At 71.3% G+C, this 56,830-nt stretch carries 53 protein-coding genes, 1 pseudogene and 2 riboswitches (1 of these 56 running past the window's edge); of the genes and pseudogenes, 21 read left to right on the top strand and 33 right to left on the bottom strand.

The window, feature by feature from the left end; translation table 11 throughout:
• A protein-coding gene (locus tag IE136_RS01660; RefSeq protein WP_158986536.1) for an avidin-fold protein crosses the window boundary here: on the bottom strand, window positions 1-157 show its beginning. It extends 200 nt beyond the left edge of the window; the window shows 157 of its 357 coding nt (coding positions 1-157); it begins with the start codon at window positions 155-157; its stop codon lies beyond the left edge, outside the window.
• Between the two features lie 57 nt (window positions 158-214).
• A riboswitch (TPP riboswitch) is annotated at window positions 215-327 on the top strand.
• Between IE136_RS01660 and thiO the strand changes: the two genes are divergently transcribed.
• The 6 genes from thiO (at window position 325) to IE136_RS01630 (ending at window position 6,076) form a co-directional block, all read left to right on the top strand.
• The gene (gene thiO, locus IE136_RS01655) at window positions 325-1,488 is read left to right on the top strand and encodes a glycine oxidase ThiO (protein WP_158986538.1); all 1,164 of its coding nucleotides are present in this window, start codon (window positions 325-327) and stop codon (window positions 1,486-1,488) included. (Overlaps the previous riboswitch by 3 nt.)
• Entirely contained in the window at window positions 1,485-1,685 is a 201-nt protein-coding gene (gene thiS, locus IE136_RS01650; RefSeq protein ID WP_158986540.1) for a sulfur carrier protein ThiS, read from the top strand. The genes thiO and thiS overlap by 4 nt, the downstream gene beginning before the upstream one ends.
• A gap of 5 nt (window positions 1,686-1,690) precedes the next feature.
• On the top strand, window positions 1,691-2,485 hold the full coding sequence (locus tag IE136_RS01645) for a thiazole synthase (protein WP_189599207.1): 795 nt from the start codon (window positions 1,691-1,693) through the stop codon (window positions 2,483-2,485).
• A 140-nt stretch (window positions 2,486-2,625) separates the two neighbouring features.
• Window positions 2,626-4,539: a Stk1 family PASTA domain-containing Ser/Thr kinase gene (gene pknB, locus IE136_RS01640; protein ID WP_189599206.1), complete on the top strand. Its 1,914-nt coding sequence runs from the start codon at window positions 2,626-2,628 to the stop codon at window positions 4,537-4,539.
• 6 nt (window positions 4,540-4,545) lie between these two features.
• Complete coding sequence (locus IE136_RS01635; RefSeq protein WP_189599205.1) at window positions 4,546-5,397, top strand: deoxyribonuclease IV; 852 nt, start codon at window positions 4,546-4,548, stop codon at window positions 5,395-5,397.
• A gap of 79 nt (window positions 5,398-5,476) precedes the next feature.
• Window positions 5,477-6,076 carry a DUF4396 domain-containing protein gene (locus tag IE136_RS01630; protein WP_189599204.1) on the top strand — a complete coding sequence of 200 codons (600 nt, stop codon included), beginning with the start codon at window positions 5,477-5,479 and terminating at the stop codon, window positions 6,074-6,076.
• Window positions 6,077-6,090: 14 nt separating this feature from the next.
• Here IE136_RS01630 and IE136_RS01625 read toward each other — a convergent pair whose 3' ends face one another.
• A complete protein-coding gene (locus tag IE136_RS01625; RefSeq protein WP_158986548.1) occupies window positions 6,091-6,723 on the bottom strand; it encodes a sulfite oxidase-like oxidoreductase in 633 nt (210 codons plus the stop codon).
• 176 nt (window positions 6,724-6,899) lie between these two features.
• Here IE136_RS01625 and bfr point away from each other — a divergent pair, with 176 nt between their 5' ends.
• Entirely contained in the window at window positions 6,900-7,376 is a 477-nt protein-coding gene (bfr, locus tag IE136_RS01620; RefSeq protein ID WP_158986550.1) for a bacterioferritin, read from the top strand.
• A 33-nt stretch (window positions 7,377-7,409) separates the two neighbouring features.
• Here the strand turns inward: bfr and IE136_RS01615 are convergent, their stop codons facing one another.
• A complete protein-coding gene (locus tag IE136_RS01615; protein ID WP_158986552.1) occupies window positions 7,410-7,670 on the bottom strand; it encodes a (2Fe-2S)-binding protein in 261 nt (86 codons plus the stop codon).
• A gap of 138 nt (window positions 7,671-7,808) precedes the next feature.
• Window positions 7,809-9,158, bottom strand: coding sequence for a class II 3-deoxy-7-phosphoheptulonate synthase (locus IE136_RS01610; RefSeq protein WP_158986554.1), 1,350 nt, complete (start codon window positions 9,156-9,158; stop codon window positions 7,809-7,811).
• 163 nt (window positions 9,159-9,321) lie between these two features.
• On the opposite strand from IE136_RS01610, the gene IE136_RS01605 reads away from it, so the two are divergent.
• From IE136_RS01605 to IE136_RS01595, 3 genes are all read left to right on the top strand, one after another.
• Window positions 9,322-12,102: an N-acetylmuramoyl-L-alanine amidase gene (locus IE136_RS01605; protein ID WP_189599203.1), complete on the top strand. Its 2,781-nt coding sequence runs from the start codon at window positions 9,322-9,324 to the stop codon at window positions 12,100-12,102.
• Between the two features lie 98 nt (window positions 12,103-12,200).
• Entirely contained in the window at window positions 12,201-12,269 is a 69-nt protein-coding gene (locus IE136_RS36660; protein WP_158994179.1) for a trp operon leader peptide, read from the top strand.
• Between the two features lie 96 nt (window positions 12,270-12,365).
• Window positions 12,366-14,288 carry an anthranilate synthase family protein gene (locus IE136_RS01595; protein WP_158986557.1) on the top strand — a complete coding sequence of 641 codons (1,923 nt, stop codon included), beginning with the start codon at window positions 12,366-12,368 and terminating at the stop codon, window positions 14,286-14,288.
• A 42-nt stretch (window positions 14,289-14,330) separates the two neighbouring features.
• Here IE136_RS01595 and IE136_RS01590 read toward each other — a convergent pair whose 3' ends face one another.
• The 5 genes from IE136_RS01590 to IE136_RS01570 form a co-directional block, all read right to left on the bottom strand.
• Window positions 14,331-15,353, bottom strand: a complete 1,023-nt coding sequence (locus IE136_RS01590) for a 2-hydroxyacid dehydrogenase (protein WP_158986559.1) — start codon at window positions 15,351-15,353, stop codon at window positions 14,331-14,333.
• Between the two features lie 133 nt (window positions 15,354-15,486).
• The gene (locus IE136_RS01585) at window positions 15,487-16,515 is read right to left on the bottom strand and encodes a 6-phosphofructokinase (protein WP_189599202.1); all 1,029 of its coding nucleotides are present in this window, start codon (window positions 16,513-16,515) and stop codon (window positions 15,487-15,489) included.
• A gap of 145 nt (window positions 16,516-16,660) precedes the next feature.
• Complete coding sequence (locus tag IE136_RS01580) at window positions 16,661-17,383, bottom strand: response regulator (RefSeq protein ID WP_373308967.1); 723 nt, start codon at window positions 17,381-17,383, stop codon at window positions 16,661-16,663.
• Window positions 17,384-17,391: 8 nt separating this feature from the next.
• The gene (gene macS, locus IE136_RS01575) at window positions 17,392-18,612 is read right to left on the bottom strand and encodes a MacS family sensor histidine kinase (RefSeq protein WP_158986565.1); all 1,221 of its coding nucleotides are present in this window, start codon (window positions 18,610-18,612) and stop codon (window positions 17,392-17,394) included.
• Between the two features lie 36 nt (window positions 18,613-18,648).
• Window positions 18,649-19,380 (bottom strand): lysophospholipid acyltransferase family protein, encoded by a 732-nt coding sequence (locus IE136_RS01570; protein ID WP_158994181.1) that lies wholly within the window; start codon window positions 19,378-19,380, stop codon window positions 18,649-18,651.
• 227 nt (window positions 19,381-19,607) lie between these two features.
• On the opposite strand from IE136_RS01570, the gene IE136_RS01565 reads away from it, so the two are divergent.
• Window positions 19,608-20,390, top strand: a complete 783-nt coding sequence (locus IE136_RS01565; protein ID WP_158994183.1) for an alpha/beta hydrolase — start codon at window positions 19,608-19,610, stop codon at window positions 20,388-20,390.
• On the top strand, window positions 20,383-21,093 hold the full coding sequence (locus IE136_RS01560; protein WP_189599201.1) for a hypothetical protein: 711 nt from the start codon (window positions 20,383-20,385) through the stop codon (window positions 21,091-21,093). The genes IE136_RS01565 and IE136_RS01560 overlap by 8 nt, the downstream gene beginning before the upstream one ends.
• Before the next feature lie 11 nt (window positions 21,094-21,104).
• Here IE136_RS01560 and IE136_RS01555 read toward each other — a convergent pair whose 3' ends face one another.
• The 6 genes from IE136_RS01555 to IE136_RS01530 form a co-directional block, all read right to left on the bottom strand.
• Window positions 21,105-21,863, bottom strand: a complete 759-nt coding sequence (locus tag IE136_RS01555) for an endonuclease/exonuclease/phosphatase family protein (RefSeq protein ID WP_158986569.1) — start codon at window positions 21,861-21,863, stop codon at window positions 21,105-21,107.
• An 87-nt stretch (window positions 21,864-21,950) separates the two neighbouring features.
• The gene (locus tag IE136_RS01550; protein ID WP_158986571.1) at window positions 21,951-22,892 is read right to left on the bottom strand and encodes an ROK family glucokinase; all 942 of its coding nucleotides are present in this window, start codon (window positions 22,890-22,892) and stop codon (window positions 21,951-21,953) included.
• Between the two features lie 66 nt (window positions 22,893-22,958).
• Window positions 22,959-23,462 (bottom strand): DUF5304 domain-containing protein, encoded by a 504-nt coding sequence (locus IE136_RS01545; RefSeq protein ID WP_158986573.1) that lies wholly within the window; start codon window positions 23,460-23,462, stop codon window positions 22,959-22,961.
• A gap of 42 nt (window positions 23,463-23,504) precedes the next feature.
• Window positions 23,505-24,641: an ArsA family ATPase gene (locus tag IE136_RS01540; protein WP_189599200.1), complete on the bottom strand. Its 1,137-nt coding sequence runs from the start codon at window positions 24,639-24,641 to the stop codon at window positions 23,505-23,507.
• Window positions 24,642-24,822: 181 nt separating this feature from the next.
• Entirely contained in the window at window positions 24,823-25,266 is a 444-nt protein-coding gene (locus IE136_RS01535) for an SRPBCC family protein (RefSeq protein ID WP_158986575.1), read from the bottom strand.
• A 97-nt stretch (window positions 25,267-25,363) separates the two neighbouring features.
• The gene (locus tag IE136_RS01530; protein WP_158986577.1) at window positions 25,364-26,131 is read right to left on the bottom strand and encodes a metallophosphoesterase family protein; all 768 of its coding nucleotides are present in this window, start codon (window positions 26,129-26,131) and stop codon (window positions 25,364-25,366) included.
• Between the two features lie 256 nt (window positions 26,132-26,387).
• Here IE136_RS01530 and IE136_RS01525 point away from each other — a divergent pair, with 256 nt between their 5' ends.
• Entirely contained in the window at window positions 26,388-28,184 is a 1,797-nt protein-coding gene (locus IE136_RS01525) for an AMP-dependent synthetase/ligase (protein ID WP_158986579.1), read from the top strand.
• Window positions 28,185-28,686: 502 nt separating this feature from the next.
• Here the strand turns inward: IE136_RS01525 and IE136_RS01520 are convergent.
• Window positions 28,687-29,829, bottom strand: coding sequence for a glycosyltransferase family 4 protein (locus IE136_RS01520; protein WP_189599199.1), 1,143 nt, complete (start codon window positions 29,827-29,829; stop codon window positions 28,687-28,689).
• A gap of 94 nt (window positions 29,830-29,923) precedes the next feature.
• Between IE136_RS01520 and IE136_RS01515 the strand changes: the two genes are divergently transcribed.
• The gene (locus tag IE136_RS01515; protein WP_189599338.1) at window positions 29,924-31,189 is read left to right on the top strand and encodes a glycosyltransferase 87 family protein; all 1,266 of its coding nucleotides are present in this window, start codon (window positions 29,924-29,926) and stop codon (window positions 31,187-31,189) included.
• On the opposite strand, the pseudogene IE136_RS01510 reads toward IE136_RS01515, so the two are convergent.
• Window positions 31,153-32,480, bottom strand: a pseudogene (locus IE136_RS01510) (MATE family efflux transporter). The gene IE136_RS01515 and the pseudogene IE136_RS01510 overlap by 37 nt on opposite strands.
• A gap of 99 nt (window positions 32,481-32,579) precedes the next feature.
• Here IE136_RS01510 and IE136_RS01505 point away from each other — a divergent pair.
• On the top strand, window positions 32,580-33,125 hold the full coding sequence (locus tag IE136_RS01505; RefSeq protein ID WP_158986585.1) for a PadR family transcriptional regulator: 546 nt from the start codon (window positions 32,580-32,582) through the stop codon (window positions 33,123-33,125).
• Window positions 33,126-33,162: 37 nt separating this feature from the next.
• Here the strand turns inward: IE136_RS01505 and IE136_RS01500 are convergent, their stop codons facing one another.
• The 5 genes from IE136_RS01500 to IE136_RS01480 all read right to left on the bottom strand — a co-directional run bounded on the left by IE136_RS01500 (window position 33,163) and on the right by IE136_RS01480 (window position 38,603).
• Window positions 33,163-34,401, bottom strand: a complete 1,239-nt coding sequence (locus IE136_RS01500; RefSeq protein ID WP_373308966.1) for a hypothetical protein — start codon at window positions 34,399-34,401, stop codon at window positions 33,163-33,165.
• A 39-nt stretch (window positions 34,402-34,440) separates the two neighbouring features.
• Window positions 34,441-35,457, bottom strand: a complete 1,017-nt coding sequence (locus IE136_RS01495) for a C40 family peptidase (protein WP_189599198.1) — start codon at window positions 35,455-35,457, stop codon at window positions 34,441-34,443.
• A gap of 216 nt (window positions 35,458-35,673) precedes the next feature.
• On the bottom strand, window positions 35,674-36,705 hold the full coding sequence (locus IE136_RS01490) for a C40 family peptidase (protein ID WP_189599197.1): 1,032 nt from the start codon (window positions 36,703-36,705) through the stop codon (window positions 35,674-35,676).
• Between the two features lie 256 nt (window positions 36,706-36,961).
• Window positions 36,962-38,326, bottom strand: coding sequence for an NYN domain-containing protein (locus tag IE136_RS01485; protein ID WP_158986591.1), 1,365 nt, complete (start codon window positions 38,324-38,326; stop codon window positions 36,962-36,964).
• 34 nt (window positions 38,327-38,360) lie between these two features.
• Window positions 38,361-38,603, bottom strand: a complete 243-nt coding sequence (locus IE136_RS01480) for a hypothetical protein (protein ID WP_158986593.1) — start codon at window positions 38,601-38,603, stop codon at window positions 38,361-38,363.
• A gap of 157 nt (window positions 38,604-38,760) precedes the next feature.
• On the opposite strand from IE136_RS01480, the gene IE136_RS01475 reads away from it, so the two are divergent.
• A complete protein-coding gene (locus tag IE136_RS01475; protein ID WP_158986595.1) occupies window positions 38,761-39,495 on the top strand; it encodes a rhomboid family intramembrane serine protease in 735 nt (244 codons plus the stop codon).
• Window positions 39,492-39,773: an Lrp/AsnC family transcriptional regulator gene (locus tag IE136_RS01470; RefSeq protein ID WP_158986597.1), complete on the top strand. Its 282-nt coding sequence runs from the start codon at window positions 39,492-39,494 to the stop codon at window positions 39,771-39,773. The genes IE136_RS01475 and IE136_RS01470 overlap by 4 nt, the downstream gene beginning before the upstream one ends.
• Before the next feature lie 79 nt (window positions 39,774-39,852).
• On the opposite strand, the gene IE136_RS01465 is transcribed toward IE136_RS01470, so the two are convergent.
• The 6 genes from IE136_RS01465 to ctaE form a co-directional block, all read right to left on the bottom strand.
• Window positions 39,853-41,217 carry an aminotransferase class V-fold PLP-dependent enzyme gene (locus IE136_RS01465; protein WP_189599196.1) on the bottom strand — a complete coding sequence of 455 codons (1,365 nt, stop codon included), beginning with the start codon at window positions 41,215-41,217 and terminating at the stop codon, window positions 39,853-39,855.
• 160 nt (window positions 41,218-41,377) lie between these two features.
• Window positions 41,378-41,494: riboswitch (SAM riboswitch) on the bottom strand.
• A 77-nt stretch (window positions 41,495-41,571) separates the two neighbouring features.
• Entirely contained in the window at window positions 41,572-42,663 is a 1,092-nt protein-coding gene (gene trpD / locus IE136_RS01460) for an anthranilate phosphoribosyltransferase (RefSeq protein WP_158986599.1), read from the bottom strand.
• Window positions 42,664-42,798: 135 nt separating this feature from the next.
• Window positions 42,799-44,424, bottom strand: coding sequence for a cytochrome bc1 complex cytochrome b subunit (gene qcrB / locus IE136_RS01455; protein WP_158986601.1), 1,626 nt, complete (start codon window positions 44,422-44,424; stop codon window positions 42,799-42,801).
• Window positions 44,421-45,479, bottom strand: coding sequence for a cytochrome bc1 complex Rieske iron-sulfur subunit (gene qcrA, locus IE136_RS01450; protein WP_158986603.1), 1,059 nt, complete (start codon window positions 45,477-45,479; stop codon window positions 44,421-44,423). The genes qcrB and qcrA overlap by 4 nt, the downstream gene beginning before the upstream one ends.
• The gene (qcrC, locus tag IE136_RS01445) at window positions 45,476-46,285 is read right to left on the bottom strand and encodes a cytochrome bc1 complex diheme cytochrome c subunit (RefSeq protein WP_158986605.1); all 810 of its coding nucleotides are present in this window, start codon (window positions 46,283-46,285) and stop codon (window positions 45,476-45,478) included. The genes qcrA and qcrC overlap by 4 nt, the downstream gene beginning before the upstream one ends.
• A 73-nt stretch (window positions 46,286-46,358) precedes the next feature.
• Window positions 46,359-46,979, bottom strand: a complete 621-nt coding sequence (ctaE, locus tag IE136_RS01440; protein WP_158986607.1) for an aa3-type cytochrome oxidase subunit III — start codon at window positions 46,977-46,979, stop codon at window positions 46,359-46,361.
• Window positions 46,980-47,156: 177 nt separating this feature from the next.
• On the opposite strand from ctaE, the gene IE136_RS01435 reads away from it, so the two are divergent.
• Window positions 47,157-47,558 (top strand): DNA-binding transcriptional response regulator, encoded by a 402-nt coding sequence (locus tag IE136_RS01435; protein ID WP_158986609.1) that lies wholly within the window; start codon window positions 47,157-47,159, stop codon window positions 47,556-47,558.
• A gap of 26 nt (window positions 47,559-47,584) precedes the next feature.
• Here the strand turns inward: IE136_RS01435 and IE136_RS01430 are convergent, their stop codons facing one another.
• From IE136_RS01430 to ctaC, 4 genes are all read right to left on the bottom strand, one after another.
• Complete coding sequence (locus IE136_RS01430; protein WP_158986611.1) at window positions 47,585-48,841, bottom strand: L,D-transpeptidase; 1,257 nt, start codon at window positions 48,839-48,841, stop codon at window positions 47,585-47,587.
• A 110-nt stretch (window positions 48,842-48,951) separates the two neighbouring features.
• Entirely contained in the window at window positions 48,952-49,350 is a 399-nt protein-coding gene (locus IE136_RS01425) for a cytochrome c oxidase subunit 4 (RefSeq protein WP_158986613.1), read from the bottom strand.
• Entirely contained in the window at window positions 49,347-51,083 is a 1,737-nt protein-coding gene (ctaD, locus tag IE136_RS01420) for an aa3-type cytochrome oxidase subunit I (protein ID WP_158986615.1), read from the bottom strand. Before ctaD ends, IE136_RS01425 begins: the two co-directional genes overlap by 4 nt.
• Entirely contained in the window at window positions 51,080-52,045 is a 966-nt protein-coding gene (gene ctaC, locus IE136_RS01415) for an aa3-type cytochrome oxidase subunit II (RefSeq protein ID WP_158986617.1), read from the bottom strand. Before ctaC ends, ctaD begins: the two co-directional genes overlap by 4 nt.
• A 318-nt stretch (window positions 52,046-52,363) precedes the next feature.
• Here ctaC and IE136_RS01410 point away from each other — a divergent pair, with 318 nt between their 5' ends.
• Complete coding sequence (locus tag IE136_RS01410) at window positions 52,364-53,749, top strand: cysteine desulfurase/sulfurtransferase TusA family protein (protein ID WP_189599195.1); 1,386 nt, start codon at window positions 52,364-52,366, stop codon at window positions 53,747-53,749.
• A gap of 315 nt (window positions 53,750-54,064) precedes the next feature.
• On the opposite strand, the gene IE136_RS01405 is transcribed toward IE136_RS01410, so the two are convergent.
• Entirely contained in the window at window positions 54,065-55,039 is a 975-nt protein-coding gene (locus IE136_RS01405) for a carbohydrate kinase family protein (protein WP_158986621.1), read from the bottom strand.
• Window positions 55,040-55,172: 133 nt separating this feature from the next.
• On the opposite strand from IE136_RS01405, the gene IE136_RS01400 reads away from it, so the two are divergent.
• Together IE136_RS01400 and IE136_RS01395 are read left to right on the top strand one after the other, a co-directional pair.
• Entirely contained in the window at window positions 55,173-55,379 is a 207-nt protein-coding gene (locus tag IE136_RS01400; RefSeq protein WP_158986623.1) for a hypothetical protein, read from the top strand.
• A gap of 128 nt (window positions 55,380-55,507) precedes the next feature.
• The coding region (locus tag IE136_RS01395; protein WP_189599194.1) for a hypothetical protein at window positions 55,508-56,830 on the top strand (1,323 nt) is incomplete at its 3' end.

Here is a 56,830-nt window from a genome sequence, read left to right as displayed (position 1 = left end):
CCCGGACCACGTCGCCGCCCGCGTACTCGGCCCAGATCCGGCCGTCCTCCTCGTGGTACGTGAACCGGGTCCGGGTCCCGACCTGGCCGGGGGCCTGGTCGGCGACCGGGGAGAGGACGAGACCGTCCAGGGACCGGTGGGATCGGGGCGTGGACACCACTGCGGAGGCTCCCTTACTGGGTGTCGGCGACGGGGGATAGTCTGACGGCCAACGTAGAGCACACGCGGGAGCCCGGACGGACCGGGCTGAGAGGGAGGCTGGCCGGCCTCCGACCGTACGAACCTGATCCGGGTCATGCCGGCGAAGGGAGGGGCTGGACGCCCATGTCGCGTACATCCGACGTCCTCGTCATCGGGGGCGGAATCATCGGCCTGGTCACGGCCTGGCGGGCGGCTCAGCGGGGTCTGCGGACCGCGGTCGTCGACCCGGAGCCCGGGGGCGGGGCCGCCCGGGTGGCGGCGGGCATGCTCGCCGCCGTCACCGAGCTCCACTACGGCGAGGAGACCCTCCTGGGTCTCAACCTCTCCTCGGCGCGCCGCTATCCGGCCTTCGTCGCCGAACTCCAGGAGGCCACCGGACAGGACGTGGGCTACCGCGCCTGCGGCACCCTCGCCGTCGCGCTCGACGCCGACGACCGGGCACACCTGCGCGAGCTGCACGCCCTGCAGACCCGCTGCGGCCTGGAGTCGGAGTGGCTCAACGGGCGCGAGTGCCGCCGGCTCGAGCCGATGCTGGCACCGGGAGTGCGCGGCGGACTGCGGGTCGACGGCGACCACCAGGTCGATCCGCGCCGGCTCGCCGCCGCGCTGGTCACCGCCTGCGAGCGGGCCGGGGTGGTCTTCCACCGCGGTGTCGCGGACCGCCTCACGGTGGTGCGCGGCCGGTCCGCAGGCGTGGTGTTCGCCGACGGCCGCGAGGAGGCGGCGGACCAGGTGGTGCTGGCCGCCGGCAGCCTCAGCGGCCGGCTCGGCGGCGTACCGGAGGACGTCCTGCCGCCCGTAAGGCCGGTCAAGGGGCAGGTACTGCGGCTGACGGTGCCGCCCGCGTACGCGCCGTTCCTCTCCCGGACGGTCCGGGCCGTCGTGCGCGGCAGCCAGGTCTATCTGGTGCCGCGCGAGAACGGCGAGCTGGTCGTCGGCGCCACCAGCGAGGAGCTGGGCTGGGACACCACCGTCACGGCGGGCGGGGTGTACGAACTGCTGCGCGACGCCCACGAGCTGGTGCCGGGCATCACCGAGCTGCCGCTCACCGAGACCCGGGCGGGTCTGCGCCCCGCCTCGCCGGACAACGCGCCGCTGCTGGGCCCGACCGGGCTGCCGGGGCTCCACCTGGCCACCGGCCACTACCGCAACGGCGTGCTGCTCACCCCCGTCACCGGCGACGTGCTCGCGGACCTCCTCGTCACCGGTGTGCTGCCGGAGGAGGCCCGCCCCTTCGCCCCCCGCCGCTTCTCCCCCGCTCACGTACGTCAGGAGCAGCCCGCATGAACGTCTCCGTCAACGGCGAGGCGCGCGTCCTCGCCGCCCCCACGACCCTCGACGCCCTCGTCGCCACCCTCTCCGCCGCGCCGTCGGGCGTGGCCGCGGCCGTCAACGAGACCGTCGTGCCGCGCAGCCAGTGGTCCGAGACCGTCCTCGGCGAGGGAGACCGGATCGAGGTCCTCACCGCGGTGCAGGGGGGCTGAGCGCGATGTCCGACGACACGTTCCTCCTCGGCGGTACGGACTTCTCCTCGCGCCTGATCATGGGCACCGGCGGGGCTCCCAGCCTGGACGTCCTCGAACGCTCGCTGATCGCCAGCGGTACGGAGCTGACGACCGTCGCGATGCGGCGCCTGGACCCGACGGTGCAGGGCTCGGTCCTCTCCGTCCTGGACCGGCTCGGCATCCGGGTCCTGCCCAACACGGCGGGCTGCTTCACGGCGGGCGAGGCAGTACTGACGGCGCGCCTCGCCCGCGAGGCGCTCGGCACGGAGTGGATCAAACTGGAGGTCGTCGCCGACGAGCGGACCCTGCTGCCGGACGGGGCGGAGCTGCTCGACGCGGCGGAGACGCTGGTGGACGACGGTTTCACGGTCCTGCCGTACACCAACGACGACCCGGTCCTGGCGAGGAAGCTGGAGGACGTCGGGTGCGCGGCGATCATGCCGCTCGGCTCCCCGATCGGCTCCGGGCTCGGGATCCGCAACCCGCACAACTTCCAGCTGATCGTCGAGCGGGCGGGGGTTCCGGTGATCCTCGACGCGGGGGCCGGGACGGCGTCGGACGCGGCGCTCGCGATGGAGCTGGGGTGCGCGGCGGTGATGCTGGCGTCGGCGGTGACCCGGGCGCAGGAGCCGGTGCTGATGGCGCAGGGCATGCGGCACGCGGTGGAGGCGGGCCGGCTGGCGTGGCGGGCGGGCCGGATCCCGCGCCGCCACTTCGCGGAGGCCTCCTCCCCGGTCGAGGGCCGCGCCACCCTGGACCCGGAGCGTCCGGCGTTCTGAGCCCGCGTCCCGCCGGCCGGCGCGCTCGGCCATGCTCCGGCCGGCGCGCCGGGCCTGTGCGCCATGCCGTGCGTCACAGGTGTGCTGCGGTACAAGCGGGTGAGGCGGGGGTGTCCTGACCGGCTCGTAGACTCGACGCCGTGGATACGACCCTCCAGGACCCCCTCGTCGGGCAGCTGCTCGACGGCCGCTACCGCGTCGACGCGCGCATCGCCGTCGGCGGGATGGCCACGGTCTACCGGGCCGTCGACACCCGGCTCGACCGGGTGCTCGCGCTCAAGGTGATGCATCCGGCGCTCGCGACCGACGTCGCGTTCGTCGAGCGGTTCATCCGCGAGGCCAAGTCCGTCGCCCGGCTCTCGCACCCCAACGTCGTCGGCGTCTTCGACCAGGGAGCGGACGGCGCGTACGTCTATCTCGCGATGGAGTACGTCGCCGGGTGCACCCTGCGGGACGTGCTGCGCGAGCGCGGCGCCCTGCGGCCCCGGGCGGCGCTTGACATCCTGGAGCCGGTCCTCGCCGCGCTCGGCGCCGCCCACCGCGCCGGGTTCGTGCACCGGGACATGAAGCCGGAGAACGTCCTGATAGGGGACGACGGCCGGGTCAAGGTCGCCGACTTCGGTCTCGTGCGCGCCGTCGGATCGGCGACGAACACCACCGGCTCCGTCCTCGGCACCGTGTCGTACCTCGCCCCCGAGCAGATCGAGCACGGCACCGCCGACACCCGCGCCGACGTGTACGCCTGCGGTGTCGTCCTGTACGAGATGCTCACCGGCGGCAAGCCGCACGGCGGGGAGACGCCCGCGCAGATCCTCTACCGGCATCTGAACACCGACGTCCCGGCCCCCTCCGCCGCCGTTCCCGGGCTCGCGCCGGAGCTGGACGAGCTGGTGGCGAGCGCCACCGCCCGCAACCCCGACGTCCGCCCGCACGACGCCGTCGCGCTGCTCGCCCTGACCCGGGAGACCCGCGCCGCGCTCGGGGACGAGCAGCTGGACGCCGTACCGCCGCGGGCGCACGCCCCGGGAGAGGAGCGCGACGCGTCCGAGGACCGGACCAGCGTCATCCCGCGGGCGCCGCTGCCCACCGAGGACCGTCAGATCCAGCACACCAGCCGGCTCACCATGCCCCCGCCCGAACCGCGCGCGGCGCGCCGGCCGGGGTCCCGCCCGCGCGGCCCGCTGCTCGTGATCGCCGCCGTGCTGCTCGCCCTGGGGCTCGGCGCCGGTGTCTGGTACATCAATTCCGGCCAGTTCACCCGCGTCCCCGCGGTCCTCGGCCAGAGCGAGGCGCAGGCGACGAAGCGGATCACCGACGCCGGCCTCGATGTCGGCGCCACGAAGCGCGCCTTCAGCGATGTCTACGAACGCGGCACGGTCATGGCCATCGCCCCCGCCTCCGGAGAGCGGATCCGTGGCAACGGCACGGTCACGCTCACCATCTCCCGCGGCCCGCAGATCGTGAAGGTCCCGAACCTCAAGGGGAAGCCGCTCGCGGAGGCCAGGAAGCTCCTGGAACGGGAGGGCCTGGCACCCGGTGTGATCACGTCCGCCTTCAGCGAGGACATCGCCCAGGGAGCCGTCGTCTCCTCCGACCCCGAGCCCGGCACCGAGCGCAGCCCGGACTCGGCCGTCGCCCTGGTCGTCAGCAAGGGCGTCCCGATCGACGTCCCGGACGTGGCCGGCGAGTCGGTGGCGGGCGCCACCCGCACGCTCCAGGACGCCGGGCTCACCGTGCGGGTCGCCCCCGAGCGCGTCCACTCCCCCGAGGAGACCGGCACGGTCGCCGCCCAGTCCCTCGCGGAGGGCAGCCGCGCGGCCGAGGGCGATACGATCACCCTCACCGTGTCCAAGGGCCCGCGGATGATCGAGGTGCCCGACGTCGTCGGCGAGAAGGCCGACGACGCGCGTTCCGCCCTGGAGGACGCGGGCTTCGACGTGAAGGTCGAGAAGACCTTCCCCTTCCTCGGTGACACGGTCTCGGGCCAGTCCGTCGAGGGCGGCTCCACCGCCCCCGAAGGCTCCACCATCACCCTCACGATCAAGGGACTGTAAGCACTCATGCGCAACCCCGTCGGCGGCCATGTCCCCGTGGCCGGCGGCCTCGCCACGACCGGTCTCGCCTACGCCCGCGAGCTGGGCGCGGAGGCCGTGCAGGTCTTCGTCGCCAATCCGCGCGGCTGGGCCACCCCGGTCGGCAGTCCGGCGCAGGACGAACTGTTCCGCGCCGCGTGCGAGGCGGAGTCCTTGTCCGCCTGGGTCCACGCCCCGTACCTGATCAACTTCGGCTCGCACACCGAGGCCACCGTCGAGAGGTCGGTGGAGTCGCTGCGCCATTCGCTCCGGCGCGGCCGGGAGATCGGCGCCCGGGGCGTCGTGGTGCACACCGGCTCGGCGACCGGCGGCCGCCCCCGCGAGGAGGCGCTGACGCAGGTACGGGAGCGGATGCTGCCGCTGCTCGACGAGCTGACCCACGCGGACGACCCGTTCCTGCTGCTGGAGTCGACGGCCGGACAGGGCTTCTCGCTCTGCTCGCGCGCCGAGGACTTCGGCCCGTACTTCGACGCGCTCGACCGCCACCCGAAGCTCGGCATATGTCTCGACACGTGCCACATCTTCGCCGCGGGCCACGATCTGGCCGCGCCCCGCGGGATGGCGGGAACGCTCGACGAGCTGGTGGCGACCGTGGGCGAGGGGCGGCTGAAGCTGATCCACGCCAACGACTCCAAGGACGTCGTCGGCGCGCACAAGGACCGGCACGCGAACATCGGGGCCGGCCACATCGGCGAGGAGCCGTTCCGCGAGCTGATGCGTCACCCGGAGACGGACGGGGTACCGCTGGTCATCGAGACTCCGGGCGGGAAGGAAGGTCACACGGCGGACGTGGAGCGGCTGAAGAAGCTCAGAGGCTGAGATCCGCGTTGAGGAATACCCCTGGGGGGTATACGGTTTCCTGTGAGGCAGGAACCGCTACCGGACGTTGGGGGCTCTCATGCAGCACGAGGCACACGCACACCACCAGCACTCCGACCACATCGCCCACGGCGGCCACGAGGCGCATGCGGGGCACGGCGGCCATGACGGGCACACCATCGCCCACGGCGGCCACGAGGCGCATGCGGGGCACGGCGGCCATGACGGGCACACCCCTGGCAAGGCCAGCTGGGCCATGGCCGCGAAGGCGACGCTGCACTGCCTCACCGGATGCGCCATCGGCGAGGTCCTCGGCATGGTCATCGGCACATCGCTCGGCTGGGGCAACGCCCCGACGATGGTGCTCGCCATCGTCCTGGCCTTCTTCTTCGGCTACTCGCTGACCTTCTGGGCGGTCGTCCGCGCCGGCCTGACCCTGAAGGCGGCCGTCGGGGTCGCGCTCGCCGCCGACACCCTCTCCATCACGGTGATGGAGGTCGTCGACAACGGGGTCCTGCTGCTGGTGCCGGGGGCCATGGACGCGCACCTCACGGACGCGCTCTTCTGGGGCGCCCTCGCCTTCGCCTTCCTCGTCGCCTTCGTGATCACCACACCGGTCAACAAGTGGATGATCGGCCGCGGCAAGGGCCACGCGGTGGTCCACCAGTACCACCACTGAGCCGGGCGGGACGGTCAGAGCTCCGGGCCGTCCCCCGGCTCCTCCTGGTAGGAGTAGCGCTGCTCCGTCCACGGATCGCCGATGTTGTGATAGCCGCGCTCCTCCCAGAAGCCGCGGCGATCGGCGGTCATGTACTCCACGCCCCGGACCCACTTCGGCCCCTTCCAGGCGTACAGATGGGGGACGATGAGGCGGAGCGGGAAGCCGTGCTCGGCGGTGAGCAGCTCACCGTCCTTGTGGGTGGCGAAGATCGTGCGCTCCGAGGCGAAGTCGGAGAGCCGCATGTTGGCGCTGAAGCCGTACTCGGCCCACACCATCACGTGCGTGACATGGGCGGCCGGCGGGGCCAGCTCCAGGATCGTCCGGGCGGGTACCCCACCCCATTCGGCCCCGAGCATGCTGAACTTCGTGACGCAGTGCAGATCGGCCACGACCGTGGAGAACGGCAGGGCCGAGAACTCCTCGTGGTTCCAGCACCGCTTGTCGCCGTCCGCCGTCGCCCCGAAGACCCTGAACTCCCAGCGGTCGGGCTTGAACTTGGGGACGGGGCCGTAATGGGTGACCGGCCAGCCGCGCTGCAGCCGCTGTCCCGGCGGAAGATCCGACTGTCCTGCTTCCCGGCGTGCTCCGCTCTCCGGCTGACCCATGTCATCCATGGTGACAGACGGCGAGGGGTGGTCATGACCAGGCAACCTCCCACCCCTGCCGGATTCGGGGCAAGTCCCACTAAGCCTGCACTTACTGGACGACCCCCATCCGTGGTGCGAGGATGCGGCCATCCTGCCCAGTCACGGCGTAGACATACGTGGAAGGAGCCTCTGCGATGCAGGGCGACCCCGAGGTCCTCGAGTTCCTCAACGAGCAGCTGACCGGCGAGCTGACGGCCATCAACCAGTACTGGCTGCACTACCGCATCCAGGACAACAAGGGTTGGTCCAAGCTCGCCAAGTACACCCGCGAAGAGTCCATCGACGAGATGAAGCACGCGGACAAGCTCACCGAGCGCATCCTGATGCTGGACGGCCTGCCCAATTACCAGCGGCTCTTCCACGTACGGGTCGGCCAGACGATCACCGAGATGTTCCAGGCGGACCGCCAGGTGGAGGTCGAGGCGATCGACCGCCTCAAGCGCGGGATCGAGGTCATGCGCGCCAAGGGCGACATCACCTCGGCCAACCTCTTCGAGGAGATCCTCGCCGACGAGGAGCACCACATCGACTACCTCGACACCCAGCTGGAACTGATCGAGAACCTCGGTGAGGCGCTCTACATCTCGACGCTGATCGAGCAGCCCAGCTAGGGAAGCGGGACGGCTTCCGGGCGGGCCTAGGCCCTAGGCGGCTTCGGAGAGCCGTTCGTCAGGAGCGGCGGCGAGCTCGGCCGTCAGGGCCGGCACGCCCTGGTCCAGAAGCTCCCGCCGAGGGCAGTTGCCGCGCCCGAGGATGGCCTGGATGCGCCGCACGCACGAACCGCAGTCCGTGCCGGCCTTGCATGCCGAGGCGATCTGGCGGGGCGTGCACGCACCCGCGTCCGCGTGGTCCTTGACCTGCTTCTCCGTGACACCGAAGCATGAGCAGACGTACACGCGGTTCACCTCCCGCCGAGATCGATAAGGCTAACCTAACCTTACCCGGCGAGCGTGGCGCCCAAAAGCCCTGGACATGACGGTGGGGCGCGGATCACATCGATCCGCGCCCCACTGTCGTAGGAAGCCACCTACTGATCGCGTCGGCTAGTCGCGGTAGAGCTCCGCCACCAGGAAGGCGAGGTCCAGCGACTGGCTGCGGTTGAGCCGCGGGTCGCAGGCCGTCTCGTAGCGCTGGTGCAGGTCGTCGACGAAGATCTCGTCGCCGCCGCCCACGCACTCCGTGACGTCGTCACCGGTGAGTTCGACGTGGATACCGCCCGGGTGGGTGCCCAGGGCCTTGTGGACCTCGAAGAAGCCCTTGACCTCGTCGAGCACGTCGTCGAAGCGGCGGGTCTTGTGGCCGGAGGCCGCCTCGAAGGTGTTGCCGTGCATCGGGTCGGTCACCCAGGCGACGGTCGCGCCGGAGGCGGTGACCTTCTCGACCAGCTCCGGGAGCTTGTCCCGGACCTTGTCGGCGCCCATGCGGACGATGAAGGTCAGCCGGCCGGGCTCACGGTCCGGGTCCAGGCGGTCGACGTACGTCAGGGCCTCGTCGACGGTGGTCGTCGGGCCGAGCTTGATGCCGATCGGGTTGCGGATCTTCGACGCGAACTCGATGTGCGCGCCGTCGAGCTGCCGGGTGCGCTCACCGATCCAGACCATGTGGCCGGAGGTGTCGTACAGCTCGCCGGTGCGCGAGTCGGTACGGGTGAGGGCTCCCTCGTAGTCGAGCAGCAGTGCCTCGTGCGAGGCGTAGAACTCGACCGCGCGGAACTCGGCCGGGTCGGTGCCACAGGCCTTCATGAAGTTCAGCGCGTTGTCGATCTCGCGCGCCAGCTGTTCGTAGCGCTGACCCGAGGGGGACGACTTCACGAAGTCCTGGTTCCAGGCGTGCACCTGGCGCAGGTCGGCGTAGCCGCCGGTGGTGAAGGCGCGCACCAGGTTGAGCGTGGAGGCGGAGGCGTTGTACATCCGCTTCAGGCGCTCGGGGTCCGGGATGCGGGCCTTCTCGTTGAAGTCGAAGCCGTTGACCGAGTCGCCTCGGTACGTCGGCAGGGTCACGCCGTCACGGGTCTCGGTCCCCTTGGAGCGGGGCTTGGAGTACTGCCCGGCGATGCGGCCGACCTTGACGACGGGCACGGAGGCCGCGTACGTCAGGACGGCGCTCATCTGGAGCAGCGTCTTGAGCTTGGCCCGGATGTGGTCGGCGGACACGGCGTCGAAGGCCTCGGCGCAGTCGCCGCCCTGGAGCAGGAACGCCTCGCCCCGGGCGACGGCTCCCATGCGGGCGCGCAGCTGATCGCACTCGCCCGCGAAGACGAGCGGCGGATACGACTCGAGGTCCGCGATCACATCGCGCAGAGCCTCGGCATCGGGGTACTCGGGCTGCTGCGCCGCGGGAAGGTCTCGCCAGGTGTTGCCACCGGTAGCGGTGGTCTTAGCGTTCACGGTCACAACCACCACATTACGGGGTCGGGCGACCTGTCCAGAGCGGCGCCCAATGGCTGAGACGCACGCCCGGAATGTCCGCTGGCGATGTTCACACCATCGTGTGGTGTTACCCTCACGCGCGCTTTAAACGTCACAGACGAACAAAAACGAATCAGCAGGGGTGGGCGTGAGTCAAGGGCACCGCAGGGATCGCAAGAAACGACGGCTGCTTTACGGGGCGGCGGCGGCCGTCGTCGCCACCGCCACGATCGGCACCATCGCGGTGGCGTCGCCCGGTGTACTGGGATCCGAGGACGGCAAGAACGGCGGAAACGCTTCTCTCCAGTCGCAGTTCGCGGAGGCGGCGCGGGAGTTCGACGTACCGCAGAGCGTGCTGATGGCGGTCTCGTACCGGCAGACGCGGTGGGAGTCGCACGACGGCGAGCCGAGCGTCACAGGCGCGTACAACGTCATGGGTCTGACGGACGTCGACCCCGGGGACGTCGAGGTGCACGAGGACAAGGAGCGCCTCGCTCACCTCAACGCCAGCGGCAAGGAGGAGATCGAGAAGACCTTCGACGCGGCCAAGGCGCTGCGCGACCTGCCCAAGGAGACCGTCGACACCGACGACCCGCGACTGCACACCCTGGACAAGGCCGCCGAGCTGATCGACGGCTCCGCGGACTCCCTGAAGAACGACACCGCGGAGAGCATCCGCGCCGGCGCGGCGCTGCTCGCCGAGTACCAGAAGCAGGCCACGGGCAGCCTGCCGGACGAGGCCGGTGCCTGGTACCCGGCCGTCGCGCGCTACAGCCAGGCACCGGACAAGAAGGGCGCCGACCTCTTCGCGAAGCGTGTCTTCGAGTCGATCAAGACGGGCGAGCGGGAGCTCACCACCGACGGCGAGCAGGTCGTCCTGCCGGCGGACCCGACGGTGGAACCGGTCAAGCCGTCGAACGTGCCGCTGGCCGCCACCTTCGCCGCCACGACCGCGACGCCGACGCCCGAGTGCCCGTCCAGTCTGACCTGCAACTACATCCCGGCCGAGGTCCCGAGCACCGGGCAGCGCAATTACACGCTCGCCCCTCGTCCCGCCGGCGGCGTCGACATCCGCCAGATCGTCATCCACGACACCGAGGGCAGCTACGCCGGCACCATCGCCACCTTCCAGAGCGCGACGGCCAAGGGCAGCGCGCACTACCTGATCCGCGCCTCGGACGGTCTGGTCACCCAGATGGTCGAGAACAAGAACATCGCGTGGCACGCGGGCAACTGGACCACGAACTCGCACGCCATCGGCGTGGAGCACGAGGGCTACGCCATCAAGTCGGGCAGCTGGTACACCGAGCCGCAGTACGAGTCCTCCGCGGCCCTGGTGAAGTTCCTGGCGGCCAAGTACGGCATCCCGCTGGACCGCGAGCACATCATCGGCCACGACGAGGTGTCGGGATACAGCGACTCCAAGGTCGCCGGCATGCACTGGGACGCGGGCCCGTTCTGGGACTGGAACCACTACATGTCGCTGATGGGCGCTCCGACCGGCGCCGAAGGCGCGGGCGGTCTGCTTCAGGCGGGTCAGCTGGTCCGTGTCGTGCCTCCGTTCACCACGGCGAACCAGCCCACGATCACGTACGGCGGCAACACCGTCGCCAAGCAGCCGGCGAACTTCGGCTACCTGTACACCACCGCGTCGACCGCGACGCCCATCAAGGACCCGTACATCCCCAACGTGCTGTGGAGTGACGGTCCGAACTGGGGCAACAAGGTCCGCGCGGGCGGTACCTACGTCGTCGCCGAGGCCCGGACCAACTGGACGGCGATCTGGTACGGCGGACAGAAGGCCTGGTTCTACAACCCCGGCGGCCAGTACACGGCACCGGTCACCGTCTCCCCGACCATGGTCAAGGCCAAGGCCGGAGTGACGGTCAAGGTCTACGGACGCTCCTTCCCGGAAACCTCCGCCTACACCGCGGCCGGTCAGACCCCGCCGTCGGACGCGGGCGCCTACCTCACGAAGTACAAGATCCCCGCAGGCCAGGGGTACGTGAAGGCCGGCCCCGCCGTGGCGGGCGACGACTGGTTCGGAAGCAGCCAGAAGAACGTCGTCGGCAACGACCTGTACATACCGATCCGGTACAACCACCGCATGGCGTGGGTGAAGGCCTCCGAGGTCGACGAGGTCGCCGGGGCGGCTCCCGTCACCGCCACCAACCGCTACAACCTCATCGCCCGTGACTCCTCCGGCGTCCTCTGGCAGTACCAGGGCACCGGCACGGCGTCCGCGCCCTTCCTGAACCGCTACCGGATCGGCAGTGGATGGAACGCGTACAACCTCGTCACGCCGCTGACCGCCCTCCGGGCCGACGGCACCGGTGACGTCATCGCCCGGGAACCCTCCGGTGCGCTCTGGTACTACTCGGCCAGCGGCAACCCCTCCGCGCCCTTCAAGGCGCGGGTGAAGGCCGGCACCGGGTGGGGCGTCTTCAACCAGATCGTCGGCGTGCGGGACCAGACCGGCGACGGCAAGCCCGATGTGATCGGGCGCGAGCCGTCCGGTGTGCTCTGGCTGTACCCCGGCACCGGCAACCCGAGCGCCCCGCTCGGGCCGCGCCTGCAGGTCGGCACCGGCTGGCAGACGTACAACATGATCATCAGCACCGGTGACCTCACCGGTGACGGCAAGCCCGACCTCATGGGCCGCGACACGGCCGGCGCGCTCTGGCTGTACAACGGCACCGGCGTCGCGGCCAAGCCGTTCGGCCCGCGGGTCAAGATCGGCACGGGCTGGCAGACGTACAACACGATCCTCGGCCCGAGCGACCTCAACCGTGACGGCCGGGTGGACGTGATCGCGCGCGACGGCTCCGGTGCGCTCTGGCTGTACACGGGCAGTGGCAACGCCACCGCTCCGTTCCCGCCGCGCATCCAGGTCGGCAGCGGCTGGCAGATCTACAACATGATCTTCTGATCCGCTGACCCTCCGCTGTGCCTCTCGGGGCCCGGCTCGCACCGTCCACGGTGTGAACCGGGCCCCGTTCGCGTGTCCCGCTGGGTTAGAGTGCGGGCATGTTCGCGCACCTGACCCAGCTTTCGACCCAGAACTGGTGGTGGACCGCTCATCCGGCGGCCCACTGACTGCGCGTACACCGAACACGCGAAGGCCGCCCGAGGGGCGGCCTTTCTCGTACCCGGGGCCGTTCCTCTCCCTCCCGGAAGGAACGACGCAACCACATGGACCTCTCCCGTCTCCTGGACGACTCCTGCCCGCCTTTCGCCCTGCTCCGCAGACGCACTCCGGGCCGGGACCACGACACCGTCGAGGTGCTGATCGGCTCGGTCCACGAGGCCGAGCGGCTCGCCGGTCTGCCCGTCGGCGCGCTGCCGACCCTCGCCCTCGTGCCCTTCCGGCAGATCCGCGAGCGCGGCTTCGACGTCCGCGACGACGGCACCCCGCTCTCCGTCCTGGTCGCCGAGGAGACGTACGAGCTGCCGCTCGCCTCCGCGATGGAGCAGCTGCCCACCCATGACGTACGGGTGGAGGGGCGCGGGTTCGACGTGTCCGACGAGGCGTACGCCGAGACCGTGCGGCGCGTCGTCGACGAGGAGATCGGCTCGGGCGAGGGCGCCAACTTCGTCATCCGCCGCACCTACAGGGGCGAGATCCCGGGTTTCGGGCGCGCCGACGCGCTGGCGCTGTTCCGGCGGCTGCTCGCCGGCGAGCGGGGGGCGTACTGGACCTTCGTCGTCCACACCGGGGACCGCACGCTCGTGGGGGCGAGCCCCGAGGTGCACGTCCGGATGTCCGGGGGGACGGTCGTGATGAACCCGATCAGCGGGACGTACCGCTACCCGGCCGGCGCCGCGCCGACCCCCGAGGACCTGCTGGCCTTCCTCGCCGACCGCAAGGAGACGGAGGAGCTCTCCATGGTGGTCGACGAGGAGCTCAAGATGATGTGCACGGTCGGCGACATGGGCGGCGTGGTGATCGGGCCGCGGCTCAAGGAGATGGCGCACCTCGCGCACACCGAGTACGAGCTGCGCGGCCGTTCGTCCCTGGACGTGCGGGAGGTGCTGCGGGAGACGATGTTCGCGGCGACGGTCACCGGCTCACCCGTGCAGAACGCGTGCCGGGTCATCGAGCGCCACGAGACCGGCGGCCGGGGGTACTACGCGGGGGCGCTGGCGCTGATCGGCCGGGACGAGAACGGCGCCCAGACGCTGGATTCCCCCATCCTGATCCGGACCGCCGACATCTCGGCGGAGGGACACCTGCGGGTGCCGGTCGGCGCGACCCTCGTCCGCCGTTCCGATCCGGCCGGCGAGGTCGCCGAGACCCACGCCAAGGCGGCGGGGATCCTCGCGGCGCTCGGCGTACGCCCCGGGCGGCCGCGCGACGAGTCGCCCCGCGCGCCACGCCTGGCCGACGACCCGCGGGTGCGGGCGGCGCTGGACGCCCGGCGGGCCGGCCTGGCGCCGTTCTGGCTGAAGATGCAGGTCCGGTCGGCGGAGCTGACCGGACACGCCCTGGTGATCGACGCGGAGGACACTTTCACGGCGATGCTCGCGCACCTGCTGCGCTCCTCGGGTCTGGAGGTGTCGGTCGTCCGTTACGACGAGCCGGGCTTGCGGGAGTTCGCGCTCGGCCACGACGGCCCGGTGGTGCTCGGTCCGGGACCGGGCGATCCGGGGGACGCGGCCGACCCGAAGATGCGTTTCCTGCGCGGGCTCACCGCCGACCTGGTGCGCGGCCACCGGCACGGCCCCACCCGTCGCCCGACCACCGCCCCTCATCGAGGTCCCATGGGCCGCCCCCGCCTTCTGGGCGTCTGTCTGGGCCACGAGCTGATCGCGGCCGAACTCGGCCTGGAGATCGTCCGCAAGCGGACTCCGTTCCAGGGGGCGCAAGTGCGGATCGATCTCTTCGGGCAGCCGCAGACCGTCGGTTTCTACAACAGCTTCACGGCCCGCTGTGACGACCGGGCGGCCACCGAGCTGGCGCTCCACCGGATCGAGGTGAGCCGGGACGCGGAGACGGGCGAGGTCCACGCGCTGCGCGGGCCGGGCTTCGCAGGCGTCCAGTTCCACCCCGAGTCGGTGCTGACGATGGACGGGGCGGCGCTGACGGCGTCCCTGCTCGCGGGGGTGCTGGTCTAGGCCGTGTCCGTGAAGTCCCGCCCGGCCCGCGGGCAGACGGCGCTACTTTCCGGACACGACCCAGGAGGTGGGTGCCATCGGGACGAGGACGTTCTCGCTGCGCCGCCCGGCGACGTAGTCGAGGACGTTCTGGACGGTGGTCGCGACGATCTGGCCGACCGCGTCGACGGTGTAGTACGCCTGGTGCGAGGTGACCACGACGTTCGGGAAGGTCACCAGGCGGGCGAGGGTGTCGTCCTCGACGACCTCCAGGGACTTGTCGAGGAAGAAGAGCCCGGCCTCCGCCTCGTACACGTCGAGTCCCACCCCGGCGAACCGGCCGGCGCGCAGTTCGCGGACCAGCGCCTCGGTGTCGACGAGGCCCCCGCGGCTGGTGTTCACCAGGATGGCGTCGTCCTTCATCGCCTTGAGGGCGGCGGCGTCGATGAGCCGGCGGGTGGCCGGGAGCAGTGGTACGTGCAGGCTGATCAGGTCGGACTCGGCGAAGAGCCGCTCCTTGTCGACGTACTCCATGCCGAGTCCGGCGCAAGCCGGGTTCTCGGCGACGTCCCAGCCGAGGAGGTGCATGCCGAAGCCGTGGGCGATCCGGGTGAACGCCTCGCCGATCTTCCCGGTGCCGAGGACGCCGACGGTGCGGCCGTGCAGGTCGCGGCCCATCAGTCCGTCGAGCCGGAAGTCGAAGTCGCGCGTCCGGTTGGAGGCGCGGACGATCCGCCGGTTCACGGCCGTCGCCAGGGTCCAGGCGAACTCGGCGACGGAGTACGGGGAGTAGTACGAGACCCGGGCGACGGTGAGGCCCAGCCGTGCGGCGACGTCGAGGTCGATGTTGTTGAAGCCCGTGGAGCGCTGGGCGATCAGCTTCGTGCCGCCCGCGGCGAGGGTCTGCAGGACGCGGGCGCCGAGGTCGGCGTTGACGCTGGTGGACACGGCCTCGTAGCCGATGGCGATGGGGGCCGTGTCCTCGGTGAGGAAGACGTCCAGGCAGCGGACGTCGTGGTGGCCGTGGAAACCCTTCTCGATCAGCGGCTTCTCGTCCGCCTGCACACCGAACGCCAGGATGTCCACGGGGCCCCTCCGGAGGTTGCCGGATTTGTCTGGTACCCGGCGAATATACGGCCCCCGGAGGGGGTGCGCGTGGCATGCCGGCCACGGCCCGGCCGGCGGCCGGATCCGGTCGGTGACCCGGCCCGACCCGGCCTCAGCCGAAGAAGACGCCGATCTCCGCGTAGAGCGCCGGATCGACCGTCTTGAGGCGGGCGGTCGCCTCGGAGATCGGCACGCGGACGATGTCCGTGCCCCGCAGGGCGACCATCTTCCCGAAGTCGCCGTCACGGACGGCTTCGACGGCGTGCAGACCGAAGCGGGTGGCGAGCCAGCGGTCGAACGCACTGGGTGTTCCGCCGCGCTGCACATGACCGAGGACAGTGGTGCGGGCCTCCTTGCCGGTCCGCCGCTCGATCTCCTTGGCGAGCCACTCCCCCACGCCCGAAAGCCGGACGTGCCCGTACGAGTCGAGGGTGCCGTCCTTGAGCACCATCCCCCCGTCCCGGGGCATCGCGCCCTCGGCGACGACCACTATCGGGGCGTACGTGGCCTTGAAGCGCGAGGTGACCCAGGCGCAGACCTGGTCGAGGTCGAAGCGCTGCTCGGGGATGAGGATGACGTTCGCGCCGCCGGCGAGCCCGGAGTGGAGGGCGATCCAGCCGGCATGACGCCCCATCACCTCGACCACCAGAACGCGCATATGGGACTCGGCGGTGGTGTGGAGGCGGTCGATGGCCTCGGTGGCGATGCCGACGGCGGTGTCGAAGCCGAAGGTGTAGTCGGTGCCGGAGAGGTCGTTGTCGATCGTCTTGGGGACCCCGACACAGGGGACTCCGTACTCGTCGACGAGCCGGGCGGCGACCCCGAGGGTGTCCTCGCCGCCGATCGCGATCAGGGCGTCGATCTCGCTCTTGGCGAGGTTCTCCTTGATCCGGCGGATACCGTTGTCCTCGGCCAGCGGGTTGGTGCGGGAGGAGCCGAGGATGGTTCCGCCGCGCGGCAGGATGCCGCGGACGGCGGGGATGTCGAGCCGTACCGTGCGGCCTTCCAGGGGACCGCGCCAGCCGTCGCGGAACCCGGTGAACTCGTAGCCGTACTCCTGGACGCCCTTGCGGACGATGCCGCGGATGACCGCGTTGAGACCGGGGCAGTCGCCTCCCCCGGTCAGTACGCCGACGTGCATGGAGGTCTCCTTCGCCGTGGCGGACGGTGTGTACGGCCCACGCTAGTAGTGACGTGGGTCACTCCGACACGGCATGGAGGGTGAACAGTCGGAGCGCCGGGAGCCGGGCGCCTGGAGCCGGCCGTCGGGTGGAACGCCCGGCGGCTCAGGCGTCGTCGAGGCCGCGCTCGATGGCGTACCGGACCAGCTCGACGCGATTGTGCAGCTGGAGCTTGCCGAGCGTGTTCTGGACGTGGTTCTGCACGGTCCGGTGGGAGATGACCAGGCGTTCGGCGATCTGCTTGTAGCTCAGGCCCTTGGCGACGAGCCGGAGGACCTCGGTCTCGCGCTCGGTGAGCTGCGGGGCCTTCGGCTCGTCGGCGCCGGCCGCCGGGGCGGGCTCGGAGGCGAGACGGCGGTACTCACCGAGGACGAGCCCCGCGAGGCCCGGCGTGAAGACCGGGTCGCCGACGGCGGTGCGGCGCACGGCGTCGATCAGCTCGGCCGTGCTGGCGGACTTGAGGAGATAACCGGTGGCCCCGGACTTGACCGCCTCCAGGACGTCGGCGTGCTCACCGCTCGCGGAGAGCACCAGGACCCGCAGCCTGGGGTCGGCGGCGACCAGCTCCTTGCACACCTGGACGCCCGGCTTGGCGGGCAGGTTGAGGTCCAGGACCAGGACGTCCGGGCCGACGGCCCCGGCCCGGCGCACGGCCTGCTCGCCGTCACCGGCCGTGGCGACCACGTCGAAGCCCGCCTCGGCGAGGTCGCGGGCGACCGCGTCCCGCCACATCGGGTGGTCGTCGACGACCATCACCCTGATCGGTCCGGCCGCCTGCCGCTGTTCCACCTGCTCATCCACCTGCTGATCCACCTGCTGCTCGCTCATGTGTCCGTTCACCTTCCCCCGTGGGTCCCGCGCTCCCGCGGCACCTTCAACTCGACTTCCGTGCCCTGACCGGGGACCGAGATCAGCTCGGCCGTACCGCCCAGATCCCGCAGTCTCCCCCGGATGGACAGGGCGACGCCCATCCGGCCCTCGCCCTCCGCCTGCGCGAGCCGCCCTTCCGGGATGCCCGGCCCGTCGTCCCGGACCGTGACGATCACCTCGTCCGGCCAGTCCTCGACCAGGATCCACGCCCGGGCGCCGTCGCCCGCGTGCACCCGGACATTGTCCAGGGCGGCGCCGACGGCGGCGGCCAGTTCACGGGCGGCGGGCTGCGGGAGCAGGACCGGGGCGCCCGGGTCCGCGAGCGTGACCTTGGCCCCGGCGCGCGGGGCGAGCAGGGTCCGCAGATCGACCGGGCAGTCCGCGTCCACCTCGTCGTCGGGGTCGTCGACGTACCGCACCACCGCTCCCTCGGACTCGTCCTCGGAGACCAGCGACGGGCGGGTGAGGCCGCCGGCGACGAGCGTACGGAGGGCGACCTCCTGCTCGCCGGCCATCCGGCCCAGTTCGGCGGCCTCGCCGCCCAGGGCCGTGCCGCGCCGCTGCACCATCGCGAGGACCTGGAGCACGCTGTCGTGGATGTCCCGGGCCAGACGCTCGCGCTCCCGGGTCGCCGCCTCGATCTCCAGCGCCCGGGCGAGCGTCCGCTCGGAGGCGCGGGCGACCTCGACGACGTACCCGATGGCGATGGATGCCACCCACACCAGCAGCACGTTGTGGAGGGTGTCCCGGCTGGGGCTGCCGCGCTCGACGAGGTTGGCGACGGCGACGAGCGAGGAGGCGAATCCGGCCCAGCGCCAGCCGCCCTTGATCGCGTACGCGAGGACGGCACCGGCCGTCCATATCGACGGCAGCGTCGGGCCGTCGACGCTCCGCGCCTGCTCGTCGGCGAGCGGGGTGAGCAGAATGCCGGTCAGGGCGACCGTCAGGTCGGCGACGAGGAAGCGCCTGGTGCAGCTGGCCGCGTTCGCCACCTTCGGCAGCGTGGCCAGCGTCCAGACGCACATGACCGCGAGGAAGGCGACGGCCACCCACGGCCGCTCGTACCGTTCACGGCCGAAGACGAAGATCAGGACCGCGTAGATCATCGTCAGAACGCGGTACGCGGTGAGCGCTCGCCACAGCGGCTGCTCGACCGACATCCGCACGACACGCTCGCGCTTGGCCATCTCCCCCACCCCCCGCCCGACGCTCCCCCGCAAGGATCAGGCGCCGGACTCTTCCCGCGCCGCGATCTCTTCTCTCACGGCCTCCTTGGCGGCCTTCTCGGCCTCCGCGAGCTGCCGCTTGGCGGCGGTCGCGTAGATGTCCACGTACTCCTGGCCGGACAGCTTCATGATCTCGTACATGACCTCGTCGGTCACCGAGCGGAGGATGAAGCGGTCCCCTTCCATGCCGTGGTAGCGGCTGAAGTCCAGCGGCTTGCCGATCCGGATTCCCGGACGCATCAGCTTGGGGACGACCTTGCCGGGTGGCTGGATCTTCTCCGTGTCGATCATGGCGACCGGGATGACCGGCGCGCCGGTGGCCAGGGCCACGCGCGCCAGGCCGCCGGGCTTGCCGCGGTAGAGGCGGCCGTCCGGCGAGCGGGTGCCCTCGGGGTAGATGCCGAAGAGCCCGCCCTTCTCGATGACGTCGATACCGGCCTTGATGGCCGCCTCGCCGGCGCCGCGCGCGCCGGAGCGGTCCACCGGGAGCTGGCCGACGCCCTTGAAGAAGGCGGCGGTGAGCTTGCCCTTGACGCCGGGCGAGGTGAAGTACTCGGCCTTGGCGATGAAGGTGACCTTGCGGTCGAGCACGGCGGGCAGGAAGAAGGAGTCCGAGAAGGACAGGTGGTTGCTCGCGAGGATCGCCGGCCCCTCGGCGGGAATGTTCTCGAGGCCCTCCACCCAGGGCCTGAAGGCGAGCTTCAGTGACCCTCCGATGGAGAACTTCATTGCGCCGTAGATCACTCGAGTACCTTCCGTGTGCCGTCGAACAGACCTTATCCCGCCTTGTCCCCCATCCCCCCGCGGGAGCGGCCGACGGCCGGGCACCTTCGTGCGAACGGCCCTGGTCGGTGTCGGTCCGGTCGCGTACGGTGAAGGTCCTTCCCCTTGTCCCGTCGCTTCGTCGGATCCCCGAAGCCGAATCCCCGAAGCCGAACCCCGAACAGGAGACCCCGGTGCCGGTCCTTCCTGGAGCCGAGCCGTACCGCCACGAAGGCGGAGAGGTCGGCGTCCTTCTCTGTCACGGATTCACCGGTTCCCCGCAGTCGCTGCGGCCCTGGGCCGAGTATCTGGCCGCGCGGGGAGTGACGGTGTCCCTGCCGCTGCTGCCCGGGCACGGCACCCGCTGGGAGGACATGCAGCTCACCACCTGGCAGGACTGGTACGCGGAGGTGGACCGGGCGCTCGAGGAGCTGCTGGCGCGCTGCGAGCAGGTCTTCGTCTTCGGCCTGTCGATGGGCGGGGCGCTGACGCTGCGCCTGGCGGCCAAGCACGGGGACGCCGTGCGGGGCATCGTCCTGGTGAACCCGGGCAACAAGGTGCACGGCGTCGCGGCGCACGCGCTGCCGGTGGTCCGCCACTTCGTCCCCTCGACGAACGGCATCGCCAGCGACATCGCCAAGGAGGGCGTGAAGGAGATCGCGTACGACAAGGTGCCGCTGCACGCGGCGTACTCGCTGCGGCAGTTCTTCCGGATCGTGGACGCCGAGCTGCCGCAGGTCACGCAGCCGATGGTGGTGCTGCACAGCCCCCAGGACCATGTGGTGCCACCGGCCGACTCGGCCCGCATCCTGAGCCGGGTCTCCTCCACGGACGTGAAGGAGGTCCTCCTGGAACAGAGCTACCACGTGGCGACGTTGGACCACGATGCGGAGCGGATCTTCGAGGAGAGCTGGGCGTTCATCGGCCGGCTCGCTCCGGACGTCGTCGGCGAGAAGGGGAGCACGAGCGGTGGCTGAGCAGCAGGACGGGGAGCGGGAGCCCCAGCCCATCGACGAGGAGGCCGCCTGGGCGGCGATCGTGGCCGGGTACGGCGAGGAGCCCGCGGACCCGGCCCCGGGGGCCGAGCGGGTGCGTCCGGTGCGGAACCTGGCGCTTCCTGAGTTCCCTGAGCTTCCGGAGACCCCGAAGACCCCGGAGCCCCGGGAGGATGACGGCGGCGAGCCGAAATCCGCCGCCGGGGACAGGGACGGCGACAGCGACGGCGACGGCGACGGCGACGGCGACGGCGACGAGGACGAGGACGAGGGCGGCGGCCCTCTGAGACCGGCCCCCGGGAGCTCGGTCGTCTTCGCCCCCGGGGTGGGCGTGGGCGGCGGCGGCCCGCGCGACTACCAGCTGGCCGATCCCGACGAGGAGCCGGCGGAGGACCGCAAGGGCGCCAGGAGCGACAAGGACGACGGCGACGAGGGCCACTTCGTGCCGCCGGAGCCGCCCCCGTTGCCGGAGGCGGACGCGACGACGAAGTTCGCGTGGCTGGGCGTCGTGGGCGGCCCGGTGCTGATGCTGCTCGCGGTGCTGCTCCGGTGGGACATGACCTGGTGGCTGACGACGCTGTGCGTGGGCGGCTTCCTGGGCGGCTTCGCGACGCTGGTGGCCCGGATGAAGCACGACGACGACGATGACGGCTACGACGACCCGGGACGCGGCGCGGTGGTGTAGGGAGCTGTCCTTCAGCTCGCGGAGGTCCCGGCCGCGGGGATCCTGACCGCCGCGAGGACCGGCAGGTGGTCCGTCGCCGCCTTGAGGTCCGCCTCGGGGAGGTCCGTCGGGACGCCGCAGCCGAGGAACTCCACGCCCGGCGTGGCCAGGATCGCGTCGATGCGCTGGTGCGGGTCCGTGGGGGTCGAGGTGTACTCACCGCCCCACGGGCTGACCGCCCAGCCGTCCTGGAGCTCCTTCGTCAGCCGGCTGAAGCTCCGGCCGTCCGGGCGCTCGTTGAGATCGCCGGCCACGATCGTGTGCGGGGCGTCCATCGCGGCGACCCGGTCGAGGAGCATCCCGGCCTGGGCGTACCGCTCGTCCGCCCGCAGGCTGAGATGACAGCTGATCAGCCCGACCCGGGCGCCGGCGAACCGTACGACGGCGGTCGCGAAGCCGCGGCGGTGCAGTCCCGGGGTGAGCGGCAGCAGGACGTCCTCGGCTCGCTCGACGGTGGCCCGCAGCGAGCACATCAGCAGGGGCCCGGCGGCCGTGGCCCCGCCGCTCAGGACGAGGAGTTCGCTCTTGGCGGCCAGCCGGGCGGCGTGCTTGCGCCAGCGGAAGAAGCGTGGCGCCTCCTGGACGAACACGAGGTCGGGCGCGCAGGCCCGGATGACCCGGGCGAGGGCGTCCTCGTCGTCCCGCAGGGAGCGGACGTTGTAGCTGAGCACCCGGACGACGGCCGAACCGTCCTCCTCGGTGCGGGAGTTGGGCAGGTCAGTGATCGCCATGGCAAGCAACATACGACAACCGCCCGCCGCTCCCCGAGGGGCGCGGCGGGCGGTGAGGTCTTACGGTGACTCGGTCCTGGCGCGGTCTCAGCCCTGGCGGGCCAGGTCCGCCGCGCCCACCAGTCCGGCCTTTCCGCCGAGCTGGGCCGCGAGCACCTGGGCGTGCGGCCGGTACGTGCCGCCGATCAGCCAGCGGCGGAAGGACTTCCGAATCGGGTCGAGCACCAGCTCGCCCTCGTCGGAGACGCCGCCGCCGACGATGAAGGCGGAGGGGTCGAAGAGCGACGCCAGGTCGGCGAGACCGGCGCCCGCCCAGCGGGCCAGCTCCCGGAAGGAGTCCACGGCCACCGGGTCGCCCTGGCGGGCCGCGGCACTGACGTGCTTGCCCTCGATGCCGTCCGGCGTGCCGTCGCCGAGGCCGAGGAGGATCTTGGCGTTCTCCGGGGTCGCGTTGGCGCGCTGCTTCGCGTACCGGACGAGCGCGCGCCCGGAGGCGTATTGCTCCCAGCAGCCCTGGCTGCCGCAGCCGCAGAGCAGGCCGTCCGGGACGACCCGGATGTGGCCGAACTCCGCCGCCACGCCGAAGCGTCCGCGACGGAGCTTGTTGCCGATGATGATGCCGCCGCCGAGCCCGGTGCCGAGCGTGATGCAGATGACGTCCTCGTGTCCCTGCCCCGCGCCGAACCGGTACTCGCCCCAGGCCGCCGCGTTCGCGTCGTTCTCGACGACGACGGGCAGGCCGACCCGCTGCTCGACCTTGTCCTTCAGCGGCTCGTGCCGCCAGTCGATGTTCGGCGCGAAGAGGACGGTGGCGCGCTTGTCGTCGACATAGCCCGCGGCACCGATGCCGACAGCCTCGATCTGATGACCCTTGCCGGCCTCCGAGACCGCGGCGCAGATCGCGTCGACGATGCCTTCGGGCGTCGGCGGGGTGGGCACCTTGTGCGTGTCGAGGATGTTGCCCTCCTCGTCGACCACGCCGGCCGCGATCTTCGTGCCGCCGATGTCGACGCCGATGGTGAGTCCCATGTGTCCCTCAGTTTTCGGTCGAGCCCCGCTACGGCCCACCGTACCCGAGGGGGACGACCCGCCCGGTCAGTCCAGGTCGATGTGCTGCCCGGTTCCGGTGCCTTCGTCGCCCCCGCGCGGACCGTCCTCACGCGGGTCTTCCCTGCCGAGGTCCTCCTCGCCGAGGTCGCCCTTGCGGAGGTCTTCCTTGCGGAGGTGCTCCTTCTGGCGGTCGTCCTCGCGGGTCCAGCGCGTCTCGTGGGCCTCGACCGCCGAGCGGTACGCGGCGAGCAGCTCGTTGCCCGCCGCCGCCAGGTGGTCGAAGACCTGCGGGTTGCGCTCGACGACCGGCTCGACGGCGGCCTTCGCCTGGCTGACGAGCTGCTGGACGGTCTGCTGCACGGCGCCCTGGGCGGCCAGGCCCGTCAGCGGGCTCCGCAGCGAGGAGACCTTGTCGGCGACGGCGTCGAAGAGCTTGCGGAACTCCTCGGCGGCCGACCCGGGCTCCGCCCCGGCGCGGGCGCGGTGACGGGCCCTCTCCGCTTCCAGGTCCTCGGCGCACGCCTTGGCCCAGGCATCCGAATCGCTCATGGCGTACTCCTTACGGGCTTATACCGTCGACGGTACACGCCGTCAGGGAGTCCGTTGCGTCGTCTTCGGCCAGAGTCCGGGATCCGGGGTGAAGCGGACCCGTAGGTCGCCGTCGACGAGACCGGCGCCGGAGACGGTGCAGCGGCGCAGGGCGGGCGGCAGCGCGACGGCGCGGCGGAACGGGCCGACCTCGAGGAGGAGTTCTTCCCCCCGCCGTACGAGGGAGAGTTCCTCCTTGACCGCGCCGGGCAGGGGCAGGTGCCAGACGAGGATGCCGTCCTCGGCGCGGCGGTCCTCGACGGTCCGGTCGGGCGCGGCGGCCGGCGGGCCCACCTCGACGGCGAGCAGGTCGAGGTCGTCCACGCCACGGGGGGCGCGACCGAGGTGCGGCAGCGCGTGGACGGTGCCGGCGTGCTCGGTGCGGAGCTGCTCCAGGTACGTGTGCTGCTCGGCGGTCAGCGCGGCGAACCAGGGGTCCGGGGAGCCGGCGGGGAGCACCCGGTTGGCGACGACCAGGTCGAGGGCGAGGCCTTGGAGCGCGAGGCCGAGCCGGACGGTGCGCAGGGTGTCGACGGCCGTCCGGCCCGGTTCGACGACGAGGCGGACGCTGGTGGCCGGGGCGTCGATCACGGCCTGGACGGCGGCCAGCTCGGCCTCCCAGCGGGCGGTGGTCTCGTACAGCCACTGCGCGGGCATGGGGACCCCGGCCAGCTGGGCGAGCATCGGGCGCAGGGCGCGGGCGGCCTGCCGCTCGGGGGGCAGGAGGCGGCGCAGGTAGCGGCGGAGCTGGGCGGGAAGCGCGAGGACGGCGAGGGCCTCGTGGAGCGGCGGCATGTCGACGACGACGAGGTCGCGGTCGCCGCCGGCGGCGTCGCGCACCGCGCGGAGGAGGGCGAACTGCCCGCTGCCGGGGAGTTCGGTGAGCTCGGCGTCCTCGAGCGGGGTGGCGCCGAGGAGGTCGAGGGCGGTGGCGGAGCGCGCCTGGAGGGCGAGGAACTCGCGCCGGAAATCGGCGCCGGGGTCGGGGCGGAGGATCCGGAGGCCCTCGCTCAGGAGGGGGTCGGCCTCCGCCGAGACCAGCAGGACCCGGCGCCCGGCCCGCGCCTCGGCGAGCGCGGTGGCCGAGGCGACGGTGGTGCGTCCGGCGCCGCCGGGACCGGTGACAAGGATGATCCGCATGGTGGTGACGCTACCGCCCGCTCACGCACGTCCGCGCCGCACCCGTGGTGCCCGTACGGACCGGGAGCCGAGCCCGGCAAGGGCGCCGTCCCTGTGCCCACCCTCCCCCGGACTCCGTCCGGGGGACCCCCGTCGCCCTGCGGGACGACTGCCCACAACGGGAGTGCGGTGGGCGAGCGCCTTACGCGCCGGACTCGACGCGCTTCTTCAGGCCTGCCAGGGCGCGGTCGATGATGACCTTTTCCGCCTTGCGCTTGATCATGCCCAGCATGGGGATCTTGACGTCGACGGTCAGCTGGTACGTCACCTCGGTGCGGGCACCGCCGGCGGCCGGGCTCAGGCGGTACGAGCCGTCCAGGGCACGCAGCATCTGGGACTTCACGAGGGTCCAGCTGACCTCGTCGTCACCGGTCCAGGTGTACGCGAGGGTGTGGTCGTCCTTGATGGCGCCCGCATCGAGCAGCAGCCGCACCTTCTCCGCGCGGCCGGCCGCGTCCTTCTCCAGGACCTCGGCCTCCTTCACCTCGCCGGTCCACTCGGGGTAGCGGGCGAAGTCGGCGATCACAGCCATGACGTCGGCCGGTGCCGCCTCGATGGTGATGCTCGAGCTGGTGTGTTCGGCCATCGCTGTGGTTCCTCCACTGTGCGGTCCGGCGGAAGTCGAAGGGCACGAACCGTGCCGACCGAAGGCTATCGCGCCCCCGGAGGCCGCCCCGCACCCCTCACCACTCCAGCGACCAGGGCCGGCCCGTCGCCGCGAAGTGCCCCACGTTCACGCACTCCGTCGCTCCGATGCGCATCCGCCGTGCCAGGGGCTGGTGGACGTGGCCGAAGAGGGCGTACCGGGGGCGGGTGCGCCGGATCGCGTCGAGCAGGGCCCGGCTGCCGCGTTCGAAGCGCCGCGCCACCGTGTCGTAGGTCAGGTCCGGCACGTCCGGCGGGATGTGGCTGCACAGGACGTCGACCTCGCCGAGGGCCTCGACCTTCGCCGCGTACTCCTCGTCGGAGATCTCGTAAGGCGTGCGCATGGGCGTGCGCAGGCCGCCGCCCACGAAGCCGAAGACGCGGCCCCCGATCTCGATCCGCTCGCCGTCGAGGACGGTGGTCCCCGGGCCCGCGTACTCCGGCCAGAGAGCGGGGATGTCGACGTTCCCGTAGGTGGCGAAGGTGGGCGTCGGGAAGGCCGCGAAGAGCTCGGCGTACTGGCGTCGCACGGCGGACTCGATGGCCGTGTCCCGGTCGACCTCCAGCTCGGACCAGAGCCGTCGGCCCAGCTCGCGGGCGTCGTCGAAGCGGCGCGCGGTGCGCAGTTCCACGATCAGGTCGGCGTTCTCGACCCCGAAGAGGTCGGGGAAGATGCCGCGGCTGTGGTCGGCGTAGTCCAGGAAGAGCACCAGGTCGCCGAGGCAGATGAGGGCGTCCGCACCTTGCCCCGCCTTGGCGAGAGCGGCGGTGTTGCCGTGCACGTCGCTGACCACGTTGATCCTCATACGGCTCAGCCTAGGGCGTCGGACCTGCGGTTACTTCCGGGTCCGCGAAGCTGTGGACTACTGTGCGCGAAGCACCGCCACGCACGTGTGACGCACAGAACATCTGGCCAGGACCCCCTATCGGGAACCGAGTACTGGTGGGTAACGTCCGGGCAGTCCAGTCGTGCTCACCCCCACTGAGCACCTGCCCGATCTTGGACCGCACCGGTGCATCACACAGAGCCGTGGCGCCGGCGCCCGATGAGGAGCAGCAGTCTTGCGCGAGTTCAGCCTTCCGGCCCTGTACGAGGTCCCCACGGACGGCAATCTGACGGATCTCATCCGCCGCAACGCGTCTCAGCACCCAGATGTCGCCGTGATGGGGCGCAAGGTGGCCGGCGTCTGGACGGACGTCACCGCCCGGCAGTTCCTCGCCGAGGTCCGCGGGGTCGCGAAGGGGCTGATCGCCGCCGGTGTGGAACCGGGTGACCGGGTGGCGCTGCTGTCCCGGACCCGTTACGAGTGGGTGCTCCTCGACTTCGCGATCTGGAGCGCGGGCGCGGTCACCGTACCGGTGTACGAGACCAGCTCGCCGGAGCAGATCCAGTGGATCCTCGGGGACTCGGGCGCCTCGCTCGTCCTCGTCGAGTCCGCGGCCCACCAGGAGTCGGTGGAGTCGGTACGGGAGAACCTGCCGGAGCTGAAGGGCGTCTGGCAGATCGAGGGCGATGCGGTCGCCCAGCTCACCGCCACCGGCGCGGACGTCTCCGACGAGCTGCTCGACGAGCGGATGTCGGCGGCGCACGCGGACGACCCGGCGACGATCGTGTACACCTCCGGCACCACGGGCCGGCCCAAGGGCTGTGTGCTGACGCACCGCGCGTTCTTCGCGGAGTGCGGCAACGTGGTGGAGCGGCTCAAGCCGCTGTTCCGCACGGGCGAGTGCTCGGTCCTGCTCTTCCTGCCCGCGGCCCACGTCTTCGGGCGGCTGGTCGAGGTCGCGTCCGTGATGGCGCCGATCAAGCTGGGCTGCGTGCCGGACATCAAGAACCTCACCGACGAGCTGGCCTCGTTCCGGCCGACGCTGATCCTCGGTGTGCCGCGCGTCTTCGAGAAGGTCTACAACTCGGCCCGCGCGAAGGCGCAGGCGGACGGCAAGGGCAAGATCTTCGACAAGGCGGCGCACACGGCGATCGCGTACAGCCGGGCGATCGGCACGCCGCAGGGTCCGTCCCTGGGGCTGAAGATCAAGCACAAGGTCTTCGACAAGCTGGTCTTCTCCAAGCTGCGCGCGGTCCTCGGCGGGCGGGGCGAGTACGCGATCTCGGGCGGTGCGCCGCTGGGCGAGCGGCTGGGCCACTTCTTCCGCGGCATCGGCTTCACCGTCCTGGAGGGCTACGGCCTGACGGAGTCCTGCGCCGCGACGGCGTTCAACCCGTGGGACCGGCAGAAGATCGGCACGGTCGGGCAGCCGCTGCCGGGCTCGGTGGTGCGGATCGCCGACGACGGCGAGGTGCTGCTGCACGGCGAGCACATCTTCACCGGCTACTGGAAGAACGAGGCCGCTTCGGCGGAGGCGCTGGCCGACGGCTGGTTCCACACCGGTGACATCGGCACGCTGGACGAGGACGGCTACCTCGCGATCACCGGCCGGAAGAAGGAGATCCTGGTGACGGCCGGCGGCAAGAACGTCGCCCCGGCGGTCATCGAGGACCGGATCCGGGCGCACGCGCTGGTCGCGGAGTGCATGGTGGTGGGCGACGGCCGGCCGTTCGTCGGCGCGCTGGTCACCCTGGACGAGGAGTTCCTGGGCCGCTGGGCCTCCGAGCACGGCAAGCCGGCGGGCTCGACGGCGGCGTCGCTGCGGGATGACGCGGAGCTGCTCGCGGAGGTCCAGCGGGCGGTGGACGACGGCAACGCGGCGGTGTCGAAGGCGGAGTCGGTACGGAAGTTCCGGATCCTGAACTCCCAGTTCACGGAGGAGGCCGGCCACATCACGCCGTCGCTGAAGCTGAAGCGCAACGTGGTGGCGAAGGACTTCGCGGACGAGATCGAGGCGATCTACCGCGCGTAGCGCGAGGGGGCCCGGCCCCCACGGCCGACCGCGGGTGAGGCCGCAGGCGCACGGGCGCCTGCGGCCTCTCCGCGTTCATGGTGGGGACGCTCCCCTCCGACGGCTCGCGCCCAGGAAAGGACGGGACGCGGGCTCCCAGCGGCTCCCGCCGGGAAGGCCGGGCTTCCCCGGCGCCCCGCGCCGAGAGACGCCCGGAGACGCCCGGAGACGCCCTGAGACGCGCAGTGCCCGCCCCGCCCTCGCGTCCGCGGGACCTCCGCGGCGTGTGGCCCCGTCCTGTCCACACGTCCGCGCACCTTCGCCCGCGGTGCAGCCCGTCCCGTCCACGCGTCTGCGGGACCCTCGCCCGCGGTGCAGCCCGTCCCGTCCACGCCTCCGCGCACCCCCGCCCGCGCGGACCCGGCGCCCTGTCCGCACGTCCGCCGACCCTCCGCCCGCCGGGAAGTCCGTCCCGTCCTCGCGCCGCGGGGCCGTGTGGGCCCCCGGCGGCGGGGGCACTGCCCTACAGCAGGGCCTTCAGGCGCTCCGCGAGGAGGTCCCAGCGCCAGCGCTCCTCGACCCAGGCGCGGCCCCGGTCGCCCATGCGGCGCCGGAGGGCCGGGTCGAGGAGCAGGGTGGTGATCCGGTCCGCCGAATCCTCGGGGACTTCGCCGCGGACGACCCAGCCCGTCTCGCCGTCCAGGACCGCGTCCGGGGCGCCGCCCGAGTCGCCGGCGACGACCGGGAGGCCGGTGGCCGAGGCCTCCAGGTAGACGATGCCGAGGCCCTCGACGTCGAGGCCGCCGCGGCGGGTGCGGCAGGGCATGGCGAAGACGTCGCCGGCGCCGTAGTGGGCCGGCAGCTCCGCCCACGGCACCGCGCCGGTGAACCGTACAGATTCGGCCACTCCCGTCGTCGCCGCGAGGAGCCGCAGGTCCTTCTCGTAGGGGCCGCCACCGACGATCAGGAGCACCGCGTCCGGCACCCGCCGCAGGATCGCCGGCATCGCCCGGATCAGCGTGTCCTGGCCCTTGCGGGGGACGAGCCGCGAGACGCACACCACCACCGGCCGGTCGGTGAGCCCGAGCCGTTCCCGTACCGCCTCGCCGCCGGAGCCCGGGTGGAAGGTCTTCTCGTCGACGCCCGGCGGAAGCTGCTCCATGCGCCCGGCCGCGGCCGGCGTGAGCGCCGCCGCGATCCGCGAGCGCGTGTACTCGCCCAGGTACGTGAGGGTGTCCGTGCCTTCGCCGATCCGCCGCAACAGCTGTCGGGAGCCGGGCAGTTGCGCCCACCCCGCCTCGTGCCCGTGCGTGGTCGCCACCAGGCGGCGCGCCCCGGCCCCGCGCAGGGCGGGCGCCATCAGGCCCAGCGGGGCGGCCGCCCCGAACCAGACCGACTCGCAGCCGTGTTCCCGCAGCAGCCCGACCGCCCGCGCGGTGACCCGAGGAGTTGGCAGCAACATGGTGGTGCGGTCCCGCACGACCGTGAAAGGCTGTTCGGCGTCGAACGCGGCAGTCGCCTCGATACCCTCCCGGCCGCGCTTCCACGTGGAGGCGTAGACCACGACCCGCTCGGGATCCAGGCGCAGCGCCATGTTGTGCAGGAACGCCTGGATTCCACCGGGACGTGGCGGGAAGTCGTTGGTTACGATCAGGGTCTTGTGCATCGTCGCCGAATCTACGTGACCGCACCCCCCGCCCGGCAACACCACCCTCCGCGGCCGACGGACCGACGGACCGACAGAGATGGACGAGGTAGGAATGACGGGCGTACTGGGTACGGCTGCCGAGCGCGCGAGACGAAATCCCCTCCTTCTCTGGGGTCTCACCCGGATCGTGCTCCTGCTGTGCGTCTTCAAGATCGTCACGGTCCCGGGGCCCGACGTCACCAGTGACATCGAGCAGATCTACCAGGGCTGGTACGAGGTCCTGAAGACCGGCACGTACCCCATGGACGACGTGACCTGGCAGTACCCGCCGCTCGCCGCCCTGGCGATCCTCGCCCCGGCCCTGCTGCCGTTCCTCGGCTACTCCGCCGCCTTCTTCGTCCTCTCCTTCCTCTGCGACGCGCTCGTCTTCGGGCTGCTGCGGTACGCCGGGAAGCGCCCGGGCCGTTCCTCGCGCGGTGCCTGGATCTGGATCGCGGGCGTGCCGCTGCTCGGTCCGACCGCGTACGCCCGCTACGACCTCATGGTCACGGCGGTCGCCGTGGCCGCCCTGCTGGCCGGGCTGAGCCGGCCGCGGGTGCTCGGGGCCCTGGCCGGGTTCGGCGCGATGCTGAAGGTGTGGCCGGTGCTGCTGCTCGTGGGCACCCCGCGCGGGCGCGCCACCTTCCGCTCATGGTCGGCGGCGGCCAGCGCGTCCGCCGGGCTGCTCCTGCTGTGCACGATCGCGGCGCCGGGGGCGCTGGCCTTCCTCGGCTTCCAGCGCGACCGGGGCACGGAGGTCGAGTCGCTGGGCGCGCTGGTCTTCCACGTGGCCCGGCACTTCGGCTGGGAGGGCGAGGCGCGGATGAACTACGGCTCGATCGAGTTCCTCGGCCCGTACGTCTCCACCGTCTCCACCGCGGCGATGGCCCTGACCGTGGCCGCCTTCGGCTGGCTGCTGGTGTGGCGGATCCGGGCCCGTGCCTTCTCGACCACGACGCCCGCGGACGCGGCCTTCGTGGCGGTGCTGCTGTTCACCACCACGAGCCGGGTGATCAGCCCTCAGTACATGATCTGGCTGGTCGGCCTGGCCGCGGTCTGTCTCGCCTATCGGGCGGGCCGGATGCGCCGGCCGGCGCACCTGGTGGTGTGGGCGACAGCGGTGACGCAGTTCGAGTTCCCGGTGTGGTTCTCGCACGTGACGGAGAGCGATCCGCTGGGCATGGCACTGCTGTTCGTCAGGAACGGTCTGCTCGTGGCCGCCTCGCTCTCCGCCTGCCGGATCCTGTGGCGCCAGACGGTGACCGAGCCGCGCCTGGCCGCCGCCGCACCGGTGGTGCCGGTTCAGCCGGAGCGGGCGAGGAGCCTGCCGGTCGCCTGAGAGCCCGGCGTACGGCGGTGCAGCAGGCCGAGGGCCGCGCACTGCCCCGCCATGGCGAGGCCCATGGCCAGACAGATCCCGGGCAGCCCGAGGCCGGAGAAGGCGTGGGCGAGCGGGAGTTGGGCCAGGACGCCGACGACGGTGATCCTGGCGAGCCGGGGGCTGTCTCCGCTGCCCTCGAAGACGCCGGCGAGGGCGATGAATCCGGCCATCAGCACCAGGTAGGGCCCGAGGCAGCGAAGTTGGAGGGCTCCGGCGGCCGCCACGTCCGGGGCCGCCCCGAAGCCGCGCATGACGAGGTCCGCGGTGAGCAGCAGCAGGCCGGCGGCGGCGGTGCCGAGGGTGATCCCGAGGAGCAGCGCCTGGCGGGCGACGGGCCGCCGCTCGTCGCGGCCCGCGCCGAGCAGGTGGGCGGTGTGGATGGCGGCGGCCTGGCGCACGGCGTAGAAGGCCATGGTCGCGACGTACATGGCCTTGGTCGCGATGCCGTAGGCCGCGACCTGGGTCACGCCGAGCCGGGCCACGACAGCGACGAGGGCGAGAGCCCCGGCCATCCGCACGACGAAGTCGACGGACATGGGCAGTCCGGTGGTGGCGGTGCGGCGCAGGGCGGTGAGCGTTCCTTCGGAAGGCCCGGCGGGCCCGGCGGGCCGCGCGGCCCGCAGGAGCGGGTTGCGGCGCAGGGCGAGGAGTCCGGCGGCGAGGGCGACGGTGCGGCCGACGACCGTGGCGAGGGCGGCGCCCCGCACTCCGTACGCGTGGATGAGCAGCGGGTCGAGTACCAGGATGAGGCCGTTGGCGAGGAAGGCGAGGCGCATGGGGGTTCGGGTGTCGCCCGCGCCCTTGAGGACGCCGTCGACGACCGTGGTGGCGAAGAAGACGGCTGTCCCGGGGAGCGAGATCGCGAAGTAGGCGGTGGCGAGGGCGACGGCGGGGGTGTCCGCGGCGCCGAGCACGAGCCGGGCGAGCGGTTCCCGCAGCAGAAGCCGCCGAGGGCCACGGGCGGGACGAGCAGGGCGCAGAGCGCCCGGCCGCCGCGTACGGCGGCCTGTACGGCGCCGGGGTCGTCGGCGCCGCGGGCGCGGGCGACGAGGACGGTGGTGCCGGAGGCGGCCATGAGGACGACGCCGAGGAGCAGGTTCTCGACGTTGGTGGCGACGGCGACGGCCGCGACCGCGTCCCCGCCGAGAGGGGCGACCCAGACCATGGTGATGATGCCGGCGGCGACCGAGGCGAGCAGTTCGCAGTAGACCGGGTACGCGAGCCGGATGAGTGGTCGTCGATGTGTCATGCCGCAAGCCCCCTCGAAGCGAGATACCTCGATTAGAGGCACCTCGAAAAGAGGTAGCATGACGGACGGGTCCGGGACAAGTGAGAGAGAGGGGACCGGATGCTGGAGCTGACGATCCTCGGCTTCCTGTACGAGAGGCCGCTGCACGGTTACGAGTTGAAGGACCGCATCCAGGGGCTGAGCGGACATGTCCGCCCGGTCAGCGACGGGGCGCTCTACCCGGCGATCACCCGCATGGTGAAGGCGGGCCTGCTGGAACGCCGAACCGAACCGGGGACGAGCGCGGCCCCGCGGCGGACGCTCTCCCTCACCGCCGAAGGCCGCGCGGCGCTGCTGGCCCGCCTCCGCGAACCCAAGGACGTGGAGATCACCGACGGCCAGCGCTTCTTCACCCTGCTCGCCTTCCTCCGGCTCCTCCCGGACCGCGCGGAACAGGCGGCGGTCCTGCGCCGTCGGCAGACCTTCCTGAACACACCGGCCAGCTTCTTCTACGAGAACGGCGCCCCGGTCCGCGCGGAGGAGGAGCCGGACCTCTTCCGCCGTGGCATGCTCCGCATCGCCCGAGCGACCGGCACGGCGGAGAAGCAGTGGCTGACGGAGGCCCTGCGCGAGCTGGAGGGCGGCTCGTCAGAGGACCCCGCGTGACGGTCGCACCGCCCCGGCGCCGACGCCCCCGGCGAGTTCAGCCCAGTCGCTCGCTCAGGTAGGCGCGCCACCGCCTGGTGAAGTCCGCCGGGGTCGTACCGAGGACCTCGTGGAGGGCCTTCTCCACCGAGCCCGCGCGGCCCGGGTGGGCGCCCACAGCCCGGTAGAAGGCGATCAGCTTCGCCTCGCCCCAGTGCTCGGCGATCAGCTCGCAGGCCAGCCAGCCGCCCTCGTACGCCTGCGCCAGGGCGTCCGCGTCACCGCCGAAGGCGAAGGTGCCGTCGTCGGGAAGCCCGGCCGGGAGATCGCCCGCGCGCACCGCGCGACGGAGTTCCGGGGCGGCCTGGGCGGCCGTGCGGCCACTGCCCCGGTAGGCGACCCAGTCGGCGAGGCCCTCGGAGAGCCAGACCGGGGTGGCCGGGGAAGTGTGGGCACGGGTGGCCACATGGGTCGTCTCATGGGTGAGGACCATCTGCCGGCCGAAGGCACCGAGCGCCCCGTACGCCTCGGGGTTGACGATCACGCGGTCCGCCGGCGCGTCCGGCCCGCCGCTCACCTCGCCGGTCGTGACGGCGGCGATGCCCCGGTAGGAGGGCGCGGGCGCCCCGAGCAGTCCGCCCATCGCGTCCAGCGAGGCCGGTACGAGGACGACCACCCGGCCCGCCCACTTCTCCGGCCAGGCGGCCGAGACGACGGGCACCGCCCGGTCGGCCGCCGCCGCGATCTCCCGCAGGCGCTCGGGAGACTGCCCGACGCCGAGCACGAGACTGCGCTGGCCCCGCTCCGCCTCGACGTCCCCCTGCTGCCACAGCTGCTGGGCGGCGCCACTGGCGGGTCTGTCGGCGGTCACGTACCACCGGCCGTCCCGCTCGGTCAGGTCCAGGACGCGTTCCGTCGTGACGGGGCCGGAGTCGTAGCCGCGGATCTCGTAGCTCAGCTCGGCGCGGGCCGTCGCCCGGCCCTCGCCGGACCGGTCGACGTCCTTGAGCCGGTAGCCCCACGCGCCGAGCGGCACCTCGGCCAGGTGCTCGAACTCCCGCAGCGCGGCGGGAGCGAGGGCGGGGTCCAGGTCCACCGCGTACGCCGCCTCGTCACGGGCGAGGACGGCCCGCGCGTGCCGGTCGAGCAGCGTCTGGATCTGCCGGGGAGCCGGATCGGGGGGCTCGGGGGACGCGCAGCCGGCGAGGACCGACACTCCGGCGAGCAGACCGGCGAGCAGGCCGACCAGCGGACGGACCGCCGCCCGTCGCACCGTTTCCCGCCCCTGACCTGCCACGCTCCCGATCGTACGGGGCCGGCCGGGGCGGTCGTACGGTCAGACCCGTGTCACCGTCACGTGGGACATCATCCCGACCGGGTCGTAGCGCACTCGTGCCCCGGGATACGGGGCGTGGATCACCTGCCCGTTCCCCGCGTAGATCCCCACATGGCTGGCGTCGCCTCGGTAGGTCACCAGGTCGCCGGGCTGCGCCTGCGAGAGCGGCACCCGGCGCCCCGCGTACCGCTGCGCCGAGGAGGTACGCGGCAGGCTGATCCCGGCCTGCCGGTACGACCAGACCATCAGGCCCGAGCAGTCGAAGCCGGAAGGGCCCGTCGCGCCCCACACGTAGGGCTTGCCGATGGCGCTGCGGGCGGCGATCACCGCGGCGGCCGCCCGTGAGGAGGCCGGGCCGAGGTCCCCGAGCGGCGGCAGGTCCTCGTCACGGCCCGCGCGGGAGGCCCGGGCGTCCCGGTCGAAGCCCGCCCGCTCCTCTGCGGTCAGGGACTGCAGCAGCCGCCGCGCCTCGGCGAGCTTCCGCTCGACGGTGCGCTTGTGCCGGGCGACCTGGGCGCGGCTGCGCTCCAGTTCGGCGAGGAGTCCGGCGGCCTCGGTCCGCTCCTGGGTCAACCGCCGCCGCTCCTGCCGGAGTCGGTTCAGCTCCACGCCCTGCCGGGTGGCGACCCGGTCGAGGACCGAGGCGCGTTCGAGGTAGGAGTCGGGGTCGGAGGAGAGCAGCAGGGCGAGGGCGGGATCGATGCCACCGGAGCGGTACTGGGCCCCGGCCACCGAACCGAGCGCGCCCCGCATGCGGTTGACGCGTTCCTGGGCGTGCGCCAGCCTGTCCCGCGCCTGGGAGACCGACACGCGCAGGGTGTCCGCCTTCTCGTCGGCCTTGTTGTAGCCCTCGGTGGCCCGTTCGGCCTCCTCGAAGAGCCGGTCGACCGTGGCCCGGGTGGCCTCGGGCGTGCCGCCCGGGTCGGCGCTCGCGGGGACGGCACCGAAGGCCGTGGCCGCGGTGGCCGCGGCGGCGGTCAGGACGGTGACCCTCGCGGGTCGACGGTGGGACGCCACGTATCGCGCTCCGTTCAGCTCTGTTCGACGCTCCGCGGACTGGCTCGGCGGACAGCGGCAGACAGTAGCCGGTGATCACCCGCCGTCCAACGAAGACGCCGGGCACACAAAGTGACGCCCCGCCGGAGACCACAGGTCACCGGCGGGGCGTCACGTCAGCGGAGGAGGCGACGAACCACCCGATCGGGCGTCAGGTCGCGGGAGGCACCGAAGGCGTCAGATGCGGACACCGAACTGGAAGGTGCCCATGTAGCTCATCGACTCGTAGCGGACCGAGGCGCCCGGCTTGGGGGCGTGCAGGATGGTGCCGTTGCCCGCGTACAGGCCCACGTGCGACAGGCCGTTGAAGAAGACCAGGTCGCCCGGCTTGAGCTGGCTGCGGCCGATCTTCACGCCGTCGTTCTGCTGGGTGTAGGTGGTGCGCGAGATGCCGACGCCCGCCTGGCGGTAGGCCCACTGCGTCAGACCGGAGCAGTCGTACGAGTTGGGGCCCTCGGCGCCGGAGACGTACGGCTTGCCGATCTGGGTGGCGGCGGCGCTGAGCGCGGCCGCGCCGCGCTGCGAGGCCGGAACCTCGTTGCCGAGGTCGAGGCGGTCGCCCGCGGCCCGGCTGGCCCGCTGCGCCTCTTCCTGCTGCATCTTGGCGCGCTCGGCGGCGGTCAGGGTGTTGAGCAGCTTCTGCGCCTCGGCGAGCTTGCCCTGGAACTTCTTCTTCTTCTCGCCGAGGGTCTTGCGGACGTCCTCGAGGTCGGCGAGCTTCGCCGTCGCCTCGGCACGCTGCTGGGAGAGGGTGCGCTGCTTCGACTGGATCGACTGGAGCACGTCGGCCTGCTTGGCGCCGAGCTGGTCGATCGCGGACGCCTTGTTGAGGTAGGTGTCCGGGTCGGAGGAGAGGAAGAGCTGGATCGCCGGATCGATGCCACCGGAGCGGTACTGCGCGCTGGCGACCGAACCGATGTTGTCCCGCAGGGTGTTGAGCTCCTGCTGACCGCGGGCGACCTTGTCCTGAAGGGCGCCGATCTCCTTCTGCAGCTTGCCGCGCCGCTCCTCGGCCAGGTTGTACTGCTCCGTGGCCTCCTCGGCCTCGTGGTGCAGCTTGTCGACCTTCGACTTCACGTCGTCGATCTTCGGCTTCGGGGCCGCCTGGGCTCCGGTCTGGGCGGAGAGCGCGACGGCGGCTGCGGCGGTCGCGGTGAGCACGGTCACGCGGGTGCGGCTCGGCTGCTTGGGACGACGGTGGGACGCCACGAAGGCGAGCTCCTTCTTCCTCGAGCCGCCCAACCAGGCTGCGGCAGGCGGTTCCTCCACTGTCATCCCCGATGGATGATCAACCGCGCGGAGGTTCGAGGCCTGACCCTAGTGACCATCTTGTGATCAGTTCAAATCCTCACGGGCAAAATCTCGCTCACGCGACACATTATTTACAGACACCGCACAGGCAGTGATGGGCACTTGACCGTGCGCCCTCCAGAATTCGGGCATTAACCCCGGTAGTTGACAGGCGTCACGATGCGCGCGAAAGCCGCTTCAGCAGCAAAGCGGACGCGACCGGCCGCGCACCGGCCTTGGCCACCCCGTCGGCGACTTCGCGGTCGGTGGAGACGACCACGACCGGGCGGCCCGGAGGCTCCGCGCGTACCAGCTGTCTGATCAGCTCGTCCGCGGTCACGCCCGGCTTGGAGAACAGCACCCGCACCCCGCGCGGCGGCGCCAGCAGCACCGGGGCCGCCAGCTCCGCCCCGTCGAAGACACAGGTGACCTCGGCGCCCGAGCGGGCCGCGAGCGTGGAGAGGCCACCGAGCAGCCGCAGCCGCTGCTTCTCCAGCGGCATGGTCGGATAGCCGGTCTTGGTGACGTTGTAGCCGTCCACGACCAGATGGGCCTGCGGCAGCGCGAGGAGTTGGTCGAGCAGGGCGGGGTCGGTCTCGGACAACGCGCGGGCGGCGATGTCCTTCGGCGACATCCGGCCGGGCTCCACCGCGTCGACGGTGTCGGCGGGATGGACGGAGGCCGGCGGCAGGGCGAGCTCGCGCCGGAGCCCCTGGGCGGCGTCGAGGACGGTGTCCAGGAGCAGTCGCAGCCGCATGTCCTCCACCGAGCGTCCCTCACGGGCGGCCCGGCGGCTGGCCTCCAGGGCGGACTCGACCTCCCCGAGCCGGGCCTTGAGCCGCCGGCTCTCGCTCTCGGCGGCCGAGACCTGGGCGGCGCTCTCCGCCCTGACGGTGTCGATCTCCGCCTGGGCGCGACGCAGGGCCGCCTCGCCGCGCTTCACGTCGCTCAGGGCGCTGCGCAGCTTGCGATGAAGCGATTCCGCATCCTTGCGGGCCGCTTCCAGATCAGTGCGCAGCTGCTCGGTCTCCGCGCGGGCGCGCTCCTTGGCGGTGGCGACCTCCTCGCGCAGCCGCTCCAGCTCGCGCCGGCCGGCCTCGTCGGCCCGCTCGGCGTCCGCCCGCAGGGCCTCCTCGCCCGCGGCGGCGACGAGCTTGACCCAGCCGGCGGGACGCAGGACGTAGGCGGCCGCGGCGACGTCGACGGGGTCGGCGGCGGCGGGCGGGGCGCCGGACTCGACGGCCCCGGCCAGCTCCGGCTGGGCCTCCTTGAACCGCTCGCCGATCCGCTGCCGGAACAGCGGTTCGTTCTCCAGGGCCGCGGCCATGGCGTTGCCCGCGAACTTGGCCCGCCGGCTCGCGGTGAAACGGGCGTACTGACGCAGGGGTGCCGGAAGCTCGGCAACGGTGAGCCCGCCGAAGGCGTCCGAGACCAGCGCGACGACCCGCCGCCGTACACCTTCTGGCAGCGGGCGGTCGAGCGCCTCGGCAGCGTCACCTGCCGCGCCGGCCGGCTCGCCACCGTGCGCGGGCTGCTCCACGATCCGTCACCCCATCGTCAATCGCACCGCTCCCTCAGGAAGCGGTGCCCGGCCTGTCCACCAGCTCGATCTGATCCACGGCGTTGCACCAGCGGCAGCGGACCGACTCGATGGTCTCACTGACCACCTCGCGCTCCTCGACCTTCGGGTCGCCCGCGAGGTCCAGATGAACGTACTCGACGACCTTGGAGGAGCGGGTCACGTCGAACCGGGTCAGATTGCCGCAGAGCGTGCAGCGCCAGCGGGTCTCGGCGGTCGGCAGGGGAACCGTCGTCATCGGTGCCGTCCTCTTTCATGTGCGTGGTGCGGGTGCGGGTGCCGCGGTGCGCCGTCGAACTGCGGAGGTACTGCCCGTAACCCTACGGCCTCGCGGGTACCCGATGTCACGGCGAGGCACTCTGTCCAGTTCGGCACCGTTACGCCATGATCTGTCCATGATCGACTGGCGGGAGACGGCCCTGGGGGCGTGGCACGGCGCCCGGAGCGGGCCCACGGTGACCTACGGCCTGATCGCCGTGTGCTGCGTCGTGTTCATGATCGGGCCGGTGTCCGGTCTCCATCCGGGGTACGGGACGGGGGACGCGGCCCTCGCGTCACAGAGCGAGTACTTCCATCGCTGGGGGGTCGTGCCCGCCGAGCTGATGAACGGCGACCCGCGCGCCCTGCTCACCCCGCTGACCGCGCTGTTCGTCCACGGCAGCTGGCTGCACCTGCTCGGCAACATGCTGTTCCTCTACGTCTTCGGGGCGATGGCCGAGGAGCGCATGGGGGCGGTCGGGTTCGCCCTCTTCTATCTGGGCTGCGGCTACCTGGCCCTGCTCGGCTACGCGGCGGTCCACGCGGGCAGCGAGCAGACACTGGTAGGGGCCTCGGGCGCGATCTCGGGGGTCCTCGGGGCGTTCCTGTACCTCTTCCCCCGCTCCCGGGTGACCAGCCTGTTCCCGTTCCTCTTCTTCCTTCCCTTGCGCTTCCCCGCCTGGATCGTGCTCCTCTTCTGGTTCGTGCTGCAGTGGCTGGCGGCCCGCTCGGCGGGGCCCGGGCCGGGGGTCGCCTACCTGGCGCACGTGGTGGGCTTCGCCGTCGGCTTCCTCTACGCCTGGGGCCGGTACCACCAGGGGGATAAGGTGAAGGCCCAAGCCGCGGCGACCGAGGGAGAAAGCCAGCCGTGATCACCGCGATCGTGCTCATCAAGACCAGCGTGGACCGCATCCCCGAGATCGCGGAGTCGATCGCCGCGCTCGACAGCGTCAGCGAGGTCTTCTCGGTCACCGGTACGTACGACCTGATCGCGATGGTCCGGGTGCCCAAGCACGACGACCTGGCCGACGTGATCCCCGGCCGGATCAGCAAGATCCCCGGCGTCGAGGCGACGGACACGCACGTCGCGTTCCGTACGTACTCCCAGCACGACCTGGAAGCCGCCTTCGCGATCGGCCTGGAGTCCTAGCCCGCGGCGCCGGGCGGACATGACGACATGACGAAGGGGGCCTCCCGCCGGAGGCCCCCTTCACCCGTACGAGGGACGCTCAGCCGCGGTCGGGGACACAGCGGCCGTCCTCGGTGCGGTACTTCCACTGCGCACCGTCGCGGACCAGCTCCTTCACCGCCCGTACGAAACGCTCCACGTGCTCGTCCGGCGTACCGGCGCCGAAGCTCACCCGGATGGCGTTGAGCGACTTCTCGCCCGGCTCCGCCTCCGGGGCGCCGCACTCGCCGATCTGCTGCGGGTCGCTGCCGAGGAGCGTGCGGACCAGCGGGTGGGCGCAGAAGAGACCGTCCCGGACACCGATGCCGTACTCGGCCGAGAGCGCGGCGGCGAAGTGGGAGCTGTTCCAGCCCTCTACGACGAACGAGATGACGCCGACGCGGGGGGCGTCGTCACCGAAGAGCGACAGCACCTTGACCTCGGGGACCTCGGCCAGACCCTCGCGCATGGTCGCGATCAGGTGCCGCTCGCGCTCCACGAGGGCGTCGAACCCCGCCTCGGTGAGCGCCTTGCAGGCGGAGGCGATGGAGTAGACGCCGATGACGTTCGGGGAGCCGGCCTCGTGGCGGGCGGCGGTGGTGTGCCACTCGACGTCGACTCCCCCGTCGGCGCGGCGGGCGACCTTCTTGGAGGCGCCGCCGCCGGCCAGGTACGGCTCGGCGTCCTGGAGCCAGTCGGCGCGTCCCGCGAGGACGCCCGAACCGAACGGGGCGTACAGCTTGTGCCCGGAGAAGGCGACCCAGTCCACCTCCAACTCCCTTACGGAGAGCGGGTGGTGGGGGGCGAACTGGGCGGCGTCGAGGACGATCCGGGCACCGTGGGCGTGCGCGGCGGCGGCGAGTTCCCTCACCGGCCACAGCTCACCGGTGACATTGGAGGCTCCGGTGACGCAGACGAGGGCAGGGCCGTGGGGATCGCGGTCGGCGAGCGCGCGCTCCAGGGTCTCGACCGCCTGGGCGGGGGTGCGCGGAGCGTTGAGGTAGGTGACCCGCGCGTCCTTCCAGGGCAGCAGCGAGGCGTGGTGCTCGGTCTCGAAGACGAAGACCTGGCAGTCGGCGGGGAGCGCGGCGGCGAGCAGGTTGAGCGAGTCGGTGGTGGAGCGGGTGAAGACGACCTGGTCCTCGGGGCGGCAGTCGAGGAACTCGGCGACGGTGACGCGGCTGTTCTCGAAGAGGTCGGTGGAGAGCTGCGAGAGGTATCCGGCGCCGCGGTGGACGCTGCCGTAGTACGGCGCGTACGCGGCGACGTCGTCCCACACCCGCTGCAGGGCCGGCGCGCTGGCGGCGTAGTCGAGCGCGGCGTAGGTGACCTCGCCACCGGTGACGAGCGGAACAGTGACATCCCGGCCGAGAACGGGCAGCGGCGAACAAACCGACTGGCCGGCGGCAGCGGTGGAGACAGACATGGCGAACTCCCGTACATGGCAGGCGAATTCCCGCGCCGGCGGATACGCGGCAGCGCTGGGGAGGAGAAAAAGGGGTGTGCGAAGAAGGGGCGAGAAAGCCCTATCGCATTCGCTTGCTCACAAGAGGCTCCCTGAGGACCAGGACCCCAAGGTTTCGAGGGGTCCGCGCTTGCCGTAGACCTCGCTGCCTACGGCCTGGTCTTCACCCGGGGCACCCCGCCACGGACGGAGGGTTGCCGGACAGCAAGCCGGGGCTTCGTAGCTGTCACTCATGACCTGGCACAGAACGTATGTCAGCTGATCGTCCCCGCGCAACCCCGTTCCGTATTCCGGAACGGGGCCGCGCGGACACGCCTACGCGTTGCTGGCGGCGATCCAGCGCTCAAGTGCCTTGCGGGCGGCGCCCGAGTCGATCGACTCCGCCGCCTTCGCGATGCCCGCGCGCAGTTGCTCCACCAGGGTGCCCTCCCCCGGTTCGAGCGCCGCGAGCGCCGCCGCCGAGTTGAGCAGCACCGCGTCCCGTACGGGACCGGTCTCGCCCGCCAGCAGCCTGCGGGCCACATCGGCGTTGTACGAGGCGTCGGCGCCGCGCAGTGCCTCCACGGGGACGATCTCGATGCCCACGTCCCGCGGGTCGAAGCTCTCCTCCCGCACCGCCCCGTCCCGTACCACCCACACCCGCGAGGTGGCCGTGGTGGTCAGCTCGTCCAGGCCGTCGTCGCCGCGGAAGACGAGCGCGGACGAGCCCCGCTCGGCGAGGACCCCGGCCATGATGGGGGCCATCCGGGCGTCGGCGACACCGGTCGCCTGCGCCATGACGCGGGCCGGGTTGGTGAGCGGGCCGAGGAAGTTGAAGGTGGTCCGGATGCCCAGTTCCTTGCGGGCGGCGGCCACGTGGCGCAGCGCCGGGTGGAACTTCACCGCGAAGCAGAAGGTGATGCCGGCCTCCTCGGCGACCTCGGCCACCCGGCGCGGGGTCAGCTCCAGGTTGACGCCGAGCTTCTCCAGGACGTCGGAGGCGCCGCTCGCGCTGGACGCGGCCCGGTTGCCGTGCTTGACGACCTTGGCGCCGGTGCCGGCCACCACGATCGCCGACATGGTGGAGATGTTGACCGTCTTGGCGCCGTCGCCGCCCGTGCCGACGATGTCCACGGACGGGCCGGGGACCTCGATGAGGTTGGCGTGCTCGTACATGGTCCGGACGAGGCCGGAGATCTCCTCGACGGTCTCGCCCTTGGCGCGCAGCGCGACCGCGAAGCCGGCGATCTGAGCGTCGGTTGCCTCGCCGCGCAGGATCCGGTCCATGGCCCAGGCGGTGTCCTCGGCGCTCTGGTCGCGGCCGGTGAGGAGCCCGTCCAGGACGGCCGGCCAGGAGCGGCCCGCCGGGGTCGTTCTCCCCCTCGCTTCGCTGGGGGTGCCCCCACCAGCGGGGGTCACAGCGCTCATGGCAGCTCCTGGTCATTGCCGTAACGAGACGAATACACGCCCACCCTATCGATCCGCGGAGACGGCAAAGAGCCCCGTCCATCGAATGGACGGGGCTCTTGCTGTGGCGACCTTCAGGTCAGGTGGTACAGGCGATCAGTGGTGGCCGTGGCCGCTGGTGATCTCCTTGTACTCCTCGGCGGTGGGCTTGGCGATCTGGCTGTCCTCGCCGTAGTAGCTCCGGCTGAGCTTGACCCGGAGCTTCTCCATGCGGCCGATCTTCCGCTCGACGCCGTTCTCGTCCACCGTCGGACCGAGCTCGGCCGGCTTGTGCTGCTCGTGCGCCGTGAGCTTGTACAGCTGGCCCTGGCTGAGCGGCTCGTGGATCTCGACGAACTCACCGTGCGGCAGGCGCTTGATGATGCCGGACTCGCGTCCGTGCAGCACCTTGTCCTTGTCGCGGCGCTGGAGGCCGAGGCAGATCCGCTTGGTGACGATGAACGCGATGACCGGGCCGACGAAGAAGGCGATCCGGACGAACCACGTGATCGAGTTGATCGACAGGTGGAAGTGGGTCGCGAAGATGTCGTTTCCACCACCCACGAGCATGATCATGTACGCGGTGATCCAGGCGACACCGAAGGCGGTGCGCGTCGGAGCGTTGCGCGGGCGCTGCGCGATGTGGTGCTCGCGCTTGTCGCCGGTGATCCACGACTCGATGAAGGGGTAGACCGCGATCGCCGCGAGGACCAGCGGGAAGATCGCCAGCGGGATCATCACGCCCAGGACGAGCGTGTGGCCCCAGAGGTTGATCTCCCAGCCCGGCATCACACGGATCAGACCCTCGGCGAAGCCCATGTACCAGTCGGGCTGGGCGCCGGTGGACACCTGGTCCGGGCGGTACGGGCCGAGCGCCCAGATCGGGTTGATCGAGGCGATCGCCGAGATGACCGCGATGACACCGAAGACCAGGAAGAAGAAGCCTCCGGCCTTGGCCATGTAGACCGGCAGCAGCGGCATGCCCACGACGTTGTTGTTCGTACGGCCGGGGCCCTCGAACTGCGTGTGCTTGTGGTAGAAGACCAGGATCAGGTGCGCGACCACGAGGCCGAGCATGATGCCGGGCAGCAGCAGCACGTGCGCCGAGTAGAACCGGGCCACGAAGTCGCCGCCGGGGAACTCCCCGCCGAACAGGAACATCGACAGGTACGTGCCGATGACCGGCACGGACAGGATCGCGCCCTGCATGAAGCGGACACCGGTGCCGGAGAGCAGGTCGTCCGGGAGCGAGTAACCGGTGAAGCCGGTGAACATGCCCAGGAAGAACAGCAGGAAGCCGAACAGCCAGTTGATCTCACGCGGCTTGCGGAACGCGCCGGTGAAGAAGACGCGCATCATGTGCACGAACATGCCGGCGATGAAGATCAGCGCCGCCCAGTGGTGGATCTGCCGGATCAGCAGGCCACCGCGCACATCGAAGGAGATGCGCATGGTCGAGTTGAACGCCTCGGACATCAGCTGGCCCTGCAGCGGGACGTAGCTGCCGTGGTACTCCACCTCGTTCATCGACGGGTGGAAGAACATCGTCAGGTACACACCCGTGAGGATGATGATGATGAAGCTGTAGAGGCAGATCTCGCCCAGCATGAAGGACCAGTGGTCCGGGAAGATCTTCCGCATGTTGGCCTTGGCCAGGGAGTAGATCCCCAGGCGGCCGTCGGCCCAGTCGGCAACCCGCTCACCGGCGGGCGCCTTCTTCTGCGTGTTGGTCACAGTGCTCATCCGCGCTCCCAGAAGGCAGGGCCGACGGGCTCGTCGAAGTCGCCGAGCGCCTCGAGGAAGCCCTTGTCGTTCACGCCGATCCGCAGCTGCGGGAGGGCGTGACCGGCCGGGCCGAAGATGACGCGGGCGCCGTCGGAGAGGTCGAAGGTGGACTGGTGGCACGGGCAGAGCACGTGGTGCGTCTGCTGCTCGTACAGGGAGATCGGGCAGCCCACGTGGGTGCAGATCTTCGAGAAGGCGACGATGCCGTCGTGCGACCACTCGAGCTCGCGCTTGTCCTTGATGTCCTCCGGCTGGATGCGGACGATCATCAGGGCAGCCTTGGCGATCTCGACCTGGAAGTTGTGGTCGTGCTCCGAGAGGCCCTCGGGCATCGCGAAGGTCAGCGAACCGACCGCGACGTCCTCGGGACGCAGCGGCTCGTGCGTGTTCATGTTGATCAGCTGCAGCCCCTTGGCCCACATCGTGGTGCGGAGCTTCTTCTCGGGCAGCGGACCCATGTCGCGCAGCAGCACCAGGCCGGAGAGCGGTACGAGCGACAGCGCGCCGAACATCGTGTTGCGGATCAGCTTGCGCCGGCCCATCCCGGACTCGGCCGCACCGGCCGCGAAGTCCGACATGACCTTCGCCTTGGTCTCCGGGGAGGCCTGGATCGGGTGACGCTCGTCCGCGATCTCGACGTCGGACATCAGGGTGCGGGCCCAGTGGACCGCGCCCGCGCCGATGAAGAAGAGCGCGGCACCGAGGGTCAGACCCAGGGCGAAGTTGAGCGCGCTCACCCGGCCGAACGGCCAGATGTACACGATCTTGTCGACCGGGAAGATCACGTACGAGGCGATGAAGCCGACAGTGGCCAGCATCGACAGCGTGAACATGAAGGCGACCGCACGCTCGGACCGCCGGGCGGCCCGCTCGTCGATGTCCTGGATGCGCGGCTTGTGGGGCGGAAGGCCCGGGTCGGCGAACGGGTCGTCCGCGACCGCGACCTTCACCGCGCCGTGCGCGGTGTCCTGCGCGGAGGGCAGGTTCTCTTCTGGAATCTCTTGGCTACTCATGACTTCTTGGCCTTAGCGGTGTGGGCCGCGACCCAGACGGCAACTGCGATCAGCGAGCCCAGACCGAAGATCCAGCCGAACAGACCCTCGCTGACGGGGCCGAGGCCACCGAGCGAGAGGCCGCCGGGGTTGTCGGTCTTGTCGCTGTTGACGGCCTGGACGTACGCGATGATGTCCTTCTTCTCCTTCTCCGGCATCGTCGAGTCCGGGAAGGAGGGCATGTTCTGCGGGCCGGTCTGCATGGCCTCGTACAGGTGCTTCGGGCTCACGCCTTCGAGGCTCGGGGCGTACTTGCCGTGCGTCAGCGCGCCGCCCTCACCGGTGAAGTTGTGGCACTGGGCGCAGTTGTTACGGAACAGTTCACCGCCGCGGCCGATGTTGGCGCCTTCGACGCTGTACTGGCTGGACTTCGGCGTGATCGGGCCGGCGCCGAGGGAGGCGACGTACGCCGCGAGCTGATCGATCTCAGCCTGCGAGTAGACGACCTTCTTCTTCGGCACCTGGGCGCCCGGCTGCTGGGCCGGCATGCGGCCCGTGCCGACCTGGAAGTCCACGGCGGCAGAGCCGACGCCGACCAGGGAGGGGCCGTCAGAGGTGCCCTGACCGCCGGTTCCGTGGCAGCTGGCGCAGCCGACGGAGTAGAGCTTCTGGCCCTCCTCGATGGCGAGGGACTGGGCGGTTTCATCGGCCTTCGCCGTGCCCGCGGGCGCGAAGGCGGCGTACAGCCCCCCAGTGGCCGCCAGCGCGAGAAGGAGGACGACGACCGCCGCCAGCGGATGGCGTCGTCGTGCGGAGAGCTTTTTCACGGATTACCCCGGTGTCAGGATCTTCTGCGTCGATGCTTGCTGGATGTCTCAGTTCGCCAGGATGGCGCCCCGATTACTTGATCATGTAGATCGTGGCGAAGAGGCCGATCCAGACGACATCGACGAAGTGCCAGTAGTAGGACACGACGATGGCGGCGGTTGCCTGCTCGTGAGTGAATCTCTTGGCGGCGTACGTCCGGCCCAGGACCAGCAGGAAGGCGATGAGACCGCCCGTCACGTGCAGGCCGTGGAAGCCGGTGGTCAGGTAGAACACGGAGCCGTACGGGTCCGACGAGAGCGAGAGGCCCTCGTGCTTGACCAGCTCGGTGTACTCGAAGACCTGGCCGCCGATGAAGATCGCACCCATCACGAACGTGATGATGAACCACGTCCGGAGCTTCTTCACATCACCCCGCTCGGCGGCGAAGACGCCGAGCTGGCAGGTGAGGGAGGAGAGCACCAGGATCGTGGTGTTGGTCGCCGAGAACGGGAAGTTCAAGGCCGAGGCCTTTTCCGTCCAGAACTCGGCACCCGTCACCGATCGCAGGGTGAAGTACATCGCGAAGAGGGCCGCGAAGAACATCAGCTCGGAACTCAACCAGATGATGGTTCCGACGCTGGTGAGGTTCGGTCGATTGACCGACGGGTGCGCGTGCCCGGTTTCTACTGTCGTTACTGTCGCCACGACCGACATTATGTCGGTCGCTTATCCCGCCCTCACTCCGGGGGGTGCCGTTCGGAGTGTCCGGGGCCTGTGTCCAGCCCGAACGGCCCATCGAAACGGCTTCCCCGGCGGTGTCCGACCGGTGTTGACGCGGTGGGGGACGGAGTAGCATCCGGCGCATCGGTTGATGACCTTCACGGAGGAACGATGCAGTCGAGCGCCACGGTCCTGGTCTACAGCGACGACGCGAACACGCGGGAACAGGTGCGGCTGGCTGCGGGACGCAGGCCCGCGGCCGACGTTCCCCCGGTCGAGTTCGTCGAGTGCGCGACGCTCCCCGCGGTGCTGAAGCGCCTGGAGGAGGGCGGTGTCGACGTCTGCGTCCTGGACGGCGAGGCCGTGCCGGCGGGCGGGATGGGCGTCTGCCGCCAGATCAAGGACGAAGTCTTCCGCTGCCCGCCGGTGCTGCTCCTGATCGGCCGTCCGCAGGACGCCTGGCTGGCCACCTGGAGCCGCGCGGACGCCGCGGTGACCCTCCCGGTCGAACCGGTGGATTTCGCGGCGTCCCTGGCGTCCCTGCTGCGTACGCGCCTCTGCATCGACGTCTGAACGGCCGACACCCGAACGGCTGATGTCTAGATCGACGGCCTCAGACGGGTGGGATCGGGCGGGTTGGCGGCGCTCTGGGCCGGTTCGACCAGGGCGCTGCCCTTGCGCCACTTGTCCCAGGGCAGGTTCCAGTCGCCGAAGCCGTTGCCGAAGGTGTCCATCGTGTCGCCGTAGCTGTTGATCGTCTTCACGATGTCGCCGGGCCGGACGGTCTCGTAGAACCAGGCCGCGTTCCCCGTCGACATGCCGACACAGCCGTGGCTGACGTTGGCGACTCCGTGCGAGCCGACGGACCAGGGCGCGGCATGGACGTACTCACCGCTCCAGGTGACCCGGGTCGCGTAGTAGACGGGCAGGTCGTACGACTCGGAGCTGCCCGCCGCGATGCCGACGCTGGTACCGCGCATCCGTACGAAGTACTCCTTGCCGAGCACCACCTTGATGCCGTTACGGGTGGAGAAGCCCGGCTTGCCGGTGGTCACCGGAATGGTGTTGATCACTTCTCCGTTGCGCCGCACGGTCATGTAGTGCGAGCCGGCGTCCGCGACCGCCTCGATCCGGTCGCCGATCGTGAGCTTCAGCGGCTCGGACTCGCCGCCGTAGAGCTTGTCGCCCACCTTCACGCCGGCCAGGTTGGCGGTGGCGGAGATCACCGCGCCGGCCGGCCAGTACTCCTTCGGGCGGTAGTGCAGCTTCTCGTCGTCCACCCAGTGCCAGGAGCCCTCCACCGAAGGCGTGGAGCGCACCTTCAGGGCCCTTTCGACGACCGCCCTGGACTTCCTGTCCTTGACGGGGAGGCTGAGGTCGGCCGTGATCGGCTGTCCGACGCCGTATTTGCCCGCCTCCGGGCCGAACTCCACCGTCAGGGACCGTTTCGCCGGGGCCGTCTCGAAGGTGAACGTACGGGTGCCTGGAGCGCCGTCCGCGTCCTCGGTGGCGACCTTGACGGTGTAGCGGGCTCCGGCCGTCAGCGAGCCCGTGGAGCGCCAGCGCTGCCCGTCGGCGGCGAGTTCGCCCGCCAGGTGGTGCCCGGCGGCGTCGACGGCCGTCACATCGGTGATGCGGCCGTCGCTGCCCTTGGCCGTGATCTCCAGCGCCTTGTCCGGGTCGGCCTTCCGGCCGTCCGCCGGGGCGCTGAAGGTGACCTGCCGCGCGGCGTCGTACGGCCGGGTCGACAGCGGGTGGTGGTCCTCGGAGCCCGCGCAGGCGGTGGCGCCGGCGGTGACGGTGACGGCCAGGAAGGTGCAGCTCACAACAGTCCGAATGCGCGGCGTGTCGTTCATGAGATCACCGTAAGAACATTCCCCCGAGCCAGCGCGCCGAGTGCTGCAAAAGAGGGGCCCGGCCACTCCGTGACGAAGTGTCCGGGCCCCTCGGGGTCCTGCGGGTACCGCTACTGGTTCTGGTTCTCGCCGCGGTAGAACTCGAACACCCAGCCGAACAGGCCGACCAGGATCAGCGGAGCCGAGAAGTACAGCAGCCACCAGCCCATCGCGACGGCGAGGAAGGCGAGCGCGCCGCCGATGCCGAGCGAGAGCGGCTGCCAGCTGTGCGGGGCGAAGAAGCCCACTTCACCGGCCTCGTCCGCGACGTCGGCCTCCTTGTCGTCCTGTGCCATCGCGTCGACACGCCGGGCCGTGAAGGCCAGGTAGTAGCCGATCATGATGGCCAGGCCGAAGGCCAGGAAGAGCGCCGTGGTGCCGACCGGCTCCTTCGACCACACGCCGTACAGGACGGCCATGGCGAGGATGAAGACGCTCAGCCAGATGAACATCTTGCCCTGGATCTTCACTTGCCGGCCTCCTTGCCGCCAGTGAGAGCCGCGGCCTCGTGCGGCTTGTTCTCGAGCTGGTCGATCGCCGCGATCTCAGGGTGGTGCAGGTCGAACGCCGGGGATTCGGAACGGATCCGCGGCAGGGTGAGGAAGTTGTGCCGCGGGGGCGGGCAGGAGGTGGCCCACTCCAGCGAACGGCCGTAGCCCCACGGGTCGTCGACCTCGATCTTCTTGCCGTACTTGGCGGTCTTCCACACGTTGTAGAAGAACGGCAGGATCGACAGACCGAGCAGGAACGAGGAGATCGTCGAGATCGTGTTCAGCGCGGTGAAGCCGTCGGCGTCGAGGTAGTCCGCGTACCGACGCGGCATGCCCTCGGCACCCAGCCAGTGCTGCACCAGGAACGTGCCGTGGAAGCCGATGAACAGCGTCCAGAACGTCATCTTGCCGAGCCGCTCGTCCAGCATCTTGCCGGTGAACTTCGGCCACCAGAAGTGGAAGCCGGCGAACATCGCGAAGACCACGGTGCCGAAGACGACGTAGTGGAAGTGCGCGACGACGAAGTACGAGTCGGAGACGTGGAAGTCCATCGGCGGCGAGGCCAGGATGACGCCGGTCAGACCACCGAAGGTGAAGGTGACCAGGAAGCCGATCGTCCAGAGCATCGGTGTCTCGAAGGACAACGAGCCCTTCCACATCGTTCCGATCCAGTTGAAGAACTTCACGCCCGTCGGTACGGCGATGAGGAACGTCATGAAGGAGAAGAACGGCAGCAGCACACCACCGGTGACGTACATGTGGTGGGCCCACACGGTCACCGAGAGTCCGGCGATCGCGATGGTCGCGGCCACCAGACCGATGTAGCCGAACATCGGCTTGCGGCTGAAGACCGGGATCACTTCGGAGACGATGCCGAAGAACGGCAGGGCGATGATGTACACCTCGGGGTGTCCGAAGAACCAGAAGAGGTGCTGCCACAGCAGCGAGCCGCCGTTGGCGGCGTCGAAGATGTGGGCCCCGAACTTGCGGTCCGCCTCCAGGGCGAACAGCGCCGCCGCCAGCACCGGGAAGGCGAGCAGGACCAGTACACCGGTCAGCAGCACGTTCCAGGTGAAGATCGGCATCCGGAACATCGTCATGCCCGGAGCGCGCATGCAGATGATCGTGGTGATGAAGTTGACCGAACCGAGGATCGTGCCGAAGCCGGAGAAGGCCAGACCCATGATCCACATGTCGGCGCCGACACCCGGCGAGCGGACGGCGTCCGACAGCGGGGCGTAGGCGAACCAGCCGAAGTCGGCCGCACCCTGCGGGGTGAGGAAGCCGGCCACGGCGATGAGCGAGCCGAAGAGGTACAGCCAGTACGCGAACATGTTCAGCCGCGGGAACGCCACGTCGGGCGCGCCGATCTGCAGCGGCATGATCCAGTTCGCGAATCCGGCGAACAGCGGCGTCGCGAACATCAGCAGCATGATCGTGCCGTGCATCGTGAACGCCTGGTTGAACTGCTCGTTCGACATGATCTGCGTACCCGGACGGGCCAGCTCGGCGCGCATGAAGAGCGCCATGAGTCCGCCGACGCAGAAGAAGATGAACGACGTGACCAGGTAGAGGGTGCCGATCGTCTTGTGGTCGGTGGTGGTGAGCCACTTGACCACGACATTGCCGGGCTGCTTGCGGCGTACCGGGACCTCGTTCTCGTACGAGTCCTCAGCCGCGGCCGCACCCTGGGGTTCGTTGAGGATGCTCACAGTTGCTTCTTCTCCGCGTTCCTGGCCGGGGCCGTCTGCTCGATGCCCGACGGGATGTAGCCGGTCTGCCCCTTCTCCGCCAGCTCCTTCAGGTGCTGCTGGTAGCGCTCCGGGGAGACCACCTTGACGTTGAAGAGCATCCGAGAGTGGTCGACACCGCACAGCTCGGCACACTTGCCCATGAAGGTGCCCTCACGCGTCGGGGTCACCTCGAAGGCGTTCGGGTGGCCCGGAATGACGTCCTGCTTCATCAGGAAGGGGACCACCCAGAAGGAGTGGATGACGTCACGGGAGGTCAGGACGAACCGGACCTTCTCGCCCTTGGGCAGCCACAGGGTCGGGCCCGGGTTGCCGTTCTGCGGGTTCCGGTCCCCCGGGATGCCGGCGTCGTAGACGCCGCCGGCGTTGGCCGGGAACTGGTTCTTGTACCTGTCGGGCACGCCCTCCAGGTTCTTGTCCGTCTTGGCGTCGCCGGTGACACCCGGCACGTCCTCGATGTAGTTGAAGCCCCAGCTCCACTGGTAGCCGACCACGTTGATGGTGTGGGTCGGCTTCGGGGTGAGCTGGAGGAGCTTCGACTCGTCGCGTGCCGTGAAGTAGAAGAGCACGGAGACGATGATGAGCGGGGTGACCGTGTACAGCGCCTCGATGGGCATGTTGTACCGCGTCTGCGGAGGTACCTCGACCTTGGTGCGGCTGCGCCGGTGGAAGATGACGGACCACAGGATCAGACCCCAGACAAGGACGCCCGTGGCGAGCGCAGCCGCCCACGAGCCCTGCCAGAGGGAGAGGATCCGAGGCGCCTCTTCCGTTACCGGGGTGGGCATACCAAGGCGGGGGAAGTCTTCCCAGTTGTACGAGCAGCCAGTGGCTGTCGCCAGGATCAGGCCCGCAGTCAGCACCTGCGGCAGCTTCCGCCGCATCGGGCGCCGCGACGAGCGGTCGGAGCCGTTGGGACTCACGTAGCGCCTTCCCGAGAGTCTCGGCCCGCGCTGGTCGGCTACGGCCGTCTCGCTGGTCGGTCGCCGCCCCGGCCGCGGGCAGGGGTTTGGATGTTTATGCGGACCAAACCCTACTGGACGCTATTTGGGGTCGCGCGGGGAGGGTGCCCAACGCGCCGTCCGACACCCCGAAGGGGTGGACGTGATCATTCCGCCGGCAGGTCCGGGGGCGTCGTCGGAAGGCCGGCGGGGCGCCGGCGCGCGGGCGACGGACGGCGCGGGACGGCCATATGACGGGGGCTTACGGGGTGGCGGGGCGGGAGGCCCTACCGTGGCGGTGTGCCCTACTTCGACGCCGCTTCCTCCGCCCCGCTGCACCCCGTGGCCCGCCAGGCGCTGCTCGCCTCCCTTGACGAGGGGTGGGCCGACCCGGCCCGGCTCTACCGCGAGGGTCGGCGCGCCCGGCTGCTCCTGGACGCGGCGCGGGAGGCCGCGGCGGAGGCGGTGGGCTGTCGTCCCGACGAGCTGGTGTTCACTCCTTCGGGGACGCGCGCGGTTCACTCGGGAATTTCCGGAGCGCTCGCCGGCCGTCGGCGTGTCGGGGCCCGGCTCGTGGTGTCGGCGGTCGAACACTCTTCCGTCCTGCACGCGGCCGAGGCGCACGTGGCGGCGGGCGGATCACTGACCGAGGTGCCGGTGGGCCGGTCGGGCGCGGTGGAGACGGCGGCCTTCGCCGCGGCGCTGGACGAGGGGACCGCACTGGCGTGCCTGCAGTCCGCCAACCACGAGGTGGGGACGGTGCAGCCGGTGGCGGAGGTCGCGGAGGCGTGCCGGGCGGCGGGGGTGCCCCTCCTGGTGGACGCGGCGCAGTCGCTGGGATGGGGGCCGGTCGAGGGCGGCTGGTCGCTGCTCGCGGCGAGCGCGCACAAGTGGGGCGGCCCGGCGGGGGTCGGGCTGCTGGCCGTACGGAAGGGTGTGCGGTTCGCGCCCCAAGGCCCGGCCGACGAGCGGGAGTCGGGGCGGGCGGCCGGTTTCGAGAATCTTCCGGCGATCGTGGCCGCGGCGGCGTCGCTGCGGGCGGTGCGCGCGGGGGCCGAGGCCGAGGGGGCGCGGCTGCGGGCCCTGGTGGACCGGATCAGGGGCCGGGTTCCGGAACTGGTGCCGGATGTGGAGGTGGTGGGCGATCCGGTGCGCCGTCTCCCCCATCTCGTCACCTTCTCCTGTCTCTATGTCGACGGGGAGACGCTGCTGCACGAGCTGGACCGGGAGGGTTTCTCCGTTTCGTCCGGTTCTTCGTGTACGAGTTCGACGCTGACGCCCAGCCATGTGCTGCGGGCGATGGGGGTGCTGAGCGAGGGGAACGTCCGGGTGTCCCTGCCGGCGGGAACACCGGAGGGGGACGTCGAGCGCTTCCTCGACGTGCTGCCGGGGGTGGTGGCGGGAGTGCGGGAGCGGCTCGGCGCGCCCGAGCCGGCGACCGGGGCGGCGGCCGGCTCGGGCTCGCTCGTGGTGGACGCCCTGGGCAGGCGCTGCCCGATCCCGGTCATCGAACTGGCCAAGGTGATCGGCGAGGTCCCGCTGGGCGGCACGGTCACGGTTCTCGCCGACGACGAGGCGGCCCGGCTGGACATCCCGGCCTGGTGCGAGATGCGCGGCCAGGAGTACGTGGGCGAGGAGCCCTCCCCGAAGGGCGGCACGGCGTACGTGGTGCGCCGCCTGGCGTAGCCCCCCCCGGGCCCGGGCACCCGTTCAGCACACCGTCCCGGCGCCGCGAGGGAGCCGGCCCGACGGGCGGGGGCAGGAGGGGGCCGGGCCCCTGCCGGAGGCCGGCGGCCCCGGGGGCCCCTGCCGGAGGCCGGGCTCCCCGCGCGGCGGTGGCGGGCCGGTGGACGGGCCGCAGCCGCCGGGGCGGAGGCCCGGCGGAGGCCGGCTCGCGCGCGGCGGTGGCGGGCCGGTGGACGGCCGCGCCGGGCCGAAGCCGGCCGACCCGGGGGCCCGCCGGTGCGGACCCCCGGGGGTGGGGCTGAGCCCCCGCGCGGGTCAGGGCAGGTGGACCTGGACCTCGGTCGCGGCGTCGTCGCCGTAGGCCTTGGTGAAGCGCTCCATGAAGTGGGCGCGGGCCAGGGTGTACTCCTGGGTACCGAGGGTCTCGATCACCAGCGTCGCGAGCATGCAGCCGACCTGGGCCGCGCGCTCCAGGCCGACGCCCCAGGACAGGCCCGTGAGGAAGCCGGCACGGAAGGCGTCACCCACGCCGGTCGGGTCGACCTTCGCCTCCTCCTCCGGGCAGCCGACCTCGATCGCCGGCTCGCCCGCGCACTCGATGCGGACACCGCGCGAGCCGAGCGTGGTGACCCGGTGGCCGACCCTGGCGAGGATCTCCGCGTCGGTCCAGCCCGTCTTGGACTCGATGAGACCCTTCTCGTACTCGTTGGAGAAGAGGTAGGTCGCGCCGTCCAGGAGGGTGCGGATCTCGTTGCCGTCCATCCGCGCGATCTGCTGCGAGAAGTCCGCGGCGAAGGGGATCCCCCGCGTCTTGCACTCCTCGGTGTGGCGCAGCATCGCCTCGGGGTCGTCGGCGCCGATCAGCACCAGGTCGAGACCGCCCACGCGGTCGGCGACCGACTTGAGCTCAATCTGCCGGGCCTCGCTCATCGCGCCCGTGTAGAAGGAGCCGATCTGGTTGTGGTCCTTGTCCGTGGTGCAGACGAAGCGGGCGGTGTGGAGGACCTCGGAGATCCGGACCGAACCGGTGTCGACGCCATGGCGGTCGAGCCAGGCGCGGTACTCGTCGAAGTCGTAGCCGGCCGCTCCCACGAGGATCGGGTTGCCGCCGAGCTGGCCCATACCGAAGCAGATGTTCGGGCCGACGCCTCCCCGCCGGATGTCGAGGTTGTCGACGAGGAAGGAGAGGGAGACCGTGTGGAGCTGGTCCGCGACGAGCTGGTCCGCGAACCGGCCGGGGAAGGTCATGAGGTGGTCGGTGGCGATGGAGCCGGTGACTGCGATACGCACGGCTGGGTGCTCCTGCGGGTACGGAAAGGGGTTGACAGTTCACGCTACCGGGTGGGGGGCGTCCTGCCGACCAGTGGAAACTACCCCAGAGTAGGTCTTTTCCCCGGTGCCGTGCCGTGCGTACGGTGCGCCTATGTCCACGTACCCCGCTCCTCGTGAGCACCAGGAGTCCGAGCTCAGCCTGGCCCAGCTGCGCGGCGACAGCGCGCGGATGGCACCGCACTGGGTGGTCCCCGCGACCGCCGCGGCCGCTCCGGTCTCCCCCGCCCTGATCCACGGCGTCGTCGTGCCGCCCGCCTCGGCACGGCTGATCGACGCCACCCCCGAGTACGGCGCCTGAGGACGGAAGGGGAACCGCCCGCTCACCTGTTCCGTCCCATCGGTGACTTCCCGCTGGGGGATCTCCCCCACGTCTGAAGGAGCGATGCGGTGAGCGGTTCGGAGAGCCGGCGACACAGGCGCGGTCCGGTGCTGGTCGCATCGGTGGCGGCGGGCGTCCTGCTGGCCGGTGGCGGCGGTGTGTATCTGGCGGCCACGGCGGACGGCGGCGGGACGGGCGGCGCCGCCGCGCCCCCGCCGCTGCGCCTGGACGCGAAGGCCGGCGGGGACGGCGGACCCGGCATCGCCCCGGGCGAACCCGACCCGGGCGGCGACGTCGTCTACAAGGCCGAGGGCCCTTTGCCCGACGGGCCCGCGTCGGCCCCGGTCCACCGGCCCGAGGGCCGGGTCACGGCGGCCGAGGTCAGCCGGCTGGCGAAGGCCCTCGGCATCGCGGGCGCGCCGAGGCTGGAGGGCGACGTCTGGAAGATCGCGCCGGAGAAGGACGCCTCGGGTCTGCGGCTCGACGTGTCGGCCGAGGCACCGGGCAGCTGGACGTTCTCGCGGTACGACGGAGGGCCGGCCGGAGACACCTGCCTCAAGGGCAGGGCGTGCCCGCCCCCGGGTGAGCCGAAGCCCCCGCGCGGCGGGGCGGTGAGCGAGGCGGCGGCGCGGGCCGCCGCGGCGCCCGTTCTGAAGGCGATCGGCCAGGACGACGCGAAGCTCGACGCGAGCCAGGTGATGGGCGGCACGGTACGGGTGGTCAACGCCGACCCGGTCGTGGGCGGGCTTCCGACGTACGGCTGGTCGACCGGGATACACGTCGGGTCGGGCGGTGAGCTGGTCGCGGGGAGCGGGCAGTTGAAGGAGGCGGCGAAGGGCGCCGAATATCCGGTGGTCGGCGCGGAGAAGGCTCTGGAGGAGCTGAACAAGGCGGCCGACGGCCCGGGCACGATCGGCATCGGGGGCTGCGCCACCGACCCGCCGGCGGCGGACGCCCCCGCGCCCCCGGCGACGACGTGCAAGCCGGACGCACAGCCGAAGGAGCTGGCGGTCACGGGCGCGGTGTTCGGCCTCGCCGCGCAGTTCGTGGACGGCGAGCGGGCGCTCGTACCGTCCTGGCTCTTCACGGTGGAGGCCGAGACGGGCGCGCAGCAGTCCACGGTCGTCCGGACGGCGGTGGCCCCGGAGCATCTGGCGCCCCCCGCGAAGCCGGCCCCCACGCCGACCCCGACACCGGCCCCGGACGAGGGCACCGAGCCCGTGCGGCGCGTCGAGTCGTACCGGATCGACGGCACCGGTACGAAGCTGTCGGTCACCTTCTGGGGCGGGGTGTGCAGCGAGTACACGGCGACGGCCCAGGAGAGTCCCGGCAAGGTCACCGTGCGGGTGACGGAGCGGCCCAGCGACCCCGGCCGGGCGTGCATCGCCATTGCCGTGGAGGTGACGCGGACGGTGGATCTCCAGCAGCCG

The organism is Streptomyces lateritius (assembly GCF_014649715.1).
Taxonomy (GTDB): domain Bacteria; phylum Actinomycetota; class Actinomycetes; order Streptomycetales; family Streptomycetaceae; genus Streptomyces; species Streptomyces lateritius.
This window is presented reverse-complemented; position numbering and strand designations above follow the sequence as displayed.

What these genes read in the sequence shown, in the direction of transcription:
- thiO (WP_158986538.1), top strand. Translation starts at nt 325, where the DNA reads ATGTCGCGTACATCCGACGTCCTCGTCATCGGGGGCGGAATCATCGGC.
- thiS (WP_158986540.1), top strand. Translation starts at nt 1,485, where the DNA reads ATGAACGTCTCCGTCAACGGCGAGGCGCGCGTCCTCGCCGCCCCCACG.
- IE136_RS01645 (WP_189599207.1), top strand. Translation starts at nt 1,691, where the DNA reads ATGTCCGACGACACGTTCCTCCTCGGCGGTACGGACTTCTCCTCGCGC.
- IE136_RS01635 (WP_189599205.1), top strand. Translation starts at nt 4,546, where the DNA reads ATGCGCAACCCCGTCGGCGGCCATGTCCCCGTGGCCGGCGGCCTCGCC.
- IE136_RS01630 (WP_189599204.1), top strand. Translation starts at nt 5,477, where the DNA reads ATGCAGCACGAGGCACACGCACACCACCAGCACTCCGACCACATCGCC.
- IE136_RS01625 (WP_158986548.1), bottom strand. Translation starts at nt 6,723, where the DNA reads ATGGGTCAGCCGGAGAGCGGAGCACGCCGGGAAGCAGGACAGTCGGAT.
- bfr (WP_158986550.1), top strand. Translation starts at nt 6,900, where the DNA reads ATGCAGGGCGACCCCGAGGTCCTCGAGTTCCTCAACGAGCAGCTGACC.
- IE136_RS01595 (WP_158986557.1), top strand. Translation starts at nt 12,366, where the DNA reads ATGGACCTCTCCCGTCTCCTGGACGACTCCTGCCCGCCTTTCGCCCTG.
- IE136_RS01585 (WP_189599202.1), bottom strand. Translation starts at nt 16,515, where the DNA reads ATGCACGTCGGCGTACTGACCGGGGGAGGCGACTGCCCCGGTCTCAAC.
- IE136_RS01580 (WP_373308967.1), bottom strand. Translation starts at nt 17,383, where the DNA reads ATGAGCGAGCAGCAGGTGGATCAGCAGGTGGATGAGCAGGTGGAACAG.
- macS (WP_158986565.1), bottom strand. Translation starts at nt 18,612, where the DNA reads ATGGCCAAGCGCGAGCGTGTCGTGCGGATGTCGGTCGAGCAGCCGCTG.
- IE136_RS01570 (WP_158994181.1), bottom strand. Translation starts at nt 19,380, where the DNA reads ATGAAGTTCTCCATCGGAGGGTCACTGAAGCTCGCCTTCAGGCCCTGG.
- IE136_RS01555 (WP_158986569.1), bottom strand. Translation starts at nt 21,863, where the DNA reads ATGGCGATCACTGACCTGCCCAACTCCCGCACCGAGGAGGACGGTTCG.
- IE136_RS01550 (WP_158986571.1), bottom strand. Translation starts at nt 22,892, where the DNA reads ATGGGACTCACCATCGGCGTCGACATCGGCGGCACGAAGATCGCGGCC.
- IE136_RS01545 (WP_158986573.1), bottom strand. Translation starts at nt 23,462, where the DNA reads ATGAGCGATTCGGATGCCTGGGCCAAGGCGTGCGCCGAGGACCTGGAA.
- IE136_RS01540 (WP_189599200.1), bottom strand. Translation starts at nt 24,641, where the DNA reads ATGCGGATCATCCTTGTCACCGGTCCCGGCGGCGCCGGACGCACCACC.
- IE136_RS01535 (WP_158986575.1), bottom strand. Translation starts at nt 25,266, where the DNA reads ATGGCCGAACACACCAGCTCGAGCATCACCATCGAGGCGGCACCGGCC.
- IE136_RS01530 (WP_158986577.1), bottom strand. Translation starts at nt 26,131, where the DNA reads ATGAGGATCAACGTGGTCAGCGACGTGCACGGCAACACCGCCGCTCTC.
- IE136_RS01520 (WP_189599199.1), bottom strand. Translation starts at nt 29,829, where the DNA reads ATGCACAAGACCCTGATCGTAACCAACGACTTCCCGCCACGTCCCGGT.
- IE136_RS01515 (WP_189599338.1), top strand. Translation starts at nt 29,924, where the DNA reads ATGACGGGCGTACTGGGTACGGCTGCCGAGCGCGCGAGACGAAATCCC.
- IE136_RS01505 (WP_158986585.1), top strand. Translation starts at nt 32,580, where the DNA reads ATGCTGGAGCTGACGATCCTCGGCTTCCTGTACGAGAGGCCGCTGCAC.
- IE136_RS01480 (WP_158986593.1), bottom strand. Translation starts at nt 38,603, where the DNA reads ATGACGACGGTTCCCCTGCCGACCGCCGAGACCCGCTGGCGCTGCACG.
- IE136_RS01475 (WP_158986595.1), top strand. Translation starts at nt 38,761, where the DNA reads ATGATCGACTGGCGGGAGACGGCCCTGGGGGCGTGGCACGGCGCCCGG.
- IE136_RS01465 (WP_189599196.1), bottom strand. Translation starts at nt 41,217, where the DNA reads ATGTCTGTCTCCACCGCTGCCGCCGGCCAGTCGGTTTGTTCGCCGCTG.
- trpD (WP_158986599.1), bottom strand. Translation starts at nt 42,663, where the DNA reads ATGAGCGCTGTGACCCCCGCTGGTGGGGGCACCCCCAGCGAAGCGAGG.
- qcrB (WP_158986601.1), bottom strand. Translation starts at nt 44,424, where the DNA reads ATGAGCACTGTGACCAACACGCAGAAGAAGGCGCCCGCCGGTGAGCGG.
- qcrA (WP_158986603.1), bottom strand. Translation starts at nt 45,479, where the DNA reads ATGAGTAGCCAAGAGATTCCAGAAGAGAACCTGCCCTCCGCGCAGGAC.
- ctaE (WP_158986607.1), bottom strand. Translation starts at nt 46,979, where the DNA reads ATGTCGGTCGTGGCGACAGTAACGACAGTAGAAACCGGGCACGCGCAC.
- IE136_RS01435 (WP_158986609.1), top strand. Translation starts at nt 47,157, where the DNA reads ATGCAGTCGAGCGCCACGGTCCTGGTCTACAGCGACGACGCGAACACG.
- IE136_RS01430 (WP_158986611.1), bottom strand. Translation starts at nt 48,841, where the DNA reads ATGAACGACACGCCGCGCATTCGGACTGTTGTGAGCTGCACCTTCCTG.
- IE136_RS01400 (WP_158986623.1), top strand. Translation starts at nt 55,173, where the DNA reads ATGTCCACGTACCCCGCTCCTCGTGAGCACCAGGAGTCCGAGCTCAGC.